Below are 55,675 nucleotides of genomic sequence, written 5' to 3'. Positions count from 1 at the left end.
CGGTGTCGAGCACGGCGACGGTGATTCCCTCGCCCTTGGTGGTACGCCAGGCCTCGTCGGTGTGCATGGCGTTGAGGCCCCACTGCTGGGCCCTGATGCCGTCCGCGTGCGCGGGGGTGGCGGGCAGGAGGGCGAACGCGGCGGCCGCGAGCGCGGCGGCGATCTTGTTGGTCCTCGGGCGGGTGCTCATCATTCCGGCTGCTCCGTGGCCGTGGTGAGGGTCTTGCGGAGCTGGGTCTCGATGCCGTCGGCGATGCCCTCGGCCTCGTGGCCGAGGCCCGACTGCGCGGGTGCGGACGTCGCGCCCTTGGCCTTGGCCTCGTCGGCGGGCTGCGGATCGGTGACGGTGCGCCCGTCGGCGAAGCCGGAGACGGCGTAGACGACGACGGGGGCCGAGGTGAGGACGTGCACCGTCCAGCTCGCTCGCTGACGGTCGCCGAACCCGGCGGCGACGGTGCCCTTGGCCGGGTAGGTGCGGGGCATCAGGTCGGGCCGCTCGGCGAGGCCGTCGGCCGTGAAGCGGGAGTGCAGGGCCTTCATCGCGTCCTGCTCCGCCTCGGTGAAGATCATTCCGACGGTGGTCACATGGCTGGCGGTGGCGTCGGTGTACGTCGCCCGCAGCACTCTGGCGCAGCCGACCGGCTGCAACGCCTTGAGCAGCAGCGGGTCGAGCGCGGTCACGCAGGCGCCGTCGGGTGCGACGGCGATCCGGGTCCAGGCCCGGTCCGCGCCGCCGGGGCCGGCGGCCGTGCCGTTGAGCGTGCGCGGGAAGAGCGTGTCCACGGGGACGCTGTGCCAGAGGGTGCGGGTGGTGGCGGTGTAAGCGGTGCGGTCGGCGGTGTCCGCGCTCGAATCGCCGGTCAGCCAGCTGCCGGTGGCCGCGCCGCCGATCAGCCCGAGACCGAGGACGACACAGGCGACGGCGCCGACGGTCCGTATGGGACGGCGGTTGCGTACGGGTCGCAGCCGGGTGGTCATCTCGGCGGGCGTCTCCGGCGGCACCCACGAAATCCCACCGGTGGCGACGGGCCGCGCGCCGGGCCGCGGGGTGAGATCGACGGCCCCGACCTCTCGTCGCCGCGGCCCGCCGACGGGCCTCGGCGGAGCTTCGGGCGGCAACGGCAGGGAGGGCCGCGGGGTCTCGGACCGGGGCGCGGTGATCGGCCGCAGCCGGGTGGTGGTCTCGACGGGGGTCACGGGCGGCGGCCCCTCGGGCCGCGGCGGAAGGGTCCCGCGATCCGTGGACGCGGGGCGGCGGCCGCTCCGCGACGGTTCACCGTGATCGCCGGGCTGCGCGGTCGGGCGCGGCGGCGCAGGCCGGGACCCGTTCTGCGACGGCTCGGCGGAGTCGCCGGAGCCGCCTGGCGGCACTGGCGGGAGGCCGCCATCCGACTGAGGCTCGTGGGCGCGTCGCGGGCCGGGCGGGGACGCCGGGGACTGGGGTGCCGCCGGGGGCTGGGGTGCCGCCGGGGGCTGGGGTGCCGCGGGAGCGCCGTCGCCGGAGCGGCGAGGGTGCTGAACGGGGAGCGGCCGGGACTCGGCCGTTTCCGGTGGCAGACCGCCTCGCGGCGGGGACGGCGCGAAGCCGGAGCCAGAGCCGGAGCCGCCCGTGTCCGACTCAGCACGTGAGGGCGCAGGCACATCGTCGCGCTCGTCTGCGGCGAGACCGCGGGGCGGGACAGCGGGGCGCGGCGGGACGCCGTACGCCGACTGCGGCTCGGCAGCCTGCCGCGGTGCCGGAGGCACGCCGTCGTCCGGGCGGCGGGGCGAAAGGCCCGAGCCCTGCGGCGTGCCGTGCGGCGGGGCCGGCTCCGGGCTCGGACGGTCCGGGTGCAGGAGGTTCGTGATGCCCGAGGTACGCAGGGGGCGAGGGGGCTCCGGGCGGATCAAGGCGTCGGTGATGCGGGACGGCTCAGGGTCCTCCGGCGAGGCGTCGCCGGGAGGGCGCCGTGCCTCCGTGCTCATCGCCGCCCCCCGTTTCTCGTCCACGTGTACCAACGGATCGCCTTTCGGGGCAGGCCCGTTCGTCACCGCGTGTGCGTCACTCTACGGGCTGAACAGCACCCCGCGGCAACCGGACAGGACCTCGACCCGGCCTCCTGGGGGATCTGCCCAAAACGTCCCCCTACCCTGCGGTAATCCGGTCTGGCAAGCTCGGGCCATGACACCCCGCGCCGCTGACCGGGCCCGCTACGACAGGGCCACCGCCCATCTCGATGCGCCGCTCGCCGTCGTCGATCTCGAAGCGTTCGACGCCAACGCGGACGATCTGGTGCGCAGAGCGGGCGGCAAACCCATCCGTGTCGCGAGCAAGTCCGTGCGCTGCCGGGCGCTGCTGGAACGGGTGCTGGCCCGGGACGGGTTCGCCGGGATCATGTCGTTCACGCTGGACGAGTCTTTGTGGCTGGCGCGGGCCGGGTTCGACGACGTACTGCTGGCCTATCCGTCGGCGGACCGGTCTGGGTACGCGGAGCTGGCGGGCGACCCGAAGCTGGCCGCCGCCGTGACCGTGATGGTCGACGACCTGGCTCACCTGGAACTGATCGACCGCGCGCGGGCCGGCGGCAAGGAAGAGATCCGAGTCTGTCTGGAACTCGACACCGCGCTGCGGCTGCTCGGCGGCCGGGTACGGATCGGCGCGCTCCGTTCGCCGCTGCGCGAGCCCGCCCAGCTGGCCGAGCTGGCCAGGTCGATCGCCCGCCGGCCGGGTTTCCGGCTGGTGGGGCTGATGGCGTACGAGGGGCATATCGCGGGCGTGGGCGACGCGATCAGCGGGCGGCCGGTGCGGTCGCGGGCGATCAGGCTGATGCAGGGTGCCGCCCGCAGGGAACTGGTCGAGCGCCGGGCCGCGGTGGTGCGTGCGGTGCGTGCGGTGTCGCCGGACCTGGAGTTCGTCAACGGCGGCGGCACCGGCAGCGTCCAGCACACGGCTGCCGAGGACGCGGTGACCGAGATCGCGGCCGGTTCCGGGCTGTACGTGCCGCGGCTGTTCGACAACTACACGTCATTCACGGGCCGTCCGGCCGCGCTGTTCGCCCAGCCGGTCGTGCGCCGGCCCGGCGTCGGCGTCGTGACGGTGCTCGGCGGCGGCTATCCCGCGTCCGGCGCCGCCGGACCGGACCGGCTGCCGGTGCCGTACCTCCCGGAGGGGCTGCGCTACGACCCGCAAGAGGGCCCCGGCGAGGTGCAGACCCCACTGCTCGGCTCACCCGCCGACGATCTGCTGATCGGTGACAAGGTGTGGTTCCGGCACGCCAAGGCCGGAGAGATGTGCGAGCGCTTCGACACGCTGCATTTCATCGAGGGCGAGCGCGTGACGGGCACGGCGCCGACGTACCGGGGCGAGGGCCGCACCTTCCTCTGAGGTCCCTGAGAACCCCTGCGGACTCTGCGGACTCTGCGGACCGGGCTCAGTACGCCACGGTGAAGCGGGTACGGCGGCGCCCCGGCAGTTCCGCCTCGTCGATGAGCGCGACGGCGAGGTCCTCCATCGAGATGGCGGAGTTGCCCGCGGAGTCGACGAGCAGTTCGTCGGTGCCGAGGCGGTAGGCGCCCGTGCGTTCGCCCGGTTCCAGCAGGGCCGGCGGGCTCAGATACGTCCAGTCCGCGCGCACGTCGGCCCGGCAGACCTCGAGTTGGGTGGCGCAGGCAATCGCTATGGGCCGCCAGTCGGCAGGGAAGTCCGGGTCGTCGACCACGGTGGTCCCGGCCGTGCCGGGCAATGTGAGGGTCGCGGCGCCGCCGACGACGAGCAGCCGGGCGCCGGCCCGGGCGGTGCCCGCCAGCAGCGCTTCCGTGGTCCGAACGAGCTCCCGTTCCCGGCCGGGCGCCGGCCGGGTGGCGCCGATGACGAGGTCCTGGCCCTTGCTCAACGCGGCGACGGACTCCTGGTCCACTGCGTCGCCGACGCGGGCGTCGGCTGCGCGAGGCAGTTCGCTGAAGCGCGCCGGGTCGCGGACGACGGCGGTGACGTCATGGCCTCGGGACAGGGCTTCGGTCACCGTCCTGCGTCCGACGTTGCCCGCTGCTCCGAACACGGTGATGCGCATGGTCCGACTCCTTCTTCTGCTGGTGAGAGGCGGTCTGGGCGGTGACCAGGGCGCCGAGGACGACGAGTCCGCCGATGACCTGGAGGGTGTTGAGTTCCTGGCCGAGGACGACCAGGCCGAGCACCGTCGCGACCACAGGGCTGAGCAGCCCGAGGAACGAGACTCCGGTCGGCGGCAGCGCCCGTATGCCGCGGAACCAGAGCGCGTAAGCGAAGGCGGCGCCGATGATCGAGAGGTAGGCGTAACCGGCGACGTTCGCGCCGGTGAGCGCGGCGGGTGGGGGGCCTTCCACCAGCAGTGCGACCGGGAGCAGCAGCAGTCCGCCGGCGACGAGCTGCCAGCCGGTGGTCGCGAGCAGCGGCGCGGGCGAGGTCCATCGCTTGGCGAGGACGACCCCGGTCGCCATCACGAACGCTCCGCCGAGCGCGGCGGCTACGCCGATGCCGTCCAGGGCGGCGTCCGCGCGCAGGACGAGCAGGCTGACTCCGGCTATGCCCGCGAGCCCGGCGAGCAGGGTGCGCAGGGTCAGCCGGTCGCCGAGGAGGCCGGCGGAGAGGCCGGCCGCGAGCAGCGGCTGTACGGCTCCGACGGTGGCGGCGACGCCGCCCGGGAGCCGGTAGGCGGCGACGAAGAGCAGCGCGAGGAACACCCCGATGTTGAGAGTCCCGAGCACCAGGGCCCGCCACCACCAGACGCCGGTCGGCAGGCGCCGGGTGACGGCGAGGAGGAGGAGCCCGGCGGGCAGGGCGCGTACCACCGCGGCGAGCAGCGGGCGGCCGGGCGGCAGCAGCTCGGTGGTGACGAGGTAGGTGGTGCCCCAGATGGCAGGCGCCAGCGCGGTCACGAGGACGATTCCCACTCGATTGTTTAGCACTAAGGCAATGTATCTCATCGCTAAGTGATTCGCTAGGCTGAGCCCATGGCAGACCACGTGGATCTCGTACTGAGGCAGTGGGGCGCGCAACGCCCCGATCTGGATGTGTCACCGATGGCCGTGATCGGCCGCATCTCCCGGAGCGAGCGGCTGATCAGCGCGGAACTGGGCCGTACGTTTGCCGTCCACGAGCTGGACCGAGCCTCGTTCGACGTACTGGCCACGCTGCGGCGCAGCGGTCCTGACCACCGGCTGACGCCGGCCGGACTCACGCGGTCCGCCATGGTCACGTCGGGCGCCATCACCCAGCGCCTGGACCGGCTGGAGGCGCGCGGGCTTGTCGCCCGCACGCCCAGCGCGTCGGACGGGCGGGTGGTGCACGTGGAGCTGACCGAGGCGGGCCGGGCGCTGATCGACCGGGCGCTGCCCGATCATCTCGCCACCGAGAACCGGGTGTTGGCGGCGCTGACCGGTGCCGAGCGCCGCACCCTGGCCGGCACCTTGCGAGGGCTGCTGGAATCGCTCGGGGACATGATCCCGGAGGACTCCCTCCCTTCTGAGAATGAGTTTTGCGAAACTCCTTCGCGGGAGGCGGAGGCCGGGAGCCGTCCGGTCCGTATCGAGTACGGGGGCGGGAGCGACGCCGCCGCCTCCCGGTCCGAGCTGGAGAAGGCGCTGGCGATCGCCCGCGACGTCCGGCGGACGGCGCCCGACCGGCCGGTGCTCCTGACCGTCGCGGAACTCGGGCTGCTGGCGCGGACGTCCGCCGAGCTCGCGGAGCTCGGCGGACGGCTGCGGGAGCACGGCATCGGGCTCGAGATCCTCACCGGCCCGCTGAGCGGAGTGCACGATCCCCACGAGCCGGGCGCCACGCTCTTCGGTGTCCTGGCCGAGGCGGCCGGGCTGGACCGCGAGCCGCACCGCCGCGAGCCGGAGCGCCAGGAACCGGAGCGGGTGCCCCGCGGCGGCGGGCGGCCCAAGGTGATCGACGACGAGATGCTGGCCCGGGCCCGCGCGCTGCGGGACCAGGGCTTGCCGGTGCCCGAGATCGCCGGTCGCCTGACCATCAGGACCGGCAGGAACGCCGGGCAGCACCCCTCCGTCGCCTCGCTCTACCGGGCGCTCGCGCAGGAGTAGTTGGGGGCGGATCCTCAGCCGGGGCCGATGCTGCTGCCGACGCCGCCACTCGTCGCGTCGCCGATCGGCCGGATGCTCGCCGCGATCCTGTCCATCTCGGCGAGCTTCGGCGCGTCCGGGCTCGCGTCGAAGGCGAACCGGACGATCACCATCGCCTCGGTGCCGACGCTCGACGGGAACACCAGCGACTGGACGTATCCGCCGGGCCCGGACCCGGTGGTGACCTTCCAGCGCACCAGATGTCCAGCGCGGCCCGCGACCGCCACGGACTGCGACTTCAGAACGGCATGGGACGTGATGCCGCCGTAGATGCGGGTGCCGAGGTAGTCCTCGTCGTACGCCTTGTCCGCCGCCGTCTTGATGTCCGCCAGGGCGAGCGCGGCGGGCGAGGTCTTGTCGTTCCTGGTGGCGGTGATGGACGAGACACGACCACGGCGGCAGAGCGAGGAGCCGCCGCCGGGGCACTCGTACGTCTCGTCCGTGTACATCGTCGTGCCCTCGTCGAGCGAACTTTCGGACATCACCCAGCCCTTGGGCATCGACATGGTGATGCCGTTGAGCTGGTCCGTCAGCAGTCCGGAGGTGTTTGTCGGAGACGGCGTCGGGGACGGCGTGGGCGTCTGGCTGTTCTTCGCTCCGCCGGAAGTCACGGCGGTCGGCGAGGTGCTCGGCGTGGACTCTGTCCCTGAGTCGTCGTTGCCCAGCAGCACCGCGCCGGCGGCGACCGCGGCGACGAGTACGACACCGGCGGCGGCGAGCGCGATGATCCGGCCGCGACCGCCACCACTGCCCGAGCGGCCGCCGCTGCCCGAGCTGCCGCTGCCCGAGGACGCCTGATGCATCGGCACGGTCGGCGCGCCGAACCCGGCGACCGGCGGCTGCACAGGGACATGCGCCTGGACCTGGCGGGTGTGCGCGGTCCAGGCGTTGCCGTCCCACCAGCGTTCCGTGCCGGGCATGTTCGAGTCCGGGTACCAGCCCGCAGGGGTCGTCATGCTCATCCGGCCACCCTATGGGGGTCGGATGAGCACCTTCCACAGCGGCTACAGCGGTGTGACGTACGCGCCCGCGATTCCGCCGTCGACAAGGAAGTCCGTCGCGTTGATGAAGGACGAGTCGTCGCTGGCGAGGAAGGCCACGGCCGCGGCGATCTCGTCCGCCTCCGCGAACCGGCCCGCCGGGATGTGCACAAGACGGCGCGCGGCCCGCTCCGGGTCCTTGGCGAACAGCTCCTGCAGGAGCGGGGTGTTGACCGGTCCCGGGCAGAGCGCGTTCACCCGGATCCCCTCGCGCGCGAACTGCACGCCGAGCTCGCGCGACATGGCCAGCACACCGCCCTTGGACGCGGTGTACGAGATCTGCGAGGTCGCCGCGCCCATGATCGCCACGAACGAGGCGGTGTTGATGATGGAGCCGCGGCCCTGGCGCTGCATGTAGGGGATGGCAGCCTTGCAGCAGAGGTAGACCGAGGTGAGGTTGACGTCCTGGACCCGCTTCCAGGCCTCCAGTCCCGTGGTGAGGATCGAGTCGTCGTCGGGCGGCGAAATGCCCGCGTTGTTGAAGGCGATGTCGACGCTGCCATAGGTGTCGTACGCCGTCTTGAAGAGGGCGTCGACCTGCTCGGGGTCGGTGACGTCGACACGTACGAACGTGCCGCCGACCTCTTCGGCCGCCGCCTTGCCCGCACTCTCGTCGATGTCGCCGCAGACGACGTTCGCGCCTTCGGAGGCGAGGCGGCGCGCGGTGGCGAGGCCGATGCCGCTGCCGGCGCCCGTGATGACGGCGGTACGGCCGACCAGACGGCGGCATACAGGGGATTCGGTCATGGTGGTTCAGGCCTCCGTGCTGATGAAGACGTTCTTGGTTTCGGTGAAAGCGGCGAGGGCGTCGGGGCCCAGCTCGCGGCCGAGGCCGGACTGCTTGTAGCCGCCGAACGGCGTCCAGTAGCGGACGCTGGAATGGGAGTTGACCGACAGATTGCCTGCGGCGACGGCGCGCGAGACGCGGATGGCGCGGCCGACGTCACCGGTCCAGATGGAGCCGGAGAGTCCGTACTCGGTGGCGTTGGCGAGCCGGATCGCGTCGGCCTCGTCGTCGAACGGCAGGACCGCGGCGACCGGTCCGAAGACCTCCTCGCACGCGGCCGGCGCGTCCGGCGCGATATCGGTGAGGACGGTCGGCGGGAACCAGAAGCCGGGGCCTTCCGGGGCGGTGCCACGGATGCCGGGCAGTTCGTCGGGCACGTACGAACGCACCCGGTCCAGCTGGGACTTGGAGATGAGCGGCCCCATCTGGGTCTTCTCGTCGGCCGGGTCGCCGACCACGATCGACTCGACGGCCGGTGCGAGCAGCTCGAGGAACCGGTCGTACACGCTCCGCTGCACCAGGATCCGGGTGCGCGCGCAGCAGTCCTGTCCGCTGTTGTCCAGGAAGGACATGGGTGTGGCGGCGACCGCGGCTTCGAGGTCGGAGTCGGCGAAGACGATGTTGGGGCTCTTGCCGCCGAGTTCGAGCGTCACACGCTTCACGCTCTCGGCGCACTTCGCCATGATGCTCTTGCCGACCCGCGTGGAGCCGGTGAACACGATCTTCGCCACGCCCGGGTGCTCGACCAGCGCGTTGCCCGCTTCGTCCCCGGCCCCCGGGAGCACCTGGAAGAGATGCTCGGGCAGGCCCGCCTTCAGAGCGAGTTCGGCGAGGCGCAGTGCGGTCAGCGGCGTGGTCTCGGCCGGTTTGAGGAGCACGGCGTTTCCGGCGGCGAGCGCCGGTGCCGTGCCCCAGGCTGCGATCGGCATCGGGAAGTTCCACGGTGCGATCACGCCGATGACGCCGAGCGGTTCGAGGATGGTGATGTCGAGGCCGCCGGCGACCGGGATCTGCCGGCCGCTGAGGCGCTCCACTCCACCGGCCGAGAAGTCGAGGAGATCGCGGACGTTGCCCGCCTCCCAGCGGGCGTTGCCGATGGTGTGTCCGGCCTCCCGTACCTCCAACTGAGCCAGTTCTTCGAGGTGTTCGTCGACGACGGCGGCGAAGCGGCGCAGCAGCCTGGCCCGGTCGGCGGGTGCGGCGGCGGCCCAGCCCTGCTGGGCCTTCGCGGCCCGCGCGACGGCGGCGCCGACCTCGGCGGCCGTCGTGGCGTGGACGGTCGCGACGACTTCCTCGGTCGCCGGGTTCAGTACCTGGAGCACGTGGTTCCTCACAGACGTTCGAAGGAGCGGCGGAGCTCCCAGTCGGTCACCGCGGCGTCGAACGCGTCGAGCTCGACCCGCGCCATGTTGCGGTAGTGCGCCACGACTTCGTCGCCGAACGCGGCCTTGGCGATGGGACTGTTCTCCCAGAGCTCGGCGGCTTCCCGCAGCGTGGTCGGGACCTGGGCGTATCCGGCGGTGTACGCGTTTCCGGCGCACTCCTCGGGCAGCTCCAGTTTCTGCTCGATGCCGTACAGACCGGCCGCGACCAGTCCGGCGACGGCCAGATGCGGATTGACGTCGCCGCCCGGCAGCCGGTTCTCGAAGCGCATCGAGCGGCCGTGGCCGACGACGCGCAGCGCACAGGTGCGGTTGTCGTAGCCCCAGGCGACGGCGGTCGGCGCGAAGGATCCGGGCTGGAAGCGCTTGTACGAGTTGATGTTGGGCGCGTACAGCAGGGAGAAGTCGCGCAGCGCGGCGAGCTGGCCCGCAAGGAAGTGCCGCATGACCGGCGACATGCCGCCCGGCCCGTCGCCGGCCATCACATTGCGGCCGTCGGCGTCGGCGAGCGAGAGATGGATGTGGCAGGAGTTGCCCTCGCGCTCGTTGTACTTGGCCATGAAGGTGAGCGAGACGCCCTCCTGGGCCGCGATCTCCTTGGCGCCGGTCTTGTAGATGGCGTGCTGGTCGCAGGTGACCAGGGCCTCGTCGTACTTGAAGGCGATTTCGTGCTGGCCGGGGTTGCACTCGCCCTTGGCGGACTCCACGATCAGTCCGGCCGCCGCCATCTCGTTGCGGATGCGGCGCAGCAGGGGCTCGATACGGCCGGTGCCGAGAACGGAGTAGTCGATGTTGTACTGGTTGGCAGGTGTGAGATCGCGGTAGTTGCGGTCCCAGGCCTGCTCATAGGTGTCCTTGAAGACGATGAACTCGAGCTCGGTGCCGACCTGCGCGGAGAATCCGTGCTCGGCGAGGCGCTCGAGCTGGCGGCGCAGCACCTGGCGCGGGGCGGCGACGACGGGCCCGCCGTCGTTCCACGCGAGGTCGGCGACGAGCAGCGCGGTGCCCTCGTTCCAGGGGACGCGGCGCAGGGTGGCGAGGTCGGGGTGCATCGCGAAGTCGCCGTAGCCCCGCTCCCAGGAGGACATCTCGTAGCCGTCGACGGTGTTCATCTCGGTGTCGACGGCGAGAAGGTAGTTGCAGCCCTCGGTGCCGTGCTGAAGGACCTCGTCCAGGAAGAAGGGTGCGGCGAACCGCTTGCCCTGGAGCCGTCCCTGCATGTCGGGGAAGGCCAGGACCACTGTGTCGATCTCACCGCTCGCTACGAGGACGCGGAGCTCCTCGACCCCGAGCGGGGGTTTGCGGTCTGCCACGGGATTACGCCTCCTTGGGTCAGCCGGAAGCCATAAGGTATTGCTGAAGACCTTTGCTTGGGAAGAGGAAACGGCGACGTGGTGACGACAAACGATGCGGCCGACCGGCTGACCCCCGTGCTGCGGCCGGTACGCGCGGGCAACGGATTCGAGGAGGCGCTGGAGCAGATTCTCCAGCTGATGCGCCTCGGACTGGTCTCCGGCGGAGAGCGGCTGCCCGCCGAGCGTGAGCTCGCGGAGCGGATGGGGATCAGCCGGGTCACCCTGCGCGAGGTGCTGAAGGTCCTCGCCGACCAGGGCCTGGTTGAGTCCAGGCGCGGCCGGTACGGCGGGACGTTCGTGCTCAGCCGGCCCGACGCGCACGGCGAGGACGAGCTGCGGCGGCGCGTGGCCGAGGTGGACGTCGAGGACACGCTGCGGTTCCGCGAGGTGCTGGAGGTGGGGGCCGCGGGACTGTGCGCCGCGCACGGCCTCACCGACGAGGGCGCCGAACGGCTGCGTACGGCGCTCGCGGCGACCCATGACGCACCGCTCGCCGACTACCGGCGCGCGGACACGCTGCTGCATCTCACGCTCGCCGAGCTGTCCGGGTCGCCGACGCTGACCGCGCGGTACGCGGCGGTCCGGGCGACGCTCAACGATCTGCTGGACTGCATTCCGCTGCTGGTACGGAATCTGGAGCACTCGCAGCACCAGCACACCGCGCTGGTCGAAGCGGTGCTGGAGGGGGACGCGGACGCGGCCCGCGAGGTGATGCGGGAGCACTGCGAGGGCACGGCGGCGCTGCTGCGCGGCTTCTTGTCCTGACGGGACGCGGCCCGGCCCGGGACAGGCCTTGGTTCGGGACGGGCTTGGGTTCGGGACGGGCTTCGGTTTGGGACGGGCTTTGGTCCGGGATGCGGTCCAGGTCGGGGGCGCTTTGGTTCGGGACGCGCTCCTCTGAGGGCGCTGCCCCGACAGGGCGCGTAGGCCGATCCGTAACCTCACCTTTACGCACGGGTCTTGCGCATGGGCGATGGCTGCCGCAAAGGTGTCCGCACAAACCTTTGACTGCCAGGAGCGTCCCATGGCCGAAGGCACCACCACGCGCACATCGTCCCCAGCCGACGACGACTACCTGAAGCGGCGCGCCCTGCGCCGCGGCAGCGCCGGCTGGCTGCTGCTCACCGGGCTCGGCGTCGCCTATGTCGTCTCCGGAGACTTCTCCGGCTGGAACATCGGCCTGGCCGAGGGCGGCTTCGGCGGTCTCGCGATCGCCACCCTGCTGATGGGCGTCATGTACGCCTGTCTCGTCTTCGCGCTCGCCGAACTGTCGGCGATCCTGCCGACGGCGGGCGGCGGCTACGGATTCGCCCGCCGAGCGCTCGGCACCTGGGGCGGCTTCCTCACCGGTACGGCGATCCTCATCGAGTACATCCTCGCGCCCGCCGCGATCTCCATCTTCATCGGCGACTACGTCGAGTCGCTCGGGCTCTTCGGCCTGGAGTCCGGCTGGCCGGTCTATCTCGCCTGCTTCGCGATCTTCATAGGAATCCACCTGTGGGGCGTCGGCGAGGCGCTGCGGTTCAGCCTGGTCGTGACCGCGATCGCCGTCGCCGCGCTGCTGATCTTCGCGCTGGGCGCGTTCACCGACTTCTCGGCGGGCGGGCTCGACGACATCCCGGTCGACAAGGAGGCCTTCGGCGCGAACTCCTGGCTGCCGTTCGGGCTGCTGGGGATCTGGGCCGCCTTCCCGTTCGGCATGTGGTTCTTCCTCGGCGTCGAGGGCGTGCCGCTGGCGGCGGAGGAGGCGAAGGACCCGGTGCGCTCGATGCCACGAGCGCTCGCCATCTCCATGGGCATCCTGGTGCTGCTCGCCGTGCTCACGTTCTTCGCCGCGACGGGCGCCCGCGGCGCCAACGCCATCCAGGAGGCCGGAAACCCGCTGGTGGTCGCCCTCCAGGGGACCGGCGACCCGACGGCACTCAGCCGCTTCGTCAACTACGCGGGCCTGGCCGGCCTCGTCGCGTCGTTCTTCTCGCTGATCTACGCGGGCTCCCGCCAGCTCTTCGCGCTCTCCCGGGCCGGCTATCTCCCGCGCTTCCTGTCGCTGACCAGCCGCCGCAAGTCGCCGTATCTCGGGCTGCTGATCCCGGGCGCGATCGGCTTCGCGCTGGCGGCTGCGACCGGGAACGGCGCTCGGATGCTGAACATCGCGGTCTTCGGCGCGACGATCAGCTACGCCCTGATGGCGCTCTCGCACATCGTGCTGCGCCGCCGGGAGCCGGATCTCCCGCGCCCGTACCGCACGCCGGGCGGCACGCTCACCTCGTCCGTCGCCTTTGTGCTCGCGCTGTCGGCGCTGGTGGCGACGTTCCTGGTGGACAAGGACGCGGCGTTCATCGCGCTGGGCGTCTATGCCGTCGCACTCGCCTACTTCGCGTTCTACAGTCGCCATCATCTGGTGGCACGGGCGCCGGAGGAGGAGTTCGCGGCGCTGGCGGCGGCCGAGGCGGAACTCGAACGGAACTGAACGGATCGCACTCGCGAGAACGGGCTGAAAGGGGCTGAACGGAGTCATGGTGTCCAAGCCGCTCATCGGCGTCACGACGTATCTGGACCCGGCGAAGTGGGGCGTCTGGGAGATGCCCGCGGCGCTGCTGCCCGCGGGCTATCCCCGCCTGGTCCAGGCCGCGGGCGGCCTGGCCGCGATGCTCCCGCCGGACGACCAGTCCGCGGCTGAGGCGGCCGTCTCCCGCCTCGACGGCCTGGTCATCGCGGGCGGCCCGGATGTCGAGCCCGTACGGTACGACGCGGATCCGCACCCTCGTACGGGCCCGCCGGCCCGGGCGCGGGACGCCTGGGAACTCGCGCTGATCCGTGCGGCGTTGGCGGCCGGGACACCGCTGCTCGGGATCTGCCGGGGCATGCAGCTGCTGAACGTCGCGCTGGGCGGGACGCTGGTGCAGCACCTGGACGGTCATGTCGAGGAGGTGGGCGTGTTCGGCACCCACGCGGTGAAGCCCGTGCCGGGCACGCTCTACGCCTCGATCGTCCCGGAGTCGACGCAGGTCCCGACCTACCACCACCAGGCGGTGGACCGCCTGGCCCCGTCCCTCGCGCCGAGCGCCCACGCGGAGGACGGGACGGTGGAGGCGGTCGAGCTGCCGGGGGATGCGGGGTGGGTGCTGGGAGTGCAGTGGCACCCGGAGATGGGCACGGATGTCCGGGTCATGACGGCACTGGTCGAGGCGTCGGGCTCCTGACAGTCCCCCGCGCCGGAGTCTCAAACCGCACCCGACGTCTCAGACCGCACCGGAGTCTCGGACCGCTACCAACGTCTCAGACCGCGCCCCGCGTCAGCGCCAGCAAGTCCCTCGCCGGGCCCGTCGGACGGTGGGACGTCGGCCAGACCGCGCGGAGCGCACGCGCCATGTCCACGCCCTCCACCGGGATCTCCGTCAGACGGCGCGCGCCCAGTTCCTCGGCCAGGGCGAGTTCGCTCAGCACCGCCGGGCCCGCGCCGCTCACCGCCGAGGCCTTGACCGCCGTCGTGGAGGCGAGTTCCAGCAGGGGTTCGGCCAGGCCTCCGTGGGCGGACAGCGCCGAGTCGAGGACCTGGCGGGTGCCGGAGCCGCGTTCGCGCAGGATCAGCGGGGTGGACGCCAGTTCCGAGGGCGGCAGGGGCTTTCGGCGACGGGCCCAGGGGTGGGTCGGCGCCGTGACCACCACCAGTCGGTCCCGGGCGATGACCGTGCCGTCGAGGCCCTCCGGAACCGCCAGGCCCTCCACGAAGCCCAGGTCCGCCTCGCCCGCGAGGAGCCGCCGGGCCACCATCGCCGAGTTGCCGGCCAGCAGCGAGACCGCCGTGCCGGGTCGTTCCGCGCGGAGCGCGATCAGCCAGCCCGGCAGCAGATACTCCGCGATGGTCATCGAGGCGGCCACCCGCAGCCGCGAGTCCCGGCGGCCCCGCAGCGCCTGTGCGCCCGCGTCGAACGCCTCCGCCGCCTCCACCACGCGCCGCGCCCAGTCCGTGACCAGCGCTCCCGCGTCCGTCAGCCGGGACCCGCGCGGTGACCGGTCGACCAGCGCGACGCCGAGTTGCCGCTCCATCGAGCGGATCCGGCTGCTCGCCGCCGGCTGAGTGATGCCGACCTCGCGCGCCGCACGGCCCAGGCTGCCGTGCCGGGCCACGGCGAGCAGTAGCTCCAGCGCGCCCAGGTCGGGCACCCGCCTCGCCAGCGGCACACGCTCATGCTCTCCGTCGCTCATAAAGCCAGCTTATGGGGCCATAGGAGAGACATCCCTGGTGGGACACCGCAGGCGGCATGACAGTGGAGGCATGGCCATCGCCGTACAGCCCCGCAAGCGGACCACCAACTCCGCGTCCGCTCTCACGACCGTACGGCTGCCCGCCCTGCGCCATTTCGGCCCCAACTGGTACGCGACCGTCATGGGCACCGCGATCGTCGCCAACGCCGGTGTCTCCCTCCCCTACGACGTCCCCGGCCTGCGTACCGCCTGCGTCGCCGTCTGGGCCCTGTCCGCCGCGATGCTGGCCGTCGTCCTGACCGCCCGTGGCGCGCACTGGATCCACCACCGCGACCAAGCCCGCGCCCATCTCCTGGACCCGGGGGTCGCACCGTTCTACGGCTGCCTCTCCATGGCGTTGCTGGCCGTCGGCATCGGCACCATCTCGGTCGGCCAGGACGTGATCGGCGAGACCGCGGCCGTGGCGACCGCGTCCGTGCTCTATGCGGCCGGCACGCTCATAGGCCTCGTAGCCGCCGTCGTCGTGCCGTATCTGATGGTCGTACGCCACCGGGTCGCGCCCGGCACCGCGTCCCCGGTCTGGCTCCTCCCGGTGGTCCCGCCGATGGTCTCCGCCGCCCTCGGCCCGCTACTCGTGCCCCATCTGCCGCCCGGCCAGTGGCGCGAGGCGATGCTGCTGGCGAGCTACGCGATGTTCGGGATCAGCCTGATGGCCACGCTCGTGATCCTGCCGATGGTCTTCGCGCGGCTGGTCCATCACGGCCCGCTGCCGCTCGCGCTCACCCCGACGCTCTTCCTTGTGCTCGGCCCGCTCGGCCAGTCGACGACCGCCGTGAACAAGCTGGCGGATGTCGCGCCGGGCGCGATCCAGGCGTCGTACGCCAATGGATTCAGCGCGTTCGCCGTGATCTACGGCGTCCCGGTGATGGGCTTCGCGCTGATGTGGCTGGTGTTCTCCGCGGCGATGGTGGTGCGGGCCGCGCGCCGCGGCATGCCGTTCACGATGAGCTGGTGGGCCTTCACCTTCCCGGTCGGCACCTGTGTGACCGGCGCGGCGGGACTGGCCCAGCACACCGGCCTGCGGGCCCTCGAATGGCTGGCGGTCGCTCTGTTCGTGCTGCTGGTCACCGCGTGGGCGGTGACAGGAGTCCGTACGCTGCGCGGCCTCGCTAGTGGAGCGCTGCTCGCAGCGCCGCCACAGAGACTGAGTTCTCACTGACTCCGGGGGAGCAACGGGCCGAGCGGACCGAGGTCGATGTTCAGGTCGTCCGGTGACAGGCCGAAGTGTTCACGCAGTTCTTCCACCCGGTCCTCAAGGGCCATCAAAGTGAGGCCGAGCGACTCGATCTGCTCGTCGCTCAGGCCACCGTCCTCGATCCGGCGCAGTGCCTGCCGCTCCATCAACTGGCGGAGCAGTTCCACGATGGTCAACACCAGACCGGCGAGGCCACGCTCGACCGACTCGGGATCCACGTCCATGCGTTCGGGGAAGGGACGCGCGTTCCGCGGGGAGCCGCGCCCACGATCTTCCCTGTGTCGATGGGTCATCGCGGCGGCTCCAAAGCCTTTGCCTCGGCCACGCCGGCCCCGGCGACCTCCATGCCGGGGCGTATGGAGGCGATCAGTGCCCGCAGCGAGATGCGGACGAGGTCGATGTCCGCAATACACAGGGTGACCTCCCCCGTGATGACCACACCCCCGGCCAGCACCCGGTCGAGCAGGTCGACCAGCGCTATTTGCCGTCCCTCGAACGCATACGGTGCGCGGGAGCCGTGCTCCCCCGGTGGTGACAGCTGGTTGTAGGACACGGTGGTCAACTCCTCTCCTGCGTGACGTCGTCACCGGAGAAGGTGTACGGAGGCCAGGGTCCGACGAGTTCGATCAGGACGCCGGGGAAGCGCCGACGGAGCGTTTCCACGGCGGCGGCGAACGCCTGTGTACGGATGTCCGGCACGAGATACGAACTGTTCAGGATCATCAGGCCCTCGTAGCGGGCCAGGCGGGGGTCCTGGGGGCGATGGTGTGCCGACTCCACCGCGAACTCTTCGAGGGCCTCGTGGATCTGTACCGCGCGAGCCTCCGCTTCCTGGTGCGCGGTCTCCTCCCCCTGCCGCTGCGCCCGGCGGCGCAGGAGGTAGGCAGTGCCAGGGCGGTCAGTCTCGTCGGACCGTTCCTCCGATGTGTTGCGGTGCTCAGATGTCCGCTCGTCGGCGTACGCCTTGACTCCCCACTCAGTCCGTCCCGCCACCCGGTCGAGCGCCGAAACGAAATCCGTCCGCCGCTCGGTCAGGAGGGCGCGGACCCGGTCGTCGTCGTGGTAGATCGTCGCGAAGCGCAGAGGGACGACGTTCCTGGTGCGCCCCACTGCGCAGATCACGACGTGGTGAGCCCGGACGGCTTCTTCAAGCCAGTCCAGGTCCTGGAGGTGGTCACTCAGCGCCTGTTCCCCGAAGTCCTTTGCCGGCACCGATCCGACGATGCCGATGAGAGCGGCTTCCTCGACGACATGCACCTTCTCGCCGGCCACACCGGTCATCCCGGTGCCGGTGACGGAGTCAGGGTCCTGCCCGGCGCCGAGAGCCACGGCGTAGAGCCAGGTGACAAGGGACTCGGTCACGGCTTCTCCTCGTCCACTTCCTCCTGCTCGGACCGGTCGGTCTCGTCAGCCCTCGCAGTCCTGCCAGTCCTGTGTGTCCTGTCAGTCCTGTCAGTCCCGTCAGTCCGCGAGGCGTCACCGCCCGCCTCCAGTTCGCCGATCCGGCGGCGCAGGCGGCGATTCTCCTCAACGACGTCGCGTTTCCCTGACGAGAGGGTGGGGTCGTGTTCCCACCAGTCGATGCCCATTTCGCGGGCCCGGTCGACGGACGCCACCAGCAGACGGATCTTGATGGTGAGCAGCTCGATGTCCAGGAGGTCGATCCGGATGTCACCGGCGATGACGATCCCCTTGTCGAGGACGCGCTCCAGGATGTCCGCCAGATTGGCCGGCTCTGGGCGTGAAGGCACAAGCGAGGGGTCTCCTCGCCGGCTCACGCCACTCCACCCCGAACTCTGGCTCATGTGTGACTCTCCTCTGCCCTGCCCCGGTAGTGGCGCCGCTCACGGCGGTAGGAGACCAGCTGTCCCTCGTCGTCGACCTCGACGAGATAGATGGCAAGGATGTCGGTGGAGTCGGGTATCCGCTGTGCCTCCAGGACTTCGATGCCGACCCGCCAGCCCTGGTCCGTACTCTCCAGGGAGGTCACGGCCTCCGGCTCCTTGCCGGAAAGATCGCGGACGTGCTCTGCCGCTTTCACAGCGGCCCTACGGCCACTGAGCCCGCCCTCAGATGAGGACTTCGCCCGGGACTTCGGACTACGCTCCGAGGCTGCCGTCCTGCCGCGCTCCGGCGAACGGGTGTCCTGCGACTCGCGGTTCGGCCTGGCACGCCGCCGCGGCTCCGGCGCGTCGTCCTTGGCTCCGGACACTGATCACACCTCCATGCCGCCGTCTGGCGGCCGGGTGGCCATAAGACGGCGGACCAGCAATTCCTGCTGCTCGGCTGCCTCCTCCTCGGTGATCTGCCCGGTGTCACGCGCGATCTCCACCTCCTCGAGGCGCTGGCGGATGACATCCGGGTCACTGAGTTCCCGCTGTGCCACCTCTTCGACCTGCTCGGCGATCCACGTCACTCCGCGGACCGGCGCGAGCGGCAAGGTGAACAGTCCGCTGAACAGTCCCATGGCTAGTGACCTTCCGTGACCTCGCTCATGGCCTCATCCACGAAGTCGTAGGGCGCGAGCGGCCCGAGCAGACGCAACCGGATTCGGCCGTGCCAGTGGCGGGCCAACTCCTCGGCTGCCTGGTCGAACGCGGTCCACTGTTCTCCGCGGACGAGGAATGAGGCATTCACGACGCCCTCGCCGACGGCCGGTTCGGCAGTCGTCGTGAAGACGGCGAGGGGCGAGAGACGGCGCTGGATCTCGGCCGTATCCGTCTGGCGCTTGGCGGCGACGGCTTCGGCGACAGCTCTGCCGAACTCGATGCGCTGGTAGTAGCTCACTTCCTCGCTCAGCGTGGCCAGTTCCTCCCGAAATCGGGCGAGCGCCGGATTCTCGTTCAGCACTTCGCTCAGCACGGCGTCCTGGACGTACCGGGCCCTGAGCGTGAACTGCGCATGGCCGTGCAGCCGGTTGAGGGCTTCGACGAAGTCGTCACGGCCTGCTTCCAGCAGTTCCTCGGTCACCGTTTGTACGTCGGGCAGCACGGTGCCGAAGCGGAAGGGAACGACCGAGGTGGGTTCCGCGGCCAGGGTGTCCAGCACGCGGGCGTGGGCGTGAAGATCTTCCGGTGTGCCCAGTGGCCTGTCGGCGGGAACCTCGCTGACGACGGCCGCGATCCCACGGTGGCGTACGAACGTGGCCCGTGCCGCCGAATCACCGACCCCTGGCACCTCCAAGGCTGTTGCCTCCTCCGCCGACTCAGGCACCACGCCGTACACGTAGCAGGCGCCCTCGAGCCGTGGAGCCTTCGCCGCCGCCCGCGCGGTCACCGCTCCCGCTCCTTCCGGCCCTCCGGCCGAGACCTGCGGCGGGGCCGCTCCTTGGGCTGTCGCTCCTCCTCGTCCTCCTCGTCGCCGCCGATGACATCACTCACCTTGTCCTTGACTCCCTCAAGGGCTCCCCGGGTCTTGTGCTTCGCGCCGCCTTCCTGGATCTCGTCCATGACGCCCGGCAGGCCGTGGGTCTCTGTTCCGCTGCGTGCGAGGTCGAGGCGATTCACGGCCTCCGCGAACCGGAGGTAGGTGTCGACGCTCGCGATGACTATGCGTGCGTCAATGGTGAGCAGTTCGATGCCCACGAGAGAGACACGGACATAGATGTCGATGACCAATCCCTTGTCCAGGATCAGGTCGACCACGTCGACCAGCCCGCTGGAGGAAGGCCGGTCCAGGTAACGGCTGCCGTGACTGGCTACGGTCATCACGTCACCGCGCCCTTGCCCTGGAGCGTCGTCGGGCTGGTTTCGGCTTCTCTTCAGGCGCTTCCTCGGGCTCCTGGTCCTCCTCCTCGTCGCGCTCTACGTCCTCGCCCTCTACGTCCTCGTCCTCGTCTTCGTACTCGCCTTCGTCCTGATCCTCGTACTCGCCCTGGTCTTCGTACTCGTCCTCCTCCGGCTCCTGGGCCTCGCCCTCGCCGGCCTCCTCCTCACGTACCTCCTCGTCGCTGCGGACGACCTCGCCGTCGCGGACCTCGCCCCGCCATCCGTGGACTTCCTCAGGGTTGAGCAGCGTCTGCGTCATGACGTGGCGGCGGAAGTGCTTGAGCTCCAGCCGGGCCCGGCGTCCCTGCGCCCGGAAGAGGTTGCCGGTGCCCTCGAACACGCCCTGCGGGTGGTACTGCAGGACCAGCAGGATCCTGGTGAGGTTCGGCGCGACCTCGTGGAAGGTCACCGCCCCGTCCACATGGCCCTTCTCGCCCTTGGAGTGCCAGACGATCTTCTCGTCGGGAACCTGCTCGACGACCGTCGCAGTCCATTCGCGGTGCGAGAGGAAGATCTGAGCCTTCCACGCGAGTTCGGTCTCGGACTCCTGCTCGACGCTCTCAACCTTCTTCATGAAGCTCGGAAAGTCCTCGAACTGCGTCCACTGGTTGTAGGCGACGGACACAGGGACACCCACATCGATTTCCTCGACGATATTGACGACCTTCGTGTCATGACCCTTCCCGCCGCCGCCCCCGACCCCGGGTATCGCTTCTTTGACCTTGTCCTTCGCCGCGGAGAGTCCGGATTCGGCCATCTTGAGCGGTGAGGCGTGTTTCACCAGGTTCCGGCCTCCCGCGGCTACGGCTTCCTTGACTCCGAGGCCCCCATTGTCCCCACCGACATTCTTCAGGCGGCTGATGCCGCTGCTCGCCTTTCCCGTAAGCGTGGAGATAGCCCGCTCACCCATCGCCGCAATGAGGTTTTCGGCCTCCTGAACCAACCGCTCGGTGGGGAGTTCTTCCATCAAGGTTCCGCGCGCTCCCTGCCGCTTTTCGCCTGATCGCTCAGCCATAGGTCATCGTCCTCCATTCCGCCGCGTGGACCGGCCGGCGGCCTTCTTTTGCGGCTGACGGCTGGAAGTCTTCCTAGCCGGAGCCCGCTTCTTTGCAGTTGCCTGCTTCTTCTCGCTCTTCTCGGACTCTTCGTCGTCAGGTTCTTCGTCGTCGGCTTCTTCGTCGTCGGATTCTTCGTATGCGTCCGGCTCGTCGGCGTCTGCCTCGTCCTCGGGCTCTTCCGGCTCCTCCGCACCAGCCTCGTCCTCCGGCTCTTCCGGCTCCTCGGCGCCAGGCTTGGTGCGCAGTGATTCGGCACGCGACTGCAGTCTGTCGCTCAGCGAGTCGATGCGGTTGCTCGCCGTGGCCACAGCCGCTTTCCTGCCCGCCGTCGCCAACTGGCCGCGCAGGTCCTGTGTCAGCCGCGCCAACTCTGGGGACTTTGCGGCACCCGCAGCGATCCGGCCGGCGCCCAGCCCCTTACCCGCCGCCGTAGCTCCGGCGAGAGCGAGCGCCCATCGCATTTTGTGCGCGCGCCCGAGAATGTAACCGCCGGCCAAGGCGAGAGCCACCTGGCCATTTTTCATGATGATCTCCAACCGCCTCGAATCGTAAGCGTGCCCCCGGTCACCTGCGGACATGGCTTTTCAATTCTCCGGACGGAAGCGTTTGAACCATCCGCTTCTCCGTGCGCAAATGCGCCGTTACGACGGACAGCAGGAGAAATGACGTGCCATTCGCGGGCAACTGCCCTTCAGGCACATGGCCTCACTGCTAGCTACCGCCGAACGCCGAGCGTAACGCCCCCCTAGAGAGAGGAACATACGGGACATTCTCCACAAACATCTCATATAAACCTGCTGCTCGAGAGCCGAAGACCAGCTAGGAGAACGTTCGACCTTCTTGGCCCACGACGCCGACCACACCCGGGGTCGGGTTGCTACATCTGGCGATGTGCACGTCGCAGCGCCGCGCTGAGAACCGCGGGCGCCTCCACCAACGAGGGGCCGTACCAGGTCAGATGGCGGCCGCTGACCAGCGCGGCGGGCAGCCCGGGAAAGGACTCGGGTCCGTCGTCCGCCGAGAAGAGATACGGCTCGTCGGGCAGGACCGCCAGCTGGGCGCCGCAGCCGTTCAGTTCGTCCAGCGGCACGCGCGGATAGCGCTCGGCGTGCCCGGCGTAGACGTTCCGGACGCCGAGCCTGGCCAGCAGATCGCCGGCGAACGTGTCACGGCCGAGGACCATCCAGGGCCGACGCCAGACCGGCACAACGGCCCGCCACTCCCCGGTCGGCGAATCCGGCGTCGCGTTCGGCGGCGGATCCAGCGGCTCGACCGCGGACCAGGCTTCTTCCGCCTCGTCCAGCCAGCGCGGGCGCTTCAGCCCGCATGCGGCGACCAGCACCCGCTCCAGCTCGCGGAAGGCACCTTCCAGCTCGCGAACCTTCGTCACCAGGACCTCGATTCCGGCTGCACGCAGCTCGGCCAGGTCCGGCTCCCGGTTCTCCTCCTCGTTCGCGATCACCAGATCGGGACGCAGCCGCTTCACCCACTCCACGTCCGGGTTCTTGGTGCCGCCGATGCGTACGACGTCGAGTCCCGCGGGATGGCTGCACCAGTCGGTGGCACCGACGAGCAGGCCGGGCGCGCTGACGGCCACCGCCTCGGTCAGCGACGGCACGAGGGAGACCACCCGCACAGCGACCCCCTACGGTTCCGGCGTCTCGATGTGGTCGGCGACGGTGACGACCAGGATCCGGGTCTCGGGGGCGGTGGCCCGCCACCGGTGCCGTACGCCGCCGGACAGGAAGAGCGTGTCGCCGCGGGCCAGCCGGTACGCACGCCCTTCGGCCTCCACCTCGGCGGCGCCGTCGGCGACGTACATCAGCTCGTCGTTGCGGTGCTGGAACTCGCCGTCGGTGTCGTGTTCGCCGCTGAATTCCAGGGCCTCCAGCTGATGCCGTCCGCGCACCAGCCGCCGGCTCCTGGGCCCGGGCGGCAGCTCCGCCTCGTCCTCCGCGCGTACGACGGCGACGGTGCGGGCCGCGTCGGAGGCGGCGAGCAGCCGGGTCGCGGTGGTCTCCAGTGCGTCGGCGACGCGCTGGAGGGAGCGCATGCTCGGCCGTGCGCGTTCGTTCTCGACCTGGCTGAGGAAGGGCACCGACAGGCCACTGCGCTCGGCGACCGCCGCGAGGGTGAGGTCCAGCGCCCGGCGGCGCCTGCGCACAGCGGCGCCCACCCGAAGACGTTCGGTCTCCTTCGGGTCCTTGGCGTCCTTTGCGTCCATCAGCCGGGCTCCCCTTCCCTGGTCCTAACTCACCTTACGCAGCTTCTGGCTCCGGTTTCTCGTCCACGGGTCCACCCCGGGCCTCTCCCGACGGACCCGGGCGTATGCCGGACGGGGTGGTTCTCGCCACTGGCGAGAACCACCCCGCTCCGCTGCGTAACCGCTACTGCGGCGCCATCCGGTCGGCGATGCCCGGGTTCTGCTTCATCCAGGCCTCCACCGCCTCCTCCTCGTGCCCCGTGCCGCGCTTCTGGATCTCGTCCTCGAGACCGACGAGCTGCTGCTCGGTCACCATGACGGCGACGGGCTCCTTCTTGGCGTACGCCCGCTTCAGCTCGCGAGCATGCCCGGGGGGAGCTGTCGACGACCTTGTACTCCTTGTCGATGCCGTAACCCGGCAGCACCTTGTTCTTGAGGATGTTCATGGTCTCGGTGCCGGGTTCGATGCCGACGATGCGGCCCTTGAACTCTCCACCGCGGCCCTTGAGATCCTCGAGCGAGTCAACGCCGCGGACATACGACGGGACGGCTATCTCCAGCGAAGTCGGGCCGTACCAGGATCCGATGTCGTAGCTGCTGTACGCCCCCTCCAGCTTGCTCTGGTACTTCTGCGCCGCGGGTGGCTGTCAGTGGGGTGCGGCATCATCGGGGTTGTGACGCGACGCCTGATGCTCCTCGACACCGCTTCCCTGTACTTCCGCGCCTATTTCGGCGTGCCCGACTCGGTCCGGGCCCCCGACGGCACTCCGGTCAACGCCGTGCGCGGGCTGCTCGACTTCATCACGCGGCTGGTCCAGGACCACCATCCGGACGACCTCGTGGCCTGCTGGGACAACGACTGGCGGCCACACTGGCGCGTCGAGCTGATCCCCTCGTACAAGGCGCATCGTGTCGCCGAGGAGACCGAGTTGGGTCCCGACGAGGAGGAGATCCCGGACACGCTCTCGCCCCAGGTCCCGGTGATCGCCGCGGTGCTGGACGCGCTCGGCATCGCGCGCGTGGGCGCCGACGGGTACGAGGCGGACGATGTCATCGGCACGCTCACCGGGCGCGCCACCGGCCCGGTCGACATCATCACCGGCGACCGTGATCTCTTCCAGTTGGTCGACGACGCACGCGGGCGGCGGGTGCTGTATCCGCTGAAGGGAGTCGGCACGCTCCAGACGACGGACGAGGCCTGGCTCCGCGAGAAGTACGGCGTGGACGGACCGGGCTATGTGGATCTGGCCCTGCTGCGCGGCGACCCGAGCGACGGGCTGCCGGGGGTGCCCGGGATCGGCGAGAAGACCGCGGCCAAGCTGCTGGACGCCTATGGCGATCTGGCCGGGATCATGGCCGCCGTGGACGACCGCACCTCCAAGCTGACGCCGTCGCAGCGCAAGCGTCTTGACGAGGCTCGGGACTACGTCGCGGTCGCACCGAAGGTCGTACGGGTGGCGTCGGACGTGCCGCTGCCCGATTTCGACCCTGCGCTGCCGACCGAACCGCTCGATCCGGACACGCTCAATGAACTGGCCGCCAGATGGGGTCTGGGCGGCGCTCTGCTGCGTCTGCTGTCCACTCTTCACGGCTGAGGTGTTAACTTAGGCAAGCCTAAGCAAGCACGACTCCTGGAGACCGCCGTGGCAGAACGACCGGCCCGCAAGGCACCGAAGGTCCATGAGGCGCAGGTGGTGCACACCGAGCTGCTCACCCCGCACATGGTGCGTCTCGTCCTGGGCGGCGAGGGTCTTGCCGACTTCGGCCTCGACGGCTACACCGACCACTACGTCAAGCTGCTGTTCCCGCCGGCGGGTGTGAGCTATCCGGAGCCGTTCGACATGGACCGGATCCGCGAGGAGTTCCCGCGTGACCAGTGGCCCGCCAACCGCACGTACACGGTGCGGAGTTGGGACGAGGCCCGGCGCGAGGTGACGATCGACTTCGTGGTCCACGGCGACGAGGGACTGGCCGGGCCCTGGGCGGCGCGGGCCCAGGCGGGCGACACTCTGCGGTTCCTCGGTCCCGGTGGCGGCTATGCGCCGGATCCGGCGGCGGACTGGCATCTGCTGGCCGGCGACGAGAGTGCGCTGCCGGCGATCGCCGCGGCCATGGAGCGGATGCCCTCGCTCGCGACCGTCCATGCCTTTGTCGAGGTCGCGGGCCCGGAGGAGGAGCAGAAGGTCGCCGCGCCCGACGGGGTCGAGATCACCTGGCTGCACCGCGGATCGCGCCCGGCGGGCGAGGCGCTGGTCGCGGCGGTGACCTCGCTGGACTTCCCCGACGGCGACGTCTGCGCGTTCGTCCACGGTGAGGCGACGTTCATCAAGGAGCTCCGGCGCCATCTTCGTCTGGACCGGCAGATCCCGCGCGAGCAGCTGTCGATCTCGGGCTACTGGCGGCTCGGCCAGAGCGACGAGGCGTGGCGCGCGGCGAAGCGCGAGTGGAACGAGCAGGTCGAGCGAGAGCAGGAACAGGCCGCCTGACACACATCACCTGAGCCCTCGGCCGCGTGCTGCGACCGGGGGCTCTGTCGTGCCGTCAACTCCCCCGCAGGCACCGGCCGTTCATGCGGGCGTCCTTGCCAACGCCGTTGCCGGTGATGGATAGTTCCGCTATCGGGTAGCGGATAGCGTCGCTATCCCTTCTGGCTTCCGAAGGAGTTCATGGCATGACCGGCTTCCTCTTCCAGCTCTCCTTCCTGCTGGCGAGCCCGATCTGGGCGCTGATGATCTTCGCTCCGAACTGGCGGCCAACCGCCAGGGTCGCCTCGTCGCCGCTGACCGTCGTCCCGATCCTGGTCGTCTACATCACGATGGCAGTGCCCGTCTTCCCGGAGCTCTGGACCGCGGTCAGCAACCCGGACATCGACAAGTTCCGGGATCTGGCGGCGCTGGCAAACGGCGCCGGGGCGATCTGGGCGCAGGTCATCGCCTGGGATCTGCTGCTCGGCCAGTGGATGTTCCTGGAGGCGCGGCGGCTGGGGATCAGCCCGTGGGTGATGAGCCCGCTGCTGGTGTTCACCATCCTGTTCTCGCCGTTCGCCTTCCCGCTCTTCCTCGTCCTGCGCGCGGCGAAGGCCCGGCCGGCGGCCGGAGTCACCGACCGGGCCGCACAGCCGGTCGCGCCCTAGGACCGGGCCGCACAGCCGGTCGCGCCCTAGGGCCGGACCGGAAGACGGTCCCTCGTCCTCAGCATTCCTGGGGTGTGGCGGTGGGTCTGGAGGTGACCCGTGGGACGCCGCGCGCCACACGCGTGCAACCATCTGCGCACCCGGACCAATCCACCGCCCCAGCAGCACCGAATGCCTGGTGGAATCTGTCCGGACGTCATGCCCGCACAGTGGAGGAATGCCGCGTGAACGACGCCGTACACATCGGCGGTCCCGCTTCGGCGAGACCAGATCTGCAAGAGCTGCTCGGCCTGGTGGCCCGCGGGGACCAGGACGCGTTCTCACGGGTGTACGACGCGGCTTGCGGGCCGGTACTCGGACTGGTGCGCGCGGTACTCAGGGACCCGGCCCAGTCGGAGGAGGTGACCCAGGAAGTGCTGATCGAGGTGTGGCGCACGGCGGCCCGCTTCCAGCCGTCCCGCGGATCGGCCATGACCTGGATACTCACGCTCGCCCACCGGCGCGCCGTGGACCGGGTCCGGTCGGCGCAGGCAGCGTCCGACCGTGAACGGCGCGCGGCGCTGCTGGACCGTACACCGGCCTACGACGAGGTCATGGAGCAGGTCGAGGCCCGGCTCGAGCGCGAGCAGGTACGGCGCTGCCTCGGCGGCCTGACCGAACTTCAGCGGCAGTCGGTGACTCTCGCGTACTACCGGGGGCTGGCCTACCGCGAAGTGGCCGAACTTCTCTCCGTGCCCCTCGGCACGGTCAAGACACGATTGCGCGACGGGCTCATCCGGCTGCGCGACTGCCTGGGGGTGAGCGCATGACGACCGCCGATCTGCACACGCTGACCGGCGCCTATGTGCTGCATGCGCTGGCGTCCGACGAGCGCGCCGAGTTCGAACGGCATCTGGACGACTGCCCGGCCTGCTCGCTGGAGGTGCGCGAACTGGCGGCCACGGTCGCCAAGTTGGGCCTCGCGGCCGCCGTGACACCGCCGCCCGCGCTCAAGCAGCAGGTGATGCGCAGGGTCTCGGCCGAGCGCCAGGAGCCGCCGCGGGTGCGGCGGGGGACGCGCGGCACCCGGGGCCGTCGCGGCCGTTCGATGTCGCGCTTCGTCCTGGCGGCCTGTGTCGCCGCGGCCGTGGCCTTCGGCGGAGTGGCCGTCTGGCAGCACCAGGAGGCGGAGGACGCCCGCCAGTCGGCGCAGCGCTCGCAGCAGGAGACCGCCGAGCTGGCCGCGGTGCTCGCAGCGCCGGACGCGCAGGTGACCACGTCGAAGCTGAAGGACGGAGCGCACGGCACGGTCGTGGTCTCGCAGAGCCGGAACAAGGCGGCCTTCCTCGCATCCGGTCTGGCCAAGCCTCCGTCGGGCAAGGTCTACCAGCTCTGGTACGAGGACGGCGGGAAGATGCGCCCCGCCGGACTGATGGACCCCAACGCCACCGACAACGCCGTACTGATGGAAGGAGCGCTGGACAGCGCGTCGGGCATGGGCATCACCGTCGAACCGGCGGGCGGTTCCGCCGAACCGACGACAGATCCCGTGGCCCTGCTGCGATTCCCCGCCTGAGGTTCGCTTCCGTTTTCCGCCTGATCCCGCTCGATCTCGGTCTGAGGAAGGACGGCGTATGAGCGTTGCCGTAATGCTCTTCACCTCCGATCTGCGTGTGCACGACCAGCCGGCGCTGCGCGCCGCGGTGCGTGGATCCGACGCCGTGGTCCCGCTGTTCGTACTGGACCGGGGTGTGCACCGGGTGGGCTTCGACGTGCCCAACCGCCGTGCCTTCCTTGCCGATTCGCTGGCCTCGCTCGATGCCGGACTGCGCGAGCGGGGAGGCAGGCTGGTGGTCCGGGTCGGCGATGTCAGCGAGCAGGTCTGCCGGATCGTCGTGGAGACGGGGGCCCGTGAGGTGCATGTCGCCGCCGGGGTCAGCGCGTACGCCAAGAGCAGAGAGGAGCAGCTGCGGACGGCACTCAAGGCGTACCGGTGCGCCCTGGTCGTGCACGACGGAGTGAACACCGCGCTGCCGCCGGGTCAGATGAAGCCGGCCGAGGGCGATCACTTCGCCGCGTTCACGCCGTACTTCCTCCAGTGGGAGGCCGCCGGGCCGCGCGGCCCCGTCACCGCGCCGCGCGAGATTCGGGTCCCCGAGCTTGCCGGACATCCGCTCCCCCGCCGTACATCGGTCGCCGACGTGTCGCCGGGCGTCGCCAAGGGCGGTGAGCGCGAGGGCCGACAGCGGCTCAGTGCCTGGCTTGGCGATGAAGGCTCGGGCGTCGAGGCGTACGAGATGCGGCGCGACGATCTGTCCGGCGACGCCACCTCAGGGCTCTCGCCGCACCTGCACTTCGGCACGCTCTCGGCGGCCGAAGTGGTGCGGCGGGCACGGCTCAAAGGCGGCCCAGGGGCGGCCGCGTTCGTACGGCAGCTGGCCCTGCGGGACTTCCACCAGCAGGTGCTCGCTGCCCGGCCCGACGCGGCCCGCGCCGACTACCGCGCGCACGGCGACCACTGGCGCAACGACGAGAGCGAGATCGCCGCCTGGAAGGAGGGCCGCACCGGCTGCCCGATCGTGGACGCGGCGATGCGGCAACTGCGGTACGAGGGCTGGATGCCGGGCACGGGACGCCTGCTGGCGGCCGGGTTTCTCACCAGGACGCTGTATGTGGACTGGCGCGTGGGAGCACGTCACTTCCTGGAGCTGCTGGTCGACGGAGACATCGCAAGCAACCAGCTCAACTGGCAGTGGGCGGCGGGCACCGGACCCGACGCCCGTCCGGACGGCGGCCTCGACCCGTTCGCCCAGGCCCGGCGGTTCGACCCGCACGGCGACTATGTACGCCGCTGGGTGCCGGAGCTCGCGGAGCTGGCCGGCCCGGACATCCACGAACCGTGGAAGCTCGGCGATCCGGAGCGGGCCGCGCTCGACTACCCGGATCCGCCGGTGGATCCGGCGGCGGGGCAGTCCCGCTTCGAACTGGGCCGTGGCCTGGACCGGGCCTCCTGCTGAGCCCGCGAGCTGCCCGCCTGGTCGGGCGGCGAGCCCGCGGGACCGCCATGCTCACGGTCAACCGGTGCCGAGGTCCTGGTCCTTGACCAGCAGCAGCTGCTGCACATCGAGAGCGCCGGCGCGGAAGCCCGCCTCCAAGTGGCTGAGGTGGAAGGTCCACATCCGGCGGAACGTCCCGTCGAAGCCGAGTGCCTCGACCTCAGCAGCGCGTGCGGCGAACCGCTCACGCCACAGCCGCAGCGTCTCCGCGTAGTGCGCACCGAAGCCGTCCCGCCCGGCCCGGCGCAGTCCGGTGCAGCCGGTGACGATCTGTTCGATGGCCTCGGTCGACGGCAACAACCCGCACGGGACGATGTACTTCTGGATCCAGGTGAAATTGTTCCGCGAGGCCAGCAGCCGGTCGTGCGGCACGGTGACCGCCTGGAGCGCGACGCGTCCACTGGGCGCGAGCAGCCGGTCCAGCGTCATGAAGTAGTCGGGCCACTGTTCCGCGCCCATGGCCTCGATCATCTCGACGCTGACGATCGCGTCGAAGCGCCCGAGCACCTTGCGGTAGTCGCGCAACAGGACGGTGACCCGGTCCTCCAGACCCGCCGCACGGACCCGCAGCCGCGCCAGCTCCTGCTGTTCGCGCGAGCGCGTGACGGTCAGGACACGTGCGCCGCGCTGGGCGGCGCGGATCGCCAACTCGCCCCAGCCGGTGCCGATTTCCAGCAGCTGCGTACCGGAAGTGACCTCTGCCATGTCCAGCAGCCGGTCGATCTTGCGGAGCTGGGCCGCGGCCAGGAGGTGCTGTTCGCCGGGAAAGCCACGGAAGAGCGCGGAGGAGTACGACAGCGTGTCGTCGAGGAACAGCTCGAAGAGTTCGTTGGGAAGGTCGTCGTGGGGCCTGACGTCGCCGCGCGCGGCCGCTTTCCCCAGCGCCCAGGGTCCGCGCAGCCGCTGAAGCGGTACCGGTACGCGCCTGCCGGACTGCTCGGTGAGAACGGTCAGTACGCCGACGAGGTCCCGGGCATCCCACTCCCCCGCCATGTACGACTCGCCGAAGCCGACGAGACCGTCGGCGGCGATGCGACGGAAGAAGGCCCGTGGATCGCGCACCTCCATCAACGGCCCGCCCAGCCCGATCGGTTGGCCGCCGCCCAGCCGCACATGCAGCGGAAGCCTGCCGAGCGCGCGGCGCACAGTCCGTTCGGTGGCGGCGGTCCGCAGCGCGGAGACCTTGGGCAGTGTGGCGACGTCGGGCCAGCGCCGGGCGTCGACGAAGGCAGTACGCGGGGGCGGTGGGGACACGGACACGATCACTTCACACCCTCCTGGTGCAGCCGACGAGGACGGTGTTGTACGGGCAGGCCGCACCGTCCCTCGGTGGGATTCGGTGCGGGCGTGCTCGCGGATTGGTCGGGATTACTTTCGCGGTCCGGCCTGTCCTGGTCCGGCCGGTCGGGGCCGGTCGGTCCTGGTCCGGCCGGTCCCGGTCCTGGTCCGGTCAGCCGAAGCCAACCCGCTCCAGCCAGAAGTCCAGCAACTCCTCGTCCCCGACCCCACCGTCCACCCCGGGCAGGACGGCACCTCAGTCGAGAGAGCCGGGCGGCGGAACCCTCAGCCCACTGAGCTGTACGCCACCACGCCCCGCAGCAGCGCATCCACCGCACGCCGCGCGTTCTTCCCCACCGTGCTGCCTTCCCGCGGCGCCGCTGCCGCGACCTGCCCGAGCACGTCGATCACCTGCTTCGACCAGCGCACAAAGTCGCCCGCCGGCATCTCCGCCTCGCGCAGCACCTCGTCCAGGCTCCGGTCCGACGCCCACTGGTACGCCGCCCAGGCGAAGCCCAGGTCCGGCTCGCGCTGGCCGACGCCCTCCGCCTGGTTGATCTTGAACTCTTCCTCCAGCGCGTCGAGCCGGCCCCAGATGTGGACCATCTCGCCGAGCGCCTCCTTCGCCTTGCCCGCCGGGACCTTGGGCGCCACCGCGTCGTCCGACTGCCGCGCCTCGTACACCAACGCCGAGACGCACGCCGCCAGTTCGGCAGGGCTGAGGCCCTCCCACACGCCCGCGCGCAGGCATTCGCTGGCCAGCAGGTCCAACTCGCCGTAGAGCCGCGCCAGCCGCCTGCCGTGCTCGGTGACCTCGTCGCCGCGCAGATAGTCCAGCTCGGTCAGCAGCGCCACAATCCGGTCGAAGGTGCGGGCGATGGTGTTCGTCCGGCCCTCGATGCGCCGCTCCAACTGGTGCGTGTCGCGCTGCAGTCGGTGGTACCGCTCGGCCCAGCGCGCGTGGTCCTCGCGCTCGTCACAGCCGTGACAGGGATGCGCCCGCAGCTCGGTACGCAGCCGAGCGATCTCGCGGTCGTCCGCGGCTGCCGCCCTCCCCTTGCGGTGCCGCTCCGGCACTATGTGCCCGGCCTTCGAGCGCAGCGCGGAGGCGAGGTCGCGCCGCGACTGCGGCGAGCGCGCGTTGAACGACTTCGGGATCCGCATCCGCTCCAGCGCCTCGACCGGCACCGGGAAGTCCATCGCGGCCAGTCGCTTCACCTGCCGCTCCGCGGTCAGCACCAACGGCCGCGGTCCGTCGTGCTGCTCGAACCCGCGGTGTCCGTTGGTCCGTCCGGCCGGAATGCCCGGGTCGAGCACCAGCGCCAGACCGGCGAACTTGCCCGTCGGCACATGGATGACATCGCCCGGCTTGAGCTTCTCCAGCGAGGAGGCCGCGGCGGCCCGCCGCTGCGCCGCGCCCTGCTTGGCCAGTTCCGTCTCGCGGTCCTTGAGCTCGCGGCGCAGCCGCGCGTACTCCTCGAAGTCGCCCAAGTGGCAGGTCATGCCCTCGCGGTAGCCCTCGAGACCCTCTTCGTTCCGCTGTACCTGGCGGGAGATGCCGACGACGGACTTGTCCGCCTGGAACTGCGCGAAGGATGTCTCCAGCAGCTCGCGCGAGCGATGCCGCCCGAACTGATGCACAAGATTGACGGCCATGTTGTACGACGGCTTGAAGCTGGAGCGCAGCGGGTACGTACGCGTGCCGGCCAGACCGGCGAGCGCCTCGGGGTCCATGGCGCGCTGCCACAGCACCACCGCATGGCCCTCGACGTCGATGCCGCGGCGTCCGGCCCGGCCGGTCAGCTGGGTGTACTCACCGGGCGTGATGTCGGCGTGCTGCTCGCCGTTCCACTTGACGAGCTTCTCCAACACCACGGAGCGCGCGGGCATGTTGATGCCGAGCGCCAGCGTCTCGGTGGCGAACACCGCCTTCACCAGGCCGCGTACGAAGAGCTCCTCGACGACCTCCTTGAAGGTCGGCAGCATGCCGGCGTGGTGCGCGGCGATGCCCCGCTCCAGCCCTTCCAGCCATTCGTAGTAGCCGAGGACATGCAGGTCCTCGGTGGGGATCGAGGCGGTCCGCTGCTCGACGATCTCGCGCACCTTCTGCCGCGCCTCGTCGTCGTTCAGCCGCAGTCCCGCGTACAGGCACTGCTGGACGGCACCCTCGCAGCCCGCCCGGCTGAAGATGAAGGTGATCGCCGGCAGCAGGCCTTCCGCGTCGAGCCGCTCGATGACCTCGGGCCGTCCCGGCGTCCAGATCCGGCTGCGCTGCCGCCGTTCGCGCTCGCGGTCCGCCTCGCGGACCATCTTTCCGCGGCGCCGGTCGCGCGGGTTGTACGTGCGCTGGTTCTCCATCCGCGCCAGCCGCACGAGATCGGGGTTGACCTCGCGTCGCGCGGTGCCGCGGCCGCCGTGGTCGCTCTCCTCCTCGAAGAGGTCGTACATCCGCCGGCCGGCCATCACGTGCTGCCACAGCGGCACGGGACGGTGCTCGGAGACGATCACCGCGGTGTCGCCGCGGACGGTGTCCAGCCAGTCGCCGAACTCCTCGGCGTTCGAGACCGTCGCCGAGAGTGACACGAGCGTCACCGACTCGGGGAGGTGGATGATCACTTCCTCCCAGACGGCTCCGCGGAACCGGTCGGAGAGGTAGTGGACCTCGTCCATGACCACATGGCCGAGTCCGAGCAGCGACTGCGACCCGGCGTAGAGCATGTTGCGCAGAACCTCGGTGGTCATCACGACCACCGGTGCTTCGGAGTTGACGCTGTTGTCCCCGGTCAGCAGGCCCACCTGGTCCGCGCCGTAACGCTTGGCCAGATCGGCGTACTTCTGGTTGGACAGTGCCTTGATCGGCGTCGTGTAGAAGCACTTGCGGCCCTGCTGGAGGGCGAGATGGACGGCGAACTCGCCGACGATCGTCTTTCCCGAGCCGGTCGGCGCCGCGACGAGCACCCCCCTGCCCGCTTCCAGAGCCTGACAGGCTTCGATCTGGAAGGGGTCCAGGTCGAATTCGTACATCTCGCGGAAGGGGGCCAGCGCGGTGGCCTCCTCGACGGCGCGGATGCGGGCGGCGGCATAGCGCTCAGCGGGTGAGAGGTCCTCGGTCATCTTGTTGATGAGCCTACCCGCCACCTCTGACAGTCAGCGCGATCTTTAATTGTCTGCGGCAAGTATCGGAGCGAGCACCTGCACGGCTCCGGGAACGCACTCCGCGGTCAACGGCAGTGGGCCCATGGGCTCGCCGTCCGCGTACCCGGTGACGTCCGCGGCCTCCAGCGTGATCGACCGGACCCGGTGCACGGTCACCTTGGGATGGCTGAGGTGAGTGCCCCGGTAGACCCGCGGAAACACCCTGAGCAGGGTCGTACGCGTACAGTCGCCGACCACGGTCACATCGAAGAGCCCGTCGTCCATGCGGGCACCGGCGCATATCTGCATTCCGCCGCCGTACGAGGGCCCGTTGCCCACGGCGACGAGCGTGGCCTCGATCTCCCGCACGTCGCCGCCGTCGAGCGTGATCCGGTACGGAATGGGCCTGAGCGCGGCCAGTTCGGCCACCATCGCCACGTCGTACTTGAACCGTCCGCGCGGCCACCGCATGCGGTTGCCGCGGTCGTTGACCCGTGAGTCGAATCCGGACGCGAGGACCGTGCCGAACCACTTCTGTCCCACGCGCCCGAGGTCGACCTCTCTGAGCTGCCCGCCCTTGAGGGCCCCGGCGATCAGCCGCACCGCGGCCGCCGGATTCCGTACGGGCAGTCCGAGCGCGCGGGCGAAGTCGTTGCCGGTCCCGACGCCGATGACGCCGAGCGGTGTCGTAGTTCCGGCGACAGCCTGCAGCGCGAGCGACATCAGGCCATCGCCGCCGACCGCCACCAGCGCTCCGGTCCCGCTGTCGACGGCCTCGCGCGCCCGCCGCAGCGCATCGGCCGAATCCTCGCCGAGGACGGTCCGTACGGAGAATCCGGCGTCGCGCAGGGCACGGGCGGCGGGTTGTGCGGCGTGCGCGCCCCGGCCGCGGCCCGCGGTCGGGTTGACGAACAGAGTGATCTCGCTGGTCATTCGCGCGAGGTTACTGCACCGCCCACGTATCTCGACCCGGTCGTTCGGTGGCGAGATTCATGCGGCGGCGGGAAGGGGCCTCAGGTGATGTCGTCGTAGCCGTTCAGCCGGTTCGACCGTCCGCCGTCCGCCTCGCCGCCGGATGCCTGCTCCGGCAGCGCACGGGCCGCGGAGACCGGCTCGATCTCGCCGATGTCATCCGGCGTGAGGTCCAGCTCGGCGGCCTCGTCGGCACCCGGGCCGCGGGCCTCACGGATGGACCTGCGGCGGTCGTTGAGCAGCGAGATGCCGGTGGCGAGGAAGTACAGGACCGTGATCGGTGCGGCGAGCGCGAGCATGGTCAGCGGGTCGGTGCTGGGCGTGGCCAGCGCGGCGAAGACCGTGATGCCCATGATCATGCCGCGCCACCAGCCGAGCATCCGCCGGCCGGTGATGACGCCGCCGAGGTTCAGCAGGACCAGCAGCAGCGGCAGCTCGAAGGCGAGGCCGAAGACGATCACCATGCGCGTAACGAGGTCGAGCAGATCGTCCAGCGGGAGCAGGTTGTCCACGCCGAACGGGGTGAACTCGATCAGCACCTTCGCCGTGGTCGGCAGCACCTGGTAGGCGAACCAGCCGCCGCCGAGGAAGAGCGGGAAGCCGGCGCCGACGAAGATCAGCGCGTACTTCTTCTCACTCCGGTGCAGTCCGGGCGCGAGGAATGCCCACAGCTGGTAGAGCCAGATCGGCGAGGCGAGGACCACACCGGCCATCAGCGAGACCTTCAGCGCCAGCGTGAACGGCGTCAGCAGACCGTTAATGGTGATCTGCGCGCACGTGGTGTCCTCGGGCTTCTTCGCCAGCTCGGAGAAGGTGCTGGGGCAGCCCACGGACTCCAGCACCGGCTTGGTGAAGATGTTGATGATGTCGTTGTAGAAGAAGGCGGCGACGACGGTGACGGCGACGATCGCCAGAAGCCCCTTCGCGAGCCGGTTCCGAAGCTCACGGAGGTGCTCCACGAGAGGCATCCGCCCCTCGGGATCCTTCTCCTGCTTGCGGGCAGACTTGAGCAACCCACGTCCTCATCTCGTGCGGCAGGCCCTCACCGGTGACGGGGGCCTGTGGGCGGCCCTGTCTAGCGCTGGGTGGTGTCCGTCGGCTCGGTCACAGGACGCGAGCTGGTCACATCTCCTGGAGCGGCCTTGATCGTGCGCGGAGCGGCCGACTGGTCCTGAGGCGTACCGGGCTGCGGCGGGTCGGCCGGCGCGGGCTGCTGGCCCTCCGACTTCATCGCCTTGGCCTCGCTCTTGAGGATGCGGGCGGACTTGCCCAGCGAACGGGCCATGTCCGGAAGCTTCTTGGCGCCGAACAGCAGGATGATGACGACGAGGATCAGGATGATCTCCGGAGCGCCGATCCGTCCGAACATAAGCGTGTACCTTCTCACCGAGGCGGCTGGGGTGGGGCTGGCCTGCTGCTCGGACAGGCGTCCGACCAGCGTGCTTGAGCGATCGTAACCCGGGGGAGTAAACGCAGGGCAATGCCTGTGCATACTCGCCATTGCAGCCCGTGCCTCGCCACCTGGGCCGCTGGGTGAAGCCTACCTCTGTGCCCTGTGGCCCAGGAGCCCCTCCCACAGCACAAGGCCGAATCCCCCACTCTCGAAGGACTCGTTGCGACGGCGCGCGATCAGCGCAGCGTCTCGCCGGTGCGAGCCAGATCCGTCGCCGCCTTCTCCAGGTCCTCTGCCGCGCGGTTGATCCGCTCCGTGGTGCGGGCGACCTCGCGGCCCAGCCGCTGTGCCTCCACGAAGACCCGGATCCCGAGGATGCCGAGTACGGCGATTCCGAGGAAACCGAGCGCGACGGCGAGCATGGGCCAGAACATGCGCAGAGCCTAGACCGTTTCTAGACGGTGGAGTGGAGGCGGAGCGTGCGCACGCCGCCGCCGGTGAGGAGTTCGATGATCCGCTCGCCGGCCGGCTTGCGGACGGACGAGCCGCACTCGGGGCAGGTGAAGGAGTAGAAGGTGGTACGGCGGCTGGCGCCGATCGCCAGCCGCAGCGCACCGGCCGACAGCTCGAAGCGCTCGCGGCAGTCGGGGCAGGCGGCCCTGAAGAGAACCGGGCCCACCTGGGCCGTAATACCGGGCATCAGAGACATGCGGTGCGAATCTCCCTATTCCTGGCCGTCATAGGCCGCGAGCGCCTCACGCGCCGCCAGCCTGGCGCTGTCCGCCAGGTCCTGCGGCGAGACGATCCGTCCGTCCTGTCCGAGCCGGAGCGCCAGCCGTCGCAGCGAGGCGGGGTCGGGCGTACGCAAGGTGATGCGCAGACCACCGTCCGCCAGCTCCTCGGCACTGTCGTGCGGGTAGTACTCGGCCACCCAGCGCCCGCCGGGTCCGACCTCGACAACAACCTCCGGATCGTCGGCGGACGGCTGCACAAGCCCCTCCGACAGATCCCGCAGCTCGATCTCCGGCGGCTCCGCAGGCGCGTCCAGCAGCCGGATCTCCGCCACCCGGTCCAGCCGGAAGGTACGGCGCGCCTCGGTGAGCCGGCACCAGCCCTCCATGTACGTGTGGCCGACGGCGAACAGCCGGATCGGGTCGACCTCACGCTCGGTGAGCTCGTCGCGCGCGGGCGAGTAGTAGCGCAGCCACAGCCGCCGCCGCTCCGAGATCGCCCGGTCCACTTCGGCGAAGACGCCGCCTTCGGACTCGAACGTCACCGAGAGCCGGGAACTCGCCCCGGCCGCCTCGCCCGCCGCCGCCTCCAGCTTGGCCGTGGCCCGCAGCAGCGCGTCCCGGTCGCTCTCGCGCAGGCCGGGCAGGGTCGCCACCGCCCGCGCGGCCACCAGGAGGGCGGTCGCCTCGTCGGCCGCGAGCCGCAGCGGTTCGGCGACATCGTCGGGGTTGTGCCACCAGATCCGGTCGCCGTCGGTGTCGATGTCGAGCAGATCGCCGCCGCGGAAGCTGGTCCCGCACATCGGCAGCACATCGAGGTCGGAGATCAACTCGTCCTCGGTGATGCCGAAGGCGCGGGCGACGTCGCCGACGCGCGCGCCGGGACGCTCGCGCAGATAGGTCACCAGCGAGAGCATCCGCCGGGTCTGGTCAATGGCGTTGGCGGCCATGGTCGTACAACTCCCCCTCAGCCCTTGGCCACGGCGCGCAGCCGGTCGACCACATCGGCCCGCAGGTCCGCGGGCTCAAGTACGACGACGTCCGGGCCGAACTCCACGAGCCAGGCGTCCAGACCGTGTCCGTACGGAATCTCCAACTCGTCCCAGCCCTCCCCCAGTTCCCGTATCGACTGTGCCTTGGAGCGCAGCGGATAGCCGCTGCCGGTGCGCAGCCGGATCAGTGCGGTGCGGGTGGCGGTCTCGCCGGCCCAGCTCTCGACGGTCTCCCGGACGGTGACGACATCGGGCACCGGCGCGGTGAAGGTACCGGTGCGCGAGCGGACGCGGCCGGTGATGCGGGAGAGCCGGAAGACCCGTTCCGCGCCGCGGTCCCGGTCCCAGCCCGCCAGATACCAGTGGCCGCGCCAGCATTCGAGCGTCCAGGGCTCGATATGGCGCGGTTCGGGGCGGGCGGCATTGGCCTTGCGGTAGTCGAAGACGACGGGCCGGCGGTCGCGGCAGGCGAGCATCAGCGGCTCGAAGGAGGCCTCGTGCACCGGGATACGCGGCTCCAGCGCGCTGTGGTGCACTTCGTAGGAGTCCTCGGCCTCCGGCATGCCGGCCGCGCGCAGCTTCTGCAGAGCGCCGCTGGCCGCACCGGCGAGCCGCGCCTGCTGCCAGACCTTGGCGGCGAGTCCGAGAGCGGCGGCCTCTTCGCCGTCGAGCGTGATGGCGGGCAGCCGGTTGCTGTCGCGGCGTGCGAGATAGCCCATTTCGCCGTCGAGGTTCTCCACCGTCTCGATGACCAGGCCGAGTTCGCGCAGATCATCCTTGTCGCGCTCGAACATCCGGTTGAAGGAGTCGTCGGAACCGGCCTCGAGATAGGCCTCGATGGACCCGCGCAACTCCCGCTTGCTGAGCGGGCGCCCGGTTCCGAGCAGGCACAGCGCCAGATTCATCAGCCGCTCGGCCTTGGCAATGGCCATCGACGCCCTGCACCTCTTCTGCTCGAGTCGCTTCCGCGCGACGACCGTACCGCTCCGGGGTGTCGGGGCAAAAGCCGAGGGCCCCTGCCACAGAGGCGGCACGGGCCCTCGGGGGTGACTTCCGGATCTTGCCGGGTGACCGGTCGTGATCAGACGGCGACGAGGTCGCAGACGAAGATCAGCGTCTCGCCGGGCTTGATCGCGCCGCCGGCGCCACGGTCGCCGTACGCGAGGTGCGCGGGAATGGTCAGCTGGCGGCGCCCGCCGACCTTCATGCCCTGCACGCCCTTGTCCCAGCCGGAGATGACCTGGCCGATGCCCAGCTGGAACTTCAGCGGCGCGCCGCGGTTCCAGGACGCGTCGAACTCCTCGCCGGTGGAGAAGGCCACGCCCACATAGTGGACGGAGACGGTGTCGCCGGCCTTGGCCACCGCGCCGTCGCCCTCCCAGATGTCCTTGATCTCCAGGTCGGCCGGCGGCTCGCCACCCGGGAAGTCGATCTCGGGCTTCTCGATGCTCACTGAACTGCTCCTCTAAATGATGAACGGGGCAACCCGGACAGTCTTACACCTTCGCCAGCAGGTCGACGGAGAAGACCAGCGTCGAGTTCTTCGGGATGCCCTGCTGCTCCTTGGCGCCGAATGCCTGGTCGGGCGGGATGACCAGCAGCACCCGGCTGCCCAGCTTCTTGCCGATCAGACCGTCCTTGAGGCCCTTGAGCGTGACCTGGCCGAGCGGGAAGGTCTGGGTCGTGTCCTTGTCGTACGTGGAGTCGAACTTCTTGCCGCCTGCCCAGAGATAGGCCTCGTACTTCACCACAACGCTGTCCTTGTCGGTGAGCACGGGGCCCGTGCCCTCCAGGACGTAGTTCGAGACCAACTTCTTGGGCGGGTCGGACTTGGGGAAGGTCATCGACGGGGCCTTGCCGTCGGCGTTGGTGCCCACCTTCGGCAGGTCGATGTTGTCCTGGGCGACCTCGGTGCCCTTGGCGGACACCGGGACGACGGTGGCCTTGACGATGTCCATGACGAACACCAGCGTGGCGTTGGGCTTGATCTCGCCCTGGCCCTGCGCGCCGTATCCGAGCTCCGGCGGGATCGAGACCTCGAGACGGCTGCCGACCTTCTGGCCGTCGAGCGCCTTCTGCCAGCCCTCGATGACGCCGCCGCCCCCGATGGCCACGTCGAAGGGCTGACCGCGGTCGAAGCTGTTGTCGAAGGGCTTGTCGCTGTCCCAGGCCTGGCCGAGGTAGTTCACCTTGGCCTGGTCGCCCTTCTTGAGCTTCTCGCCCTTGCCCTCGCTGATGACGTTGATCTTGAGGTCCTTGGGCGGTTCGCCCTCACCCTTGGCAAGGGTCGGCTTCTCCCCGAACTTCTCGCCGGCGGTGATGGCGGGGAGCCCGTTTTTCATGGAGGCGGAATCGGAGCTGCCCTTGTCGTCGCTGCCGCACGCTGCTGTCGACAGCAGCAGCAGGGGGACGACAAGTAGGCCGGCAAGTCGGCGCACGTGTTCCTCAGATCTCAGACGGCACAGTAGGTCCCGGACACTCTAGGGCGTGCCTAGGGCCCCGTACGAGAACGTACGGGGCCCGAGTGGCGTTCCACTCAACGGGTCGCTACATGCCTGCGATCAGTTTCTCCACCCGGTCGTCGACCGAGCGGAACGGGTCCTTGCACAGCACGGTCCGCTGCGCCTGGTCGTTGAGCTTGAGGTGCACCCAGTCGACGGTGAAGTCCCGTCGCTGCTCCTGAGCACGGCGGATGAAGTCGCCGCGCAACCGCGCCCTGGTGGTCTGCGGGGGCACGGACTTGCCCTCGAAGATCTTCAGGTCGTTGCAGATCCGGGCGGCCTGGCCCTTGCGCTCCAGGAGGTAGTAGAGCCCGCGTCTGCGGTGGATGTCGTGGTACGCGAGGTCTATCTGAGCGACTCGCGGATGCGACATGGTCATGTTGTTCTTCGCCCGGTACCGCTCGATGAGCTTGTACTTCATGACCCAGTCGATCTCGGTGCCGATCCGGTCGAGGTCCTCCGCTTCGATCGCGTCCAGCGTGCGGCCCCAGAGCTCCAGGACCTGCTCGACGGTGCCGGTGCGGATGCCGCGCCGGTCGACGAAGTCCACGGCCTTCTCGTAGTACTCCCGCTGGACCTCGAGCGCGGACGCCTCGCGGCCGCTGGCCAGGCGCACCTTGCGCTGGCCGGTGATGTCGTGGCTGACCTCGCGGATCGCCCGGATCGGGTTCTCCAGGGTCAGATCGCGCATCACGGTGCCCGCCTCGATCATGCGCAGCACGAGGTCGGTCGCGCCGACCTTGAGCAGCATGGTCGTCTCGGACATGTTCGAGTCGCCGACGATGACGTGCAGGCGGCGGTAGCGCTCGGCGTCCGCGTGCGGCTCGTCCCGGGTGTTGATGATCGGGCGCGAGCGGGTGGTGGCTGAGCTCACACCTTCCCAGATGTGCTCGGCGCGCTGGCTGACGCAGTAGACCGCGCCTCGCGGGGTCTGCAGCACCTTGCCCGCGCCGCACAGCAGCTGACGGGTGACCAGGAACGGGATGAGGATGTCCGCGAGCCGGGAGAACTCTCCGTGGCGGGCGACGAGATAGTTCTCGTGGCAGCCGTAGGAGTTTCCCGCCGAGTCGGTGTTGTTCTTGAAGAGATAGACGTCGCCCGCGATTCCCTCCTCGTGCAGGCGGCGTTCGGCGTCGACGAGCAGGCCTTCGAGAATGCGCTCGCCCGCTTTGTCGTGGGTGACCAGCTCGGTCACGTTGTCGCATTCGGGAGTTGCGTATTCCGGATGCGAACCCACGTCGAGGTAGAGGCGGGCGCCGTTCCGCAGGAAGACATTGCTGCTGCGGCCCCATGAGACAACACGGCGGAAGAGGTAGCGCGCCACTTCGTCAGGTGACAGTCGGCGCTGTCCCCTGAACGTGCACGTGACGCCGTACTCGTTCTCCAGCCCGAAAATGCGGCGGTCCATGTCTGAACATTACGCCTCACGGCCTGAGCTGAAACCGGGTTCGGCAGCACCGTTTCGATCATTTTCCGATGAGCCCGTGATTGAACCGGCAATGTCCTTGGTACGCCCGGGAACTGCGAGGACCCGCTGAGTGGCCGTCAGAACCACTACCGCGGCGATGCCTCCGGCCCCGGCGACGGCAAAGCTCCAGTCGGTGCCGCCGAGCTCGACGGCCGGGCCCGCCACGGCGGTTCCGACCGCCGCGCCGACGCCGAAGGTGGTCACCAGCCAGGAGAACGCCTCGGTGACCGTGCCGCGCGGTGCGTGCCGGTCGACGACGATGAACGCGCAGGCGATGGCGGGCGCGAGGAACAGTCCGGAGACGGCGGCGAGCAGCGTCATCGCGACCACGCCCGGGGTGAGCACCAGCGGCAGATAGCCGACGGCGAGCAGCCCGACGAGGATGCGCAGCCGCCGCTCGGGTGCGCCGGCCCACTGGCGGGCGCCGTACACCGTGCCGCCGATGAGCGCGCCGAGGCCGAGCGCGGCCATCAGCCAGCCGTACACCGCCTCGCGGCCGTGGTCGTCGGCGTAGGCGACGCCTGCGACGGTGATCGAGCCGAGCGCCAGGCCGACGAAGAAGAACGAGCCGAGCAGCGCGAGCAGTCCGGGCGAGCGCAGAGCGCCCAGCCAGTGGGCCTCGCGGGGTGCGGAGCGCCAGGTGCGCGACGGGTGCGACAGCACGACGGAGAGTGCGCCGAGTACACCGATGACATTGATGACGAGCAGCGCGGCGGCGGCCGACCAGAGCGAGACGAGCACGGTGACCAGCAACGGGCCGACGGTGAACATGATTTCCTGGGCGACCGCGTCCATGGCGTAGGCCCGGTGTACCCGCTCCTCGCGGCCCAGGACGCTGGGCCACAGGGCTCGCAGTCCGCCTTCGAGGGGCGGGGTGAATATCCCGGCGACGGCTACCCCGGCGTACGCGAGAGGCAGCGCGCCGATCCCGACGGCGGCGAGCAGCACCATGCCGAGGGCGGAGGCGACGGCGGCCGGCAGCTGGATGCGGGGCTGTCCGTGCAGATCGACGGCCCGGCCGAGGAGCGGCTGCCCGACGGCGGTCGCGATGCCGTACACGGCGGCGAGGCCGCCGGCGAGGCTGTAGCTGCCGCCTTCGGCCCGTACGAAGAGCACGATCGCGACGGGAGCGGTGGCGTTGGGCAGCCGTCCTACGAGCGTGCCGGCGAGCAGCCGCGCGGCGTGCGGAGCCTTGAGGATGGCTCCGTAACCGGTGTCCGAAGCGGCCATGCTCCGCCCTCTCTCTCGGCGCGTCCCTCGGGCGCATCTTTCGGTGCACCCGAGGTTTTACGTATAACGTCGTTCGTCATACGTACCATGTCGACAGTCCGCGGGTCTACCGCGGAGGCGTACGGGAAACACACCGGCTTGCGGCGGCTGAGGACGGCATCCATGTCACACGGGTCTCCTGGAGACGGGCTGCGGGCCGCGGGCACGGGCGGCGCGCGGCCGACCAGTCGTGATGTGGCCCGGGTGGCCGGGGTCTCGCAGGCGACCGTGTCGCTGGTGCTCGGCGACAAATGGCGCGGCCGGGTCTCCCAGCGCACCGCCGGGCTCGTCCGGGACGCCGCCCGCGACCTGGGATACCGGCCCAATCTCGCCGCGCGGAATCTGCGGCTCGGGCGGACCAGGACGGCCCTCCTGATCGTGCCGGCCCTAACCAACGAGTTCTTCGCCCGCGTCTACACCGGCGCGGCGACCGTCGCCGCCGAGCACGGCTTCGGCGTGGTCCTCTACCCCTCCCCCGAAGGCGTCGGCCCCGCCAAGGACCCCTTCGCCTCGGCGCGTGCCGCCCTGGACGGAGTGATCGCGTCCTCCATGGCCGCCCAGGCCCTGACGGCCTTCCACGGGACCGACCTCCCGCTGGTGATGCTCGACAGCGACCCGGCCGACCCGGGCGCGGCCGCCCATGTGAACCTCGACATCGCCGACGGCATGCGCCAGGTGACGGACCATCTGCTCGCCCTCGGCCATCGGCGCCTCCTGCACCTCGCCTCGGCCGTGACCTCCTGGACCTTCGACGTACGTGCCCGGGCCCTGGCCACCGCTCTGCAGGCCGTCCCGGACGCGGCCCTGCGCACCTCCCACGCGCCGCTCGATGTCGACGGCGCGCGCGAGGCCACGGAGGCCGCGCTCACCGGGCCGGTGCCCCGGCCGACCGCGATCATCTGCGACGACGACATCCTGGCCGCCGGGGCCTGCAAGGCCGTACGCCGACTCGGCCTTCGCGTGCCTGAGGACATCTCGGTCACCGGCTTCGACGACCTCGCGCTGGCAACGGCCGTGGAGCCCGAGCTCACCACCGTGCGGCTGCCGGCGGAACAGGTCGGCGAGCGCGGCATGGCCGCACTGCTCGCGGTCCTGGGAGGGCGGGCGCCGGAGGAGGGCGGCATCCCGGTCGAGCTGGTCGCCCGCGGCTCCTCGGCCCCCGCGCCGTCCGCCTGATCGCTGTCATCCTCAAGCGGGCTTGAGACCCCGGGACCCGCCGTGGAACGATCACGATCATGACGAGTACGGCGGAGACACCGATCGACGCGACCCTGATCGGCACGGTCCCCGCGACCGGCTTCGTGACACCGCTCGCCGGCAGACGGCTGGCCGTGAGAACCGACGAAGCGCTGGAGTTCCACGACGCCGAGACCTTCCTTTCCGGCACGCTCGCCCCCTTACGGACGCTGCGCCTGCCGTCGCACGCCGCGGCCGCACCGCTGCACGACGGCGCCGTCGTGGCCGAAGGGTCGCGGATCCGCGCGATCAGCGCCGACGGAGCCACCCGCTGGGAGCTGCCGCACGCCCGCTGGCACGGCGGGTTCCAGGACCCTCGCCCGCCGGGCCCGCCCGCCGTCAGCCCGGACGGCAGCCTCGTCAGCGTGCTGGTGCCGACGCTCGCCACCGGCAAGAGCGACGCGATGCTGATCTCCGACGATCCGCAGCGGCCCAGCTACCAGCGCGACACACTGCTCCTCCTCGACGCCGAGTCCGGCGCGGTGCGGGCACGCCGGCCGATCGGCGGCGTCACCTCGGACCTGACACAGCGCTGGCACCCGGACGGCTCGCTGCTCGCGCTCTCCTGCTGGACGGCCTGGTACAGCTGGTCGACCTGGTGGATCGAGCCGCGCCGCGACGGGCTGCACATCCGCGGCGGCACCACGATGCGCGAGGTGATCGACTTCCTGCCCGGCGCGTCCCGGGTCCTGACGCTGCGCCGCGCCGAACTGATCGCCCACAACGACGACCGCGACGAGCTCGCCTCGCACGATGTGGCCGCGGACGAACCGGCGGCGCTGTACGACCTCGGCAAGCTGGGGATCAACCGCGGCAACGACGAGTTCGACGCCGCGATCCTGCTCGACGACCGTCATCTCCTGGTCACCGGCCGGGTCTATCCGCCGGGCCGGCCGGGCCTGACCCGTCACTGGCTGTGCGACGCGGGCACTCTCCGCCCGCTGGGCCGGGTGCGCTATCCGGCCCCCGTCGGCCGGGTGACCCCGCTCGGCGACGGCAGCTGGCTGACCCAGGGCACCGACGGCCTCCACCACTGGGCCCTGCCCTGAGACCTGCCGACGCACGGCTGCGCCCCGGTCCGCACGGGCGGTCCGGGGCGCAGTCGGGCACTCGGAGCGGGGCGGTGAGGGCTACTCCTCGCCGTCCTCGCCCTCCTCGGTGTCCGAGGGCGCGTCCGTCGGCGTCGAGGCCGCGCCGTCCGCCTCCAGCAGCCGCGCGAGCTGCCGGCCGACGATGCGCTTGAACTTCCGCTGCTGCGGTCGCGTACGGTCCAGGACCGCGACCTCGAGCCGGTCCGCGGGGATCTCCCGGTCATTGCCGTTGGACTGGTTGGACAGGGCCTGTACGGCCAGCTTCAGCGCCTCCGCCAGCGACATCCCGTCGCGGTGCCGCTGGTCGAGATAGGTGCTGATCTGTTCGGCGTTCCCGCCGACCGCGACCGAGCCGTGCTCGTCGACGATCGATCCGTCGTGCGGCAGCCGGTAGATCTGGTCGCCTTCGGGCGTGGCCCCGACCTCCGCGACGACCAGCTCCACCTCGTACGGCTTCTCGGCCGCGCTGGAGAAGATGGTGCCGAGCGTCTGGGCGTAGACATTGGCAAGACCACGGGCCGTCACATCGTCGCGGTCATAGGTGTATCCGCGCAGATCGGCGTAGCGCACTCCGCCGATGCGGAGGTTCTCGTACTCGTTGTACTTGCCGGCCGCGGCGAAGCCGATCCGGTCGTAGATCTCACTGAATTTGTGCAGCGCACGGGACGGGTTCTCACCGACGAAGACAATGCCGTCGGTGTACTGCAGCACAACGAGGCTGCGACCACGGGCAATGCCCTTGCGGGCGTATTCCGCCCGGTCGGCCATGGCCTGCTGGGGTGAGACATAGAACGGCGTCGACACCGGCTATCCGTCCCTTTCTGTCAGTGGCATGTTCACAAGAGAAGGGGTCATCAGAGCAGCGCGGCGCGCGGGCCGTCGGGCTGTTCGAGGCGGCGCTCCAGGATCGCGCGGGCGATCTCGGAGGACTCGTCGTCGCTGAGCCTGCGGAAGCCCTCGTCGGTGATGACCGTGACGATCGGATAGATCCGCCGGGCCACATCGGGTCCGCCGGTCGCCGAGTCGTCGTCCGCCGCGTCGTACAGCGCCTGGACGACCAGCGTGGTGGCCTGCTGCTCGGTCAGGTCGTCGCGGTAGAGCTTCTTCATCGCTCCACGGGCGAAGATCGAACCGGAGCCGGTGGCCGCGAAGCCGTGCTCCTCGGAGCGGCCGCCGGTGACGTCGTAGGAGAAGATCCGGCCCTTCTCGCGGTCCACGTCGTACCCCGCGAAGAGCGGCACCACGGCGAGGCCCTGCATGGCCATCCCGAGGTTGCCGCGGATCATCGTCGACAGGCGGTTCGCCTTGCCCTCCAGGGAGAGTTGGGCGCCCTCGACCTTCTCGAAGTGCTCCAGCTCCAGCTGGAAGAGCTTGACCATCTCCACCGCGAGACCGGCGGTGCCCGCGATCCCCACGGCCGAGTACTCGTCGGCCGGGAAGACCTTCTCGATGTCGCGCTGGGCGATCATGTTGCCCATCGTCGCGCGCCGGTCACCGGCGAGCACGACGCCGCCGGGAAACGTCGTCGCGACGATCGTCGTGCCGTGCGGCGCCTCGATGGCGCCCTGCACGGGCGGCAGGACACGCTTCCCGGGCAGCATCTCCGGTGAGTGCTGCCCCAGGAAGTCCATGAACGAGGACGAGCCGGGCGTCAGGAAGGCTGCCGGCAGACGCCCGGTGCTACGAGGGTTGGCTTCCACGCGAGTCCTTCCGGGTAGGCGGCGGCCCGCCGTGTCGGGCGCGGGCCGATCTTACGAACTGTGCACGGACCTTACCCGCGCCGCCCCCGGTCATCCGTCCCGGTGCCACCGGCTTTCGCCGGCGCCGCCGGGTACGGACAACAGGGGTTACCCCCAACCGAGTTGGAGGGTTACTCTCCGCCCTTTTGGACGAAGGAACGCACGAAGTCCTCGGCGTTCTCCTCGAGGACGTCGTCGATTTCGTCGAGTACGGAGTCGACGTCGTCCGACAGCTTCTCCTGGCGCTCCTTGAGATCCTCCGAGGCCTGCGCGTCCTGCGCCTGCTCCTCGACTTCCTCCGTGGAACGCGTGGCCTTCTGCTGTCCGCCGCCGGTGTCCTTGGTCGCCATGTCCCTCACCCCGCTCGGTTTGCCCTGACGTGAGTTAGTCCGGTCAAGATCAGACCCTACAAGCAGGGTCCGACATCGGCCCCGCACTTCCCTCAACGTCCGGGGACCACCTCGATGATTCCCGGACCTGAACCATTTCAGCCCCCGGACAGCACCCGGACCAGGTCTTCCGCGGTGCGGCACCGGTCGAGCAGCTCTTTCACGTGATTACGCGTTCCGCGTAGCGGCTCCAGGGTTGGCACCCGCTGCAGCGAGTCACGGCCGGGAAGGTCGAAGATGACCGAGTCCCAGGAGGCCGCGGCGACGTCGTCCGCGTACTGCTCCAGGCAGCGGCCGCGGAAGTACGCGCGGGTGTCCTCAGGAGGCTTCGTCCCGGCCCGTACGACGTCCGGCTCGTCCAGCAGCCGCTTCATCTTGCCGCGGGCCGCCAGCCGGTTGTACAGGCCCTTGTCGGCGCGTACGTCGGCGTACTGGAGGTCCACCAGGTGCAGCCGCGCCGCGTCCCAGTCCAGGCTGTCCCGCCTGCGGTAGCCCTCCATGAGCTCCTTCTTGGCGATCCAGTCCAGCTCGCCGGAGAGGCTCATCGGGTCGTTCTCCAGCCGGTTGAGCGTGTCCTCCCAGCGGAGCAGCACGTCCTTGGTCTGCTCGTCGGCGTCCGAGCCGAAGCGCTCCTCGACGTACTTCCTGGCCAGCTCGAAGTACTCCATCTGAAGCTGGACTGCGGTGAGTGTCCGGCCGCTGCGGAGCGTGACCAGACGCTTGAGGGTCGGGTCGTGGGAGACCTGGTGCAGCGTGCGCACCGGCTGCTCGACCGCCAGGTCGACCGCGATGAAGCCGTCCTCGATCATCGACAGAACCAGGGCCGTGGTGCCCAGCTTCAGATACGTCGAGATCTCCGACAGATTCGCGTCGCCGATGATCACATGAAGCCGGCGGTATTTCTCGGCGTCGGAATGCGGCTCGTCGCGGGTGTTGATGATCGGCCGCTTCAGGGTGGTCTCCAGGCCCACCTCGACCTCGAAATAGTCGGCGCGCTGGCTGATCTGGAACCCGTGTTCATGGCCGTCCTGGCCGATTCCGACCCGTCCGGCTCCGGTGACGACCTGGCGCGAGACGAAGAACGGCGTCAGGTGGCGCACGATGTCCGAAAATGCGGTCTCCCGCTTCATCAGATAGTTCTCGTGCGTGCCGTAGGAGGCGCCTTTGTTGTCGGTGTTGTTCTTGTAGAGGTGGATCGGCTGGGCGCCGGGGAGCTGGGCCGCGCGCTCGGCGGCCTCCGCCATGATTCGTTCGCCTGCCTTGTCCCACAGGACGGCGTCACGCGGATTAGTGACTTCGGGCGAGCTGTATTCCGGGTGGGCATGGTCGACGTACAGCCGGGCGCCATTGGTGAGAATGACATTGGCCAGACCGATGTCCTCGTCGGTGAGCTGGCTGGAGTCTGCGGCCTCGCGGGCGAGGTCGAAGCCACGGGCGTCCCGCAGCGGATTCTCCTCCTCGAAGTCCCAGCGGGCGCGCCGCGCCCTGTGCATCGCCGCCGCGTAGGCGTTGACGATCTGGGACGAGGTGAGCATGGCATTGGCGTTCGGGTGCCCCGGGACGGAGATTCCGTACTCCGTCTCGATGCCCATTACTCGCCGTACGGTCATGCGGCCCTCCTTGCCCGGCGGCGCTCCCCTCCGGGAACGGCGCTCAAGTACCGCTGTTGCTCCGGTGCGTGTGCGGTGCCCGTCCCCGCACTGCGCGACTCGGCGGTACCGAAGAGCCTAGAACGCCTCTGCGCTGGTGGGGAGATCAATTTCGTCATTGCTCCGGTGTGGCCGGACCTGTCAGGAAAGCAACCGGCTGCGGATGCCCCGGCCGGGCATCCGCAGCCGGTCTGCGCTCTACAGGTACTGGCCGGTGTTTGCCACCGTGTCGATGGAACGTCCGGTGTCGGCGCCCTGCTTTCCGGTGACAAGGGTGCGGATGAAGACAATCCGCTCGCCCTTCTTTCCGGAGATCCGGGCCCAGTCGTCCGGGTTGGTGGTGTTCGGCAGGTCCTCGTTCTCCTTGAACTCGTCCACGCATGCCTGGAGGAGATGGGAGACCCGAAGACCCTTCTGGTTTTGGTCGAGGAAAGCCTTGATGGCCATCTTCTTGGCCCGGTCGACGATGTTCTGAATCATCGCGCCGGAGTTGAAGTCCTTGAAGTACAGGACTTCCTTGTCGCCGTTCGCGTACGTGACCTCGAGGAAGCGGTTCTCCTCGGATTCCGCGTACATCTGCTCCACGACCGACTGGATCATGGCGTGTGCGGCGGCTTCCTTGGATCCATTGTGCTCGGACAGGTCGTCCGAGTGCAGCGGGAGCGAGGCCGTGAGGTACTTCGCGAAGATGTCCTTCGCCGCTTCCGCGTCCGGACGCTCGATCTTGATCTTCACATCGAGCCGGCCGGGCCGCAGGATCGCGGGGTCGATCATGTCCTCGCGGTTGGAGGCGCCGATGACGATGACGTTCTCCAGGCCCTCCACACCGTCGATCTCGGCGAGCAGCTGCGGGACGATGGTGTTCTCCACGTCCGAGCTGACGCCGGAACCACGGGTGCGGAAGAGGGATTCCATCTCGTCGAAGAAGACGATGACGGGTGTGCCCTCGCTCGCCTTCTCCCGCGCACGCTGGAAGACGAGGCGGATGTGCCGCTCGGTCTCGCCGACGTACTTGTTGAGGAGCTCGGGGCCCTTGATGTTCAGGAAGTAGCTCTTCCCGGCGGGCTGGCCGGTCACCTCGGCGACCTTCTTGGCAAGGGAGTTGGCAACCGCCTTGGCGATCAGCGTCTTGCCGCATCCTGGCGGGCCGTAGAGCAGGATGCCCTTCGGCGGCCGCAGTTCGTGCTCCTTGAAGAGGTCCGGGTGGAGGTAGGGAAGCTCGACCGCGTCGCGGATCATCTCGATCTGGCCACCCAGACCGCCGATCTTGTCGTAGTCGACGTCCGGGACCTCTTCGAGGACCAGCTCCTCGACCTCGCTCTTCGGGATCACTTCATAGACATAGCCGGAGCGGGGTTCGAGCAGCAGGGCGTCGCCGGGACGGATGGTGGTGTCCAGCAGCGTGTCCGCGAGCCTCACCACCCGTTCCTCGTCGGTGTGCCCGATGACCAGGGCCCGCTCGCCGTCCTCGAGGATCTCCTTGAGGGTGACGATGTCCCCGGCCCGCTCGAACTCCATGGCCTCGACCACGTTGAGCGCTTCGTTGAGCATGACTTCCTGGCCGCGCCGGAGCTCTTCGAGCTCGACGCTCGGGCTGACATTCACCCGGAGCTTGCGGCCCCCGGTGAAGATGTCGCAGGTGCCGTCCTCATTGGCCTGCAGGAAGACACCGAAGCCGGCCGGCGGCTGTGCGAGCCGGTCGACCTCCTCCTTGAGAGCCACGATCTGATCGCGGGCCTCACGGAGTGTGTTGGCGAGTCGCTCGTTCTGTGCGGACACGCCGGCCAGGTTCGTCTGCAGCTCGACGATCCGCTCTTCGAGAATCCTCGTATGGCGCGGAGAGTCGGCGAGCTTGCGGCGCAGGACGGCGATTTCCTGCTCGAGATAGGCAACCTGGCCGGCAGGGTCTTCAGACCCCCGCCCCGGCCGGATGCCGCGGTTGATGTCGTCGTCGTGGGCTGCCACGGTCCTCACCTCCTCCAAGGGGAGCTGGACGCTTCCTGACCCTACCTGGGTGGGTGGTGATTGAAACCCCTAGATCACAAAGACGGTAGGGGTGTGTCCGATCTTCACCCTTGCGCTCTCCCTCACGCCAGGGGAATACCCACCCATCAACATCGGAAAGCCGCCAGAGGTATCGTCGAAGCGTTCAACACCCGTCAGGGCTGGCACGACTTGCTTCAGAATGCGGTACCCGGCGAAGGAAACGGCAGGAGATATGACCGTGCAGCACGAGGCCTCTTCCGAAGGCTCCGGAGAGGCTCTGGAGGTCTGGATCGACCAGGACCTCTGCACCGGGGACGGGATCTGTGCGCAGTACGCACCCGAGGTCTTCGAGCTGGACATCGACGGGCTTGCCTATGTGAAGGGCACGGAAGACGAACTGCTCCAGAACCCGGGCGCCACAACGCCCGTGCCCCTGCCGCTGCTCAGGGATGTCGTGGACTCCGCGAAGGAGTGCCCGGGCGACTGCATCCACGTACGACGCGTATCGGACAGGGTCGAGGTCTACGGCCCCGACGCAGAGTGACGAATCACATACTGCGCGCTTCGTCACCGGGTGACTGGACGAACTTCCCGCCCTGCCACTGCCACTTGACCTTCTCCTGCTCGTCCGGGCAGCAGCTCGGCACCTCCGGCGACGAGTAGCCGAGCAGTGTCGCGGTAATCACACCATCACGTACGGCGAAGTCCCCGACGCTCTGCTTCTGCGCGGGTTCGACGAGCGTGGCGACGACGCGCGGACCCGCGCCTCGGGCCAGTGCCAGCACATAGATCCCGCTCGGCGGCGTACCGGAACCGGCGTCGCAGCGGGCCACGGCCACGGTCTCGGGGCTGCCGTCGCCGTCCAGGTCGCCCGAAGCCTTCTTGGTCACCACGGTCTTCGCGCCGCCGCATTCCAGCGGGAGCTGTACGGCCGCCGGGTCGGGCGCGGGAGCCGCGGCAGTTCTCGTCCCCGGCTGCGAGCCCGCCTGGGAGGCGATGGCGGACTCGGGCTGCAACAGTCCCGCGGCCGCGACGACCGCGGCCATCGCCGTCGCGGTGGCAAGCCAGTGCACCGGGCGGGCGTGCGTGTGCGCGAGGTCCGGGACGGCGGAGGTCTGCACGCGGGATGTCTCCTGTGAAGGGCGGTGCCGGTGGGGGGTGGCCAGCATCGTGCCATATGTCACAGCGGTGCGGAACAGCGGGGTCCGGTGGTTGTGTCAAGAAGTGGTGAACGCGAGGACGCCGCCGTCGAGTTCTCCGTGGCGTACGGGAACTCGGCGGCGGCGTCCGCGCGTTGTGCGGGTGTCGAACCCGGTTCGACCTGGTTCGTCGGTCCTGGCGGACCGGCCCGTCCTTGCTGTCGGACCGGCCTGTCAGTCCTTGTTGGGGCCTTCGTAGTCGTCGCCGTACGCGCCCTTGGCGGGGCGGCGGCGGCGCATCGGCGGCTCCACGCCGTCCGCGAGACGCCGGGCGGTGACCAGGAAGCCGGTGTGGCCGATCATCCGGTGGTCCGGACGGACGGCCAGGCCCTCGACGTGCCAGTTGCGGATCATCGACTCCCAGGGCTGCGGCTCGGCGAAGCAGCCGATCTCCCGGATGGATTCGACGGTGCGCGCGAGCTGGGTGGTGGTCGCGACGTAGCAGCAGAGGATGCCGCCGGGCACGAGCGCCTTGGAGACGGCCTCCAGGCACTCCCAGGGGGCGAGCATGTCCAGGATCACCCGGTCGACGTCGGCGTCCGTCAGGTTGTCCTGGAGGTCGCCCACGGTGAGCTGCCAGGCGGGGTGCGGGCCGCCGAAGTAGCGCTCCACGTTCTGCTTGGCGATCTCGGCGAAGTCCTCGCGGCGCTCGTAGGAGTGCAGCATCCCGTGGTCGCCGATGGCGCGCAGCAGGAAGGCGCTGAGCGAGCCGGAGCCCACGCCCGCTTCGACGACGCGTGCGCCGGCGAAGATGTCGGCGAAGGCCAGGATCTGCCCCGCGTCCTTGGGGTAGACCACGGCGGCGCCGCGGGGCATGGACAGGACGTAGTCGGGGAGCAGGGGGCGCAGCGCGAGGTAGGCGACGTTTCCCGTGGTACGGACAACACTGCCCTCGGGAGCACCGATCAGCTCGTCGTGCGGGAAGGAACCCTTGTGGGTGTGGAAATTCTTCCCGGCCTCGAGCGTGAACGTGTAGTGGCGTCCCTTGGGATCGGTGAGCTGGACCTGGTCCCCGACCTTGAAGGGCCCGCGTCGGCGGGCGGCACCGGTCGGTTCGGACATGGGAACCAGCCTACCGGCCCCTGCCCATCGCCAGGACCACTGCGGCCCGTGGGCGAGTGAGCCGAAGGGGCGCGCGGCTGCCGAAAGGGAGAACGCGCGGAGGTCCCGAGGAACGAGGGATCGAGCACGATCGACCGTCGGCAGACGCTCACAGCGCCCCGGAGGAGAACCGAGCCCTTCAAGACTGCGGCCGGGCCATCGCTGCCACGAAGGCGCGCTCCACGTCCGCCGTGGACAGGACTCCGTAGATCTCGCCGGTCTCCTCGACCACCAGGTACTCCGTCGCCGGTGATGCCCGGAGCTTGTCGAGGAGTGCCTCTCCGGCCAGTTCCGCCGAGACCTTCATGCCCTCGGTCAGGTCCTGCGCGAGACCGCTCACGGCGACCCAGGGCCGTCGGTGTTCCGGGACTCCGACGATGGCGGCCTCGCGGACCAGGGCTTTCGGCTCGCCGTGGCCGTCGACGACGACCAGTGCGCGGGCGCCGGCTTCGTTGGCCCGGCGCAGGGCCTCGGAGAGCGGGGTGTCGGACTCGACCGGGACCGCGCGGCGCGTCAGCGTACGGGCCTCCAGTTCCGGGAGGTGTTCGCGCAGCCGCGCCATGCGCAGGCTGTTGCCCGCGCCGGTCCAGATGATCGCCGCGAGGATCGCCGCGAGCAGCGCGTCGGTGACGGTCTCCATGCCGCCGATGTCCGCCGTCGCGTTGCCGAGCGCGCCGGTGTGGGTGAGCAGCGGCAGTCCGATGAGGACCGCTACGGCGAGCGCCCGGCCGACCCAGGCCGCGGCGACCGTTCCGGTCATCGGCTTGCCGGTGATCTTCCAGACGACGGCGCGCAGCATCCGGCCGCCGTCCAGCGGCAGCCCGGGCAGCAGGTTGAACGCGGCGACGATGAGGTTGGAGATCATCAGTCCGGCGAGCAGGACGCCGGGGACGGTGCCCGGCTCGACGGCCTGCATGCCGAGGTAGAAGAGTCCGGACAGGACGAGCGAGAGCAGCGGTCCGACGAAGGCGAGCACAAATTCGCGGCCCGGGGTCTCGGACTCCTTCTCGATCTCGGACACTCCGCCGAAGAACTGCAGCTGGATCCGGCGAACCGGCAGCTTGTAGCGCAGTGCCGCGACGGTGTGCGCCAGTTCGTGGACGAGTACGGAGGCGTAGAAGGCGACCGCGAAGAAGAGCGAGACGAGATAGCGGGCGCCGCCGAGTTCGGGCAGCACACGGTCGAGCTGGCCGCCGAAGACCCAGGTGATGAGGGCCGCGACGATGAACCAGCTCGGGGCGACGTAGACCGGCACGCCGAACGGGCGGCCCATGAGGATGCCGCCGCCGGGGCCGTCGGAGCGCCGTGGCTTGCCGTTCTCGGGGCCCGTTCCGCCTTTGCCGGACCTCGCCCGCTCGCGCTCGCCGCTCGTGTCGTCCTCGTTCACGGGTTCCCTTCGTCGCGAGGGTACGGATGTGCCCGCTCGCTCGATCATGCAGTGCTCAAGGGTCTGACGTCGATGGTATTCCGCTCGCTGTCAGTGGCGGGTCGTAGGGTCTGCGTCATGAGTACGAGCGAGCTCCCCGCGCCGCAGCGGTCGACCCAGGAGCCACCGACGCCGGAGCCGGCGACGCCACAGCTGTCGGCACCGCAGCAACCGACGCCGCGACAGCCGATGTCGCTTTCGCCGTCGCGGGCGAGCGACTTCATGCAGTGTCCCCTGCTGTACCGGTTCCGGGTGATCGACAGGCTGCCCGAGAAGCCGAGCGAGGCGGCCACCCGCGGCACGCTGGTGCATGCGGTGCTGGAGCGGCTCTTCGACGCGCCCGCGGCGGAGCGCACGGCCCCTCGGGCCAAAGCGCTGATCCCGGGCCAGTGGGACCGGCTCCTGGAGAACAAGCCGGAGCTGAGCGAGCTGTTCGCGGAGGACGCCGAGGGCGAGCGGCTGACGCGCTGGCTCGGCGAGGCCGAGGAGCTGGTGGAGCGGTGGTTCTCGCTGGAGGACCCGACCCGGCTCGAGCCGGCCGAGCGGGAGATGTTCGTCGAGACGGAGCTGGAGTCGGGGCTGCGGCTGCGCGGCGTCATCGACCGCGTCGACATCGCGCCGACCGGCGACGTGCGGATCGTCGACTACAAGACGGGCAAGGCCCCGCGTCCCGAGTACAGCGAGGGCGCGCTGTTCCAGATGAAGTTCTACGCCCTGGTGATCTGGCGGCTGAAGAACGTGCTGCCGCGCCGGCTGCAGCTGGTGTATCTCGGCAGCGGCGATGTGCTGACGTACGA

General features: G+C 70.0%; 58 protein-coding genes and 1 pseudogene (2 of these 59 running past the window's edge). 16 read left to right on the top strand and 43 right to left on the bottom strand.

What is annotated here, in order from left to right:
- Positions 1-190, bottom strand: partial view of a type VII secretion-associated serine protease mycosin gene (gene mycP / locus ACH4YL_RS17135; RefSeq protein ID WP_398508141.1) — the 5' end (the start) only. It extends 986 nt beyond the left edge of the window; only the first 190 of its 1,176 coding nucleotides appear in the window; the start codon lies at positions 188-190; the stop codon falls past the left edge of the window.
- Positions 190-1,197, bottom strand: a complete 1,008-nt coding sequence (locus ACH4YL_RS17130) for a hypothetical protein (protein ID WP_398508140.1) — start codon at positions 1,195-1,197, stop codon at positions 190-192. Before ACH4YL_RS17130 ends, mycP begins: the two co-directional genes overlap by 1 nt.
- Positions 1,198-2,161: 964 nt before the next feature.
- Here ACH4YL_RS17130 and ACH4YL_RS17125 point away from each other — a divergent pair.
- Positions 2,162-3,364, top strand: a complete 1,203-nt coding sequence (locus ACH4YL_RS17125; RefSeq protein WP_398508139.1) for an amino acid deaminase/aldolase — start codon at positions 2,162-2,164, stop codon at positions 3,362-3,364.
- A gap of 46 nt (positions 3,365-3,410) precedes the next feature.
- On the opposite strand, the gene ACH4YL_RS17120 is transcribed toward ACH4YL_RS17125, so the two are convergent.
- Complete coding sequence (locus ACH4YL_RS17120; protein ID WP_398508138.1) at positions 3,411-4,049, bottom strand: NAD(P)-dependent oxidoreductase; 639 nt, start codon at positions 4,047-4,049, stop codon at positions 3,411-3,413.
- A complete protein-coding gene (locus ACH4YL_RS17115) occupies positions 3,973-4,923 on the bottom strand; it encodes an EamA family transporter (protein ID WP_398508137.1) in 951 nt (316 codons plus the stop codon). The genes ACH4YL_RS17120 and ACH4YL_RS17115 overlap by 77 nt, the downstream gene beginning before the upstream one ends.
- Before the next feature lie 45 nt (positions 4,924-4,968).
- Between ACH4YL_RS17115 and ACH4YL_RS17110 the strand changes: the two genes are divergently transcribed.
- Positions 4,969-6,060 carry a MarR family transcriptional regulator gene (locus tag ACH4YL_RS17110; RefSeq protein WP_398508136.1) on the top strand — a complete coding sequence of 364 codons (1,092 nt, stop codon included), beginning with the start codon at positions 4,969-4,971 and terminating at the stop codon, positions 6,058-6,060.
- Positions 6,061-6,074: 14 nt separating this feature from the next.
- Here ACH4YL_RS17110 and ACH4YL_RS17105 read toward each other — a convergent pair whose 3' ends face one another.
- The 4 genes from ACH4YL_RS17105 to ACH4YL_RS17090 are packed head-to-tail and all read right to left on the bottom strand — an operon-like array spanning position 6,075 to position 10,621.
- On the bottom strand, positions 6,075-7,061 hold the full coding sequence (locus tag ACH4YL_RS17105) for a DUF2510 domain-containing protein (protein WP_398508135.1): 987 nt from the start codon (positions 7,059-7,061) through the stop codon (positions 6,075-6,077).
- 42 nt (positions 7,062-7,103) lie between these two features.
- Positions 7,104-7,886: a 3-oxoacyl-ACP reductase gene (locus tag ACH4YL_RS17100; protein ID WP_398508134.1), complete on the bottom strand. Its 783-nt coding sequence runs from the start codon at positions 7,884-7,886 to the stop codon at positions 7,104-7,106.
- 6 nt (positions 7,887-7,892) lie between these two features.
- Positions 7,893-9,248, bottom strand: a complete 1,356-nt coding sequence (locus ACH4YL_RS17095; protein ID WP_398508133.1) for an aldehyde dehydrogenase family protein — start codon at positions 9,246-9,248, stop codon at positions 7,893-7,895.
- A gap of 8 nt (positions 9,249-9,256) precedes the next feature.
- On the bottom strand, positions 9,257-10,621 hold the full coding sequence (locus ACH4YL_RS17090; RefSeq protein WP_398508132.1) for a glutamine synthetase family protein: 1,365 nt from the start codon (positions 10,619-10,621) through the stop codon (positions 9,257-9,259).
- Between the two features lie 78 nt (positions 10,622-10,699).
- On the opposite strand from ACH4YL_RS17090, the gene ACH4YL_RS17085 reads away from it, so the two are divergent.
- The 3 genes from ACH4YL_RS17085 (at position 10,700) to ACH4YL_RS17075 (ending at position 13,866) form a co-directional block, all read left to right on the top strand.
- Positions 10,700-11,428 carry a FadR/GntR family transcriptional regulator gene (locus tag ACH4YL_RS17085; protein ID WP_398508131.1) on the top strand — a complete coding sequence of 243 codons (729 nt, stop codon included), beginning with the start codon at positions 10,700-10,702 and terminating at the stop codon, positions 11,426-11,428.
- A 259-nt stretch (positions 11,429-11,687) separates the two neighbouring features.
- Entirely contained in the window at positions 11,688-13,133 is a 1,446-nt protein-coding gene (gene eat / locus ACH4YL_RS17080) for an ethanolamine permease (protein ID WP_398508130.1), read from the top strand.
- 46 nt (positions 13,134-13,179) lie between these two features.
- Positions 13,180-13,866, top strand: a complete 687-nt coding sequence (locus ACH4YL_RS17075) for a gamma-glutamyl-gamma-aminobutyrate hydrolase family protein (protein ID WP_398508129.1) — start codon at positions 13,180-13,182, stop codon at positions 13,864-13,866.
- 76 nt (positions 13,867-13,942) lie between these two features.
- On the opposite strand, the gene ACH4YL_RS17070 is transcribed toward ACH4YL_RS17075, so the two are convergent.
- Positions 13,943-14,872, bottom strand: coding sequence for a LysR family transcriptional regulator (locus ACH4YL_RS17070; RefSeq protein ID WP_398508128.1), 930 nt, complete (start codon positions 14,870-14,872; stop codon positions 13,943-13,945).
- A gap of 70 nt (positions 14,873-14,942) precedes the next feature.
- On the opposite strand from ACH4YL_RS17070, the gene ACH4YL_RS17065 reads away from it, so the two are divergent.
- Complete coding sequence (locus tag ACH4YL_RS17065; RefSeq protein WP_398508127.1) at positions 14,943-16,091, top strand: TDT family transporter; 1,149 nt, start codon at positions 14,943-14,945, stop codon at positions 16,089-16,091.
- On the opposite strand, the gene ACH4YL_RS17060 is transcribed toward ACH4YL_RS17065, so the two are convergent.
- The 13 genes and pseudogenes from ACH4YL_RS17060 to ACH4YL_RS17000 form a co-directional block, all read right to left on the bottom strand.
- A complete protein-coding gene (locus tag ACH4YL_RS17060; protein ID WP_398508126.1) occupies positions 16,085-16,351 on the bottom strand; it encodes a gas vesicle protein K in 267 nt (88 codons plus the stop codon). The two genes, ACH4YL_RS17065 and ACH4YL_RS17060, sit on opposite strands and share 7 nt — an antisense overlap.
- A gap of 65 nt (positions 16,352-16,416) precedes the next feature.
- The gene (locus tag ACH4YL_RS17055; RefSeq protein ID WP_398508375.1) at positions 16,417-16,665 is read right to left on the bottom strand and encodes a gas vesicle protein; all 249 of its coding nucleotides are present in this window, start codon (positions 16,663-16,665) and stop codon (positions 16,417-16,419) included.
- A gap of 20 nt (positions 16,666-16,685) precedes the next feature.
- Positions 16,686-17,489, bottom strand: a complete 804-nt coding sequence (locus tag ACH4YL_RS17050; protein ID WP_398508125.1) for a GvpL/GvpF family gas vesicle protein — start codon at positions 17,487-17,489, stop codon at positions 16,686-16,688.
- A complete protein-coding gene (locus tag ACH4YL_RS17045; RefSeq protein ID WP_398508124.1) occupies positions 17,486-17,932 on the bottom strand; it encodes a gas vesicle protein in 447 nt (148 codons plus the stop codon). The genes ACH4YL_RS17050 and ACH4YL_RS17045 overlap by 4 nt, the downstream gene beginning before the upstream one ends.
- Positions 17,929-18,339, bottom strand: coding sequence for a gas vesicle protein GvpO (gvpO, locus tag ACH4YL_RS17040; RefSeq protein WP_398508123.1), 411 nt, complete (start codon positions 18,337-18,339; stop codon positions 17,929-17,931). Before gvpO ends, ACH4YL_RS17045 begins: the two co-directional genes overlap by 4 nt.
- Positions 18,340-18,342: 3 nt before the next feature.
- Positions 18,343-18,594, bottom strand: coding sequence for a gas vesicle protein GvpG (locus ACH4YL_RS17035; protein ID WP_398508122.1), 252 nt, complete (start codon positions 18,592-18,594; stop codon positions 18,343-18,345).
- Positions 18,595-18,596: 2 nt separating this feature from the next.
- Positions 18,597-19,403, bottom strand: a complete 807-nt coding sequence (locus ACH4YL_RS17030) for a GvpL/GvpF family gas vesicle protein (RefSeq protein ID WP_398508121.1) — start codon at positions 19,401-19,403, stop codon at positions 18,597-18,599.
- On the bottom strand, positions 19,400-19,834 hold the full coding sequence (gvpJ, locus tag ACH4YL_RS17025) for a gas vesicle protein GvpJ (RefSeq protein WP_398508120.1): 435 nt from the start codon (positions 19,832-19,834) through the stop codon (positions 19,400-19,402). Before gvpJ ends, ACH4YL_RS17030 begins: the two co-directional genes overlap by 4 nt.
- A 4-nt stretch (positions 19,835-19,838) precedes the next feature.
- Positions 19,839-20,861, bottom strand: a complete 1,023-nt coding sequence (locus ACH4YL_RS17020) for an SRPBCC family protein (RefSeq protein WP_398508119.1) — start codon at positions 20,859-20,861, stop codon at positions 19,839-19,841.
- A 51-nt stretch (positions 20,862-20,912) separates the two neighbouring features.
- Entirely contained in the window at positions 20,913-21,488 is a 576-nt protein-coding gene (locus ACH4YL_RS17015; RefSeq protein ID WP_398508118.1) for a hypothetical protein, read from the bottom strand.
- Between the two features lie 341 nt (positions 21,489-21,829).
- Entirely contained in the window at positions 21,830-22,588 is a 759-nt protein-coding gene (locus ACH4YL_RS17010; RefSeq protein ID WP_398508117.1) for a helical backbone metal receptor, read from the bottom strand.
- Between the two features lie 9 nt (positions 22,589-22,597).
- Complete coding sequence (locus tag ACH4YL_RS17005; protein ID WP_398508116.1) at positions 22,598-23,176, bottom strand: helix-turn-helix domain-containing protein; 579 nt, start codon at positions 23,174-23,176, stop codon at positions 22,598-22,600.
- Positions 23,177-23,339: 163 nt separating this feature from the next.
- Positions 23,340-23,745: pseudogene (locus tag ACH4YL_RS17000) on the bottom strand (glycine betaine ABC transporter substrate-binding protein); the annotation flags it as partial.
- A gap of 99 nt (positions 23,746-23,844) precedes the next feature.
- On the opposite strand from ACH4YL_RS17000, the gene ACH4YL_RS16995 reads away from it, so the two are divergent.
- The 6 genes from ACH4YL_RS16995 (at position 23,845) to ACH4YL_RS16970 (ending at position 29,284) form a co-directional block, all read left to right on the top strand.
- The gene (locus tag ACH4YL_RS16995) at positions 23,845-24,750 is read left to right on the top strand and encodes a 5'-3' exonuclease H3TH domain-containing protein (protein ID WP_398508374.1); all 906 of its coding nucleotides are present in this window, start codon (positions 23,845-23,847) and stop codon (positions 24,748-24,750) included.
- Positions 24,751-24,798: 48 nt separating this feature from the next.
- Positions 24,799-25,641: a siderophore-interacting protein gene (locus tag ACH4YL_RS16990; RefSeq protein WP_398508115.1), complete on the top strand. Its 843-nt coding sequence runs from the start codon at positions 24,799-24,801 to the stop codon at positions 25,639-25,641.
- A 185-nt stretch (positions 25,642-25,826) separates the two neighbouring features.
- Positions 25,827-26,288, top strand: coding sequence for an ABA4-like family protein (locus ACH4YL_RS16985; RefSeq protein WP_398508114.1), 462 nt, complete (start codon positions 25,827-25,829; stop codon positions 26,286-26,288).
- A 224-nt stretch (positions 26,289-26,512) separates the two neighbouring features.
- Positions 26,513-27,097: a sigma-70 family RNA polymerase sigma factor gene (locus ACH4YL_RS16980; RefSeq protein WP_398508113.1), complete on the top strand. Its 585-nt coding sequence runs from the start codon at positions 26,513-26,515 to the stop codon at positions 27,095-27,097.
- On the top strand, positions 27,094-27,843 hold the full coding sequence (locus ACH4YL_RS16975) for an anti-sigma factor domain-containing protein (RefSeq protein WP_398508112.1): 750 nt from the start codon (positions 27,094-27,096) through the stop codon (positions 27,841-27,843). Before ACH4YL_RS16980 ends, ACH4YL_RS16975 begins: the two co-directional genes overlap by 4 nt.
- Before the next feature lie 58 nt (positions 27,844-27,901).
- Positions 27,902-29,284: a cryptochrome/photolyase family protein gene (locus tag ACH4YL_RS16970; protein WP_398508111.1), complete on the top strand. Its 1,383-nt coding sequence runs from the start codon at positions 27,902-27,904 to the stop codon at positions 29,282-29,284.
- Between the two features lie 57 nt (positions 29,285-29,341).
- Here the strand turns inward: ACH4YL_RS16970 and ACH4YL_RS16965 are convergent, their stop codons facing one another.
- The 13 genes from ACH4YL_RS16965 to ACH4YL_RS16905 form a co-directional block, all read right to left on the bottom strand.
- Positions 29,342-30,589, bottom strand: a complete 1,248-nt coding sequence (locus tag ACH4YL_RS16965) for a class I SAM-dependent methyltransferase (protein ID WP_398508110.1) — start codon at positions 30,587-30,589, stop codon at positions 29,342-29,344.
- 297 nt (positions 30,590-30,886) lie between these two features.
- A complete protein-coding gene (locus tag ACH4YL_RS16960) occupies positions 30,887-33,715 on the bottom strand; it encodes a DEAD/DEAH box helicase (protein ID WP_398508109.1) in 2,829 nt (942 codons plus the stop codon).
- 45 nt (positions 33,716-33,760) lie between these two features.
- Positions 33,761-34,669, bottom strand: a complete 909-nt coding sequence (locus ACH4YL_RS16955; RefSeq protein WP_398508108.1) for a diacylglycerol kinase — start codon at positions 34,667-34,669, stop codon at positions 33,761-33,763.
- Between the two features lie 80 nt (positions 34,670-34,749).
- On the bottom strand, positions 34,750-35,721 hold the full coding sequence (gene tatC / locus ACH4YL_RS16950) for a twin-arginine translocase subunit TatC (protein WP_398508107.1): 972 nt from the start codon (positions 35,719-35,721) through the stop codon (positions 34,750-34,752).
- 62 nt (positions 35,722-35,783) lie between these two features.
- A complete protein-coding gene (gene tatA, locus ACH4YL_RS16945) occupies positions 35,784-36,077 on the bottom strand; it encodes a Sec-independent protein translocase subunit TatA (protein WP_398508106.1) in 294 nt (97 codons plus the stop codon).
- Between the two features lie 260 nt (positions 36,078-36,337).
- Complete coding sequence (locus ACH4YL_RS16940) at positions 36,338-36,535, bottom strand: hypothetical protein (RefSeq protein ID WP_398508105.1); 198 nt, start codon at positions 36,533-36,535, stop codon at positions 36,338-36,340.
- Between the two features lie 20 nt (positions 36,536-36,555).
- Entirely contained in the window at positions 36,556-36,810 is a 255-nt protein-coding gene (locus ACH4YL_RS16935; protein ID WP_398508104.1) for a hypothetical protein, read from the bottom strand.
- 15 nt (positions 36,811-36,825) lie between these two features.
- Positions 36,826-37,782, bottom strand: a complete 957-nt coding sequence (locus ACH4YL_RS16930; protein ID WP_398508103.1) for a helix-turn-helix transcriptional regulator — start codon at positions 37,780-37,782, stop codon at positions 36,826-36,828.
- A 17-nt stretch (positions 37,783-37,799) separates the two neighbouring features.
- Positions 37,800-38,756, bottom strand: coding sequence for a helix-turn-helix transcriptional regulator (locus tag ACH4YL_RS16925; protein WP_398508102.1), 957 nt, complete (start codon positions 38,754-38,756; stop codon positions 37,800-37,802).
- Between the two features lie 149 nt (positions 38,757-38,905).
- On the bottom strand, positions 38,906-39,277 hold the full coding sequence (locus ACH4YL_RS16920; protein WP_398508101.1) for an FKBP-type peptidyl-prolyl cis-trans isomerase: 372 nt from the start codon (positions 39,275-39,277) through the stop codon (positions 38,906-38,908).
- 43 nt (positions 39,278-39,320) lie between these two features.
- Entirely contained in the window at positions 39,321-40,262 is a 942-nt protein-coding gene (locus tag ACH4YL_RS16915; RefSeq protein WP_398508100.1) for an FKBP-type peptidyl-prolyl cis-trans isomerase, read from the bottom strand.
- A 109-nt stretch (positions 40,263-40,371) separates the two neighbouring features.
- Positions 40,372-41,733, bottom strand: coding sequence for a Pup--protein ligase (pafA, locus tag ACH4YL_RS16910; RefSeq protein WP_398508099.1), 1,362 nt, complete (start codon positions 41,731-41,733; stop codon positions 40,372-40,374).
- Between the two features lie 9 nt (positions 41,734-41,742).
- Positions 41,743-43,023 carry an MFS transporter gene (locus ACH4YL_RS16905; RefSeq protein ID WP_398508098.1) on the bottom strand — a complete coding sequence of 427 codons (1,281 nt, stop codon included), beginning with the start codon at positions 43,021-43,023 and terminating at the stop codon, positions 41,743-41,745.
- Positions 43,024-43,185: 162 nt separating this feature from the next.
- Between ACH4YL_RS16905 and ACH4YL_RS16900 the strand changes: the two genes are divergently transcribed.
- Positions 43,186-44,238 (top strand): LacI family DNA-binding transcriptional regulator, encoded by a 1,053-nt coding sequence (locus ACH4YL_RS16900; protein ID WP_398508097.1) that lies wholly within the window; start codon positions 43,186-43,188, stop codon positions 44,236-44,238.
- A gap of 59 nt (positions 44,239-44,297) precedes the next feature.
- Complete coding sequence (locus tag ACH4YL_RS16895; protein WP_398508096.1) at positions 44,298-45,347, top strand: hypothetical protein; 1,050 nt, start codon at positions 44,298-44,300, stop codon at positions 45,345-45,347.
- A gap of 81 nt (positions 45,348-45,428) precedes the next feature.
- On the opposite strand, the gene prcA is transcribed toward ACH4YL_RS16895, so the two are convergent.
- The 5 genes from prcA to arc form a co-directional block, all read right to left on the bottom strand.
- A complete protein-coding gene (prcA, locus tag ACH4YL_RS16890) occupies positions 45,429-46,193 on the bottom strand; it encodes a proteasome subunit alpha (protein ID WP_398508095.1) in 765 nt (254 codons plus the stop codon).
- A gap of 50 nt (positions 46,194-46,243) precedes the next feature.
- Positions 46,244-47,089 (bottom strand): proteasome subunit beta, encoded by an 846-nt coding sequence (gene prcB / locus ACH4YL_RS16885; RefSeq protein WP_398508094.1) that lies wholly within the window; start codon positions 47,087-47,089, stop codon positions 46,244-46,246.
- Positions 47,090-47,259: 170 nt separating this feature from the next.
- Positions 47,260-47,478, bottom strand: a complete 219-nt coding sequence (locus ACH4YL_RS16880; protein WP_011027899.1) for a ubiquitin-like protein Pup — start codon at positions 47,476-47,478, stop codon at positions 47,260-47,262.
- Between the two features lie 137 nt (positions 47,479-47,615).
- Positions 47,616-49,127, bottom strand: coding sequence for a depupylase/deamidase Dop (gene dop / locus ACH4YL_RS16875; protein WP_398508093.1), 1,512 nt, complete (start codon positions 49,125-49,127; stop codon positions 47,616-47,618).
- 237 nt (positions 49,128-49,364) lie between these two features.
- On the bottom strand, positions 49,365-51,131 hold the full coding sequence (gene arc / locus ACH4YL_RS16870) for a proteasome ATPase (RefSeq protein WP_398508092.1): 1,767 nt from the start codon (positions 51,129-51,131) through the stop codon (positions 49,365-49,367).
- Between the two features lie 253 nt (positions 51,132-51,384).
- Here arc and ACH4YL_RS16865 point away from each other — a divergent pair, with 253 nt between their 5' ends.
- Entirely contained in the window at positions 51,385-51,696 is a 312-nt protein-coding gene (locus ACH4YL_RS16865; RefSeq protein WP_398508091.1) for a ferredoxin, read from the top strand.
- Between the two features lie 4 nt (positions 51,697-51,700).
- Here the strand turns inward: ACH4YL_RS16865 and ACH4YL_RS16860 are convergent, their stop codons facing one another.
- The 3 genes from ACH4YL_RS16860 to ACH4YL_RS16850 form a co-directional block, all read right to left on the bottom strand.
- Complete coding sequence (locus ACH4YL_RS16860; protein ID WP_398508090.1) at positions 51,701-52,273, bottom strand: hypothetical protein; 573 nt, start codon at positions 52,271-52,273, stop codon at positions 51,701-51,703.
- A gap of 252 nt (positions 52,274-52,525) precedes the next feature.
- A complete protein-coding gene (locus ACH4YL_RS16855; protein ID WP_398508089.1) occupies positions 52,526-53,413 on the bottom strand; it encodes a tRNA (adenine-N1)-methyltransferase in 888 nt (295 codons plus the stop codon).
- 178 nt (positions 53,414-53,591) lie between these two features.
- Positions 53,592-54,839: a site-2 protease family protein gene (locus tag ACH4YL_RS16850; protein ID WP_398508088.1), complete on the bottom strand. Its 1,248-nt coding sequence runs from the start codon at positions 54,837-54,839 to the stop codon at positions 53,592-53,594.
- A gap of 72 nt (positions 54,840-54,911) precedes the next feature.
- Here ACH4YL_RS16850 and ACH4YL_RS16845 point away from each other — a divergent pair, with 72 nt between their 5' ends.
- Positions 54,912-55,675 carry the 5' portion of a RecB family exonuclease gene (locus ACH4YL_RS16845; RefSeq protein ID WP_398508087.1) on the top strand. Its footprint extends 271 nt past the window's final position, so only the first 764 of its 1,035 coding nucleotides appear in the window; it begins with the start codon at positions 54,912-54,914; its stop codon lies off the right edge, out of view.

This window comes from Streptomyces sp. NPDC020681, from assembly GCF_044334895.1.
Taxonomy (GTDB): Bacteria; Actinomycetota; Actinomycetes; order Streptomycetales; family Streptomycetaceae; genus Streptomyces.
This window is presented reverse-complemented; position numbering and strand designations above follow the sequence as displayed.

Coding starts and splice junctions, on each gene's coding strand:
- ACH4YL_RS17075 (WP_398508129.1), top strand. CDS start 13,180: ATGGTGTCCAAGCCGCTCATCGGCGTCACGACGTATCTGGACCCGGCG.
- ACH4YL_RS16970 (WP_398508111.1), top strand. CDS start 27,902: ATGAGCGTTGCCGTAATGCTCTTCACCTCCGATCTGCGTGTGCACGAC.
- ACH4YL_RS16985 (WP_398508114.1), top strand. CDS start 25,827: ATGACCGGCTTCCTCTTCCAGCTCTCCTTCCTGCTGGCGAGCCCGATC.
- ACH4YL_RS16905 (WP_398508098.1), bottom strand. CDS start 43,023: ATGGCCGCTTCGGACACCGGTTACGGAGCCATCCTCAAGGCTCCGCAC.
- ACH4YL_RS16995 (WP_398508374.1), top strand. CDS start 23,845: ATGCTCCTCGACACCGCTTCCCTGTACTTCCGCGCCTATTTCGGCGTG.
- ACH4YL_RS17125 (WP_398508139.1), top strand. CDS start 2,162: ATGACACCCCGCGCCGCTGACCGGGCCCGCTACGACAGGGCCACCGCC.
- ACH4YL_RS16960 (WP_398508109.1), bottom strand. CDS start 33,715: ATGACCGAGGACCTCTCACCCGCTGAGCGCTATGCCGCCGCCCGCATC.
- ACH4YL_RS17070 (WP_398508128.1), bottom strand. CDS start 14,872: ATGAGCGACGGAGAGCATGAGCGTGTGCCGCTGGCGAGGCGGGTGCCC.
- ACH4YL_RS16955 (WP_398508108.1), bottom strand. CDS start 34,669: ATGACCAGCGAGATCACTCTGTTCGTCAACCCGACCGCGGGCCGCGGC.
- ACH4YL_RS16895 (WP_398508096.1), top strand. CDS start 44,298: ATGACGAGTACGGCGGAGACACCGATCGACGCGACCCTGATCGGCACG.
- pafA (WP_398508099.1), bottom strand. CDS start 41,733: ATGGACCGCCGCATTTTCGGGCTGGAGAACGAGTACGGCGTCACGTGC.
- ACH4YL_RS17045 (WP_398508124.1), bottom strand. CDS start 17,932: ATGAGCCAGAGTTCGGGGTGGAGTGGCGTGAGCCGGCGAGGAGACCCC.
- ACH4YL_RS17105 (WP_398508135.1), bottom strand. CDS start 7,061: ATGAGCATGACGACCCCTGCGGGCTGGTACCCGGACTCGAACATGCCC.
- ACH4YL_RS16935 (WP_398508104.1), bottom strand. CDS start 36,810: ATGTCTCTGATGCCCGGTATTACGGCCCAGGTGGGCCCGGTTCTCTTC.
- ACH4YL_RS16855 (WP_398508089.1), bottom strand. CDS start 53,413: ATGTCCGAACCGACCGGTGCCGCCCGCCGACGCGGGCCCTTCAAGGTC.
- ACH4YL_RS17065 (WP_398508127.1), top strand. CDS start 14,943: ATGGCCATCGCCGTACAGCCCCGCAAGCGGACCACCAACTCCGCGTCC.
- tatA (WP_398508106.1), bottom strand. CDS start 36,077: ATGTTCGGACGGATCGGCGCTCCGGAGATCATCCTGATCCTCGTCGTC.
- ACH4YL_RS17035 (WP_398508122.1), bottom strand. CDS start 18,594: ATGGGACTGTTCAGCGGACTGTTCACCTTGCCGCTCGCGCCGGTCCGC.
- ACH4YL_RS17120 (WP_398508138.1), bottom strand. CDS start 4,049: ATGCGCATCACCGTGTTCGGAGCAGCGGGCAACGTCGGACGCAGGACG.
- ACH4YL_RS16930 (WP_398508103.1), bottom strand. CDS start 37,782: ATGGCCGCCAACGCCATTGACCAGACCCGGCGGATGCTCTCGCTGGTG.
- eat (WP_398508130.1), top strand. CDS start 11,688: ATGGCCGAAGGCACCACCACGCGCACATCGTCCCCAGCCGACGACGAC.
- ACH4YL_RS16940 (WP_398508105.1), bottom strand. CDS start 36,535: ATGTTCTGGCCCATGCTCGCCGTCGCGCTCGGTTTCCTCGGAATCGCC.
- dop (WP_398508093.1), bottom strand. CDS start 49,127: ATGACCGTACGGCGAGTAATGGGCATCGAGACGGAGTACGGAATCTCC.
- ACH4YL_RS16880 (WP_011027899.1), bottom strand. CDS start 47,478: ATGGCGACCAAGGACACCGGCGGCGGACAGCAGAAGGCCACGCGTTCC.
- ACH4YL_RS17060 (WP_398508126.1), bottom strand. CDS start 16,351: ATGGACGTGGATCCCGAGTCGGTCGAGCGTGGCCTCGCCGGTCTGGTG.
- ACH4YL_RS16975 (WP_398508112.1), top strand. CDS start 27,094: ATGACGACCGCCGATCTGCACACGCTGACCGGCGCCTATGTGCTGCAT.
- ACH4YL_RS17110 (WP_398508136.1), top strand. CDS start 4,969: ATGGCAGACCACGTGGATCTCGTACTGAGGCAGTGGGGCGCGCAACGC.
- ACH4YL_RS17100 (WP_398508134.1), bottom strand. CDS start 7,886: ATGACCGAATCCCCTGTATGCCGCCGTCTGGTCGGCCGTACCGCCGTC.
- gvpJ (WP_398508120.1), bottom strand. CDS start 19,834: ATGACCGTAGCCAGTCACGGCAGCCGTTACCTGGACCGGCCTTCCTCC.
- ACH4YL_RS17005 (WP_398508116.1), bottom strand. CDS start 23,176: ATGGACGCAAAGGACGCCAAGGACCCGAAGGAGACCGAACGTCTTCGG.
- ACH4YL_RS17020 (WP_398508119.1), bottom strand. CDS start 20,861: ATGGAAGAACTCCCCACCGAGCGGTTGGTTCAGGAGGCCGAAAACCTC.
- ACH4YL_RS16865 (WP_398508091.1), top strand. CDS start 51,385: ATGACCGTGCAGCACGAGGCCTCTTCCGAAGGCTCCGGAGAGGCTCTG.
- ACH4YL_RS16925 (WP_398508102.1), bottom strand. CDS start 38,756: ATGGCCATTGCCAAGGCCGAGCGGCTGATGAATCTGGCGCTGTGCCTG.
- ACH4YL_RS16900 (WP_398508097.1), top strand. CDS start 43,186: ATGTCACACGGGTCTCCTGGAGACGGGCTGCGGGCCGCGGGCACGGGC.